Annotated in this window: 58 protein-coding genes and 2 pseudogenes (1 of these 60 only partly in view); 21 read left to right on the top strand and 39 right to left on the bottom strand. The window is 64.4% G+C overall.

Annotated elements, in window-relative coordinates; genetic code table 11:
* A protein-coding gene (locus MLGJGCBP_RS47345) for an MFS transporter (RefSeq protein ID WP_160101420.1) crosses the window boundary here: on the top strand, window positions 1–1284 show its 3' portion. The gene continues 120 nt to the left of window position 1, outside the view; 1284 of the gene's 1404 nt are visible here — the last part of the coding sequence; the start codon falls outside the window, past its left edge; its stop codon occupies window positions 1282–1284.
* A gap of 77 nt (window positions 1285–1361) precedes the next feature.
* On the opposite strand, the gene MLGJGCBP_RS53450 is transcribed toward MLGJGCBP_RS47345, so the two are convergent.
* Entirely contained in the window at window positions 1362–1484 is a 123-nt protein-coding gene (locus MLGJGCBP_RS53450; protein WP_268960797.1) for a hypothetical protein, read from the bottom strand.
* Window positions 1485–1597: 113 nt separating this feature from the next.
* Between MLGJGCBP_RS53450 and MLGJGCBP_RS47340 the strand changes: the two genes are divergently transcribed.
* Entirely contained in the window at window positions 1598–3439 is a 1842-nt protein-coding gene (locus MLGJGCBP_RS47340; protein WP_160101418.1) for a PucR family transcriptional regulator, read from the top strand.
* Here MLGJGCBP_RS47340 and MLGJGCBP_RS47335 read toward each other — a convergent pair.
* Window positions 3383–4558 carry an IS701 family transposase gene (locus MLGJGCBP_RS47335; protein ID WP_160101452.1) on the bottom strand — a complete coding sequence of 392 codons (1176 nt, stop codon included), beginning with the start codon at window positions 4556–4558 and terminating at the stop codon, window positions 3383–3385. The two genes, MLGJGCBP_RS47340 and MLGJGCBP_RS47335, sit on opposite strands and share 57 nt — an antisense overlap.
* A 404-nt stretch (window positions 4559–4962) precedes the next feature.
* Here MLGJGCBP_RS47335 and MLGJGCBP_RS47330 point away from each other — a divergent pair, with 404 nt between their 5' ends.
* The 7 genes from MLGJGCBP_RS47330 to MLGJGCBP_RS47300 all read left to right on the top strand — a co-directional run bounded on the left by MLGJGCBP_RS47330 (window position 4963) and on the right by MLGJGCBP_RS47300 (window position 13028).
* Window positions 4963–6354, top strand: a complete 1392-nt coding sequence (locus MLGJGCBP_RS47330) for an MFS transporter (protein WP_160101416.1) — start codon at window positions 4963–4965, stop codon at window positions 6352–6354.
* Between the two features lie 49 nt (window positions 6355–6403).
* Window positions 6404–7393 (top strand): DUF7064 domain-containing protein, encoded by a 990-nt coding sequence (locus tag MLGJGCBP_RS47325; RefSeq protein ID WP_160101414.1) that lies wholly within the window; start codon window positions 6404–6406, stop codon window positions 7391–7393.
* An 11-nt stretch (window positions 7394–7404) separates the two neighbouring features.
* Window positions 7405–8625 carry a phosphotransferase family protein gene (locus MLGJGCBP_RS47320; RefSeq protein ID WP_160101412.1) on the top strand — a complete coding sequence of 407 codons (1221 nt, stop codon included), beginning with the start codon at window positions 7405–7407 and terminating at the stop codon, window positions 8623–8625.
* The gene (locus MLGJGCBP_RS47315; RefSeq protein WP_160101410.1) at window positions 8625–9167 is read left to right on the top strand and encodes a hypothetical protein; all 543 of its coding nucleotides are present in this window, start codon (window positions 8625–8627) and stop codon (window positions 9165–9167) included. The genes MLGJGCBP_RS47320 and MLGJGCBP_RS47315 overlap by 1 nt, the downstream gene beginning before the upstream one ends.
* A 328-nt stretch (window positions 9168–9495) precedes the next feature.
* The gene (locus MLGJGCBP_RS47310) at window positions 9496–10953 is read left to right on the top strand and encodes an aldehyde dehydrogenase (RefSeq protein WP_160101408.1); all 1458 of its coding nucleotides are present in this window, start codon (window positions 9496–9498) and stop codon (window positions 10951–10953) included.
* A gap of 67 nt (window positions 10954–11020) precedes the next feature.
* Window positions 11021–12142, top strand: coding sequence for a helix-turn-helix transcriptional regulator (locus tag MLGJGCBP_RS53945; protein ID WP_328799659.1), 1122 nt, complete (start codon window positions 11021–11023; stop codon window positions 12140–12142).
* Window positions 12143–12152: 10 nt separating this feature from the next.
* Complete coding sequence (locus MLGJGCBP_RS47300; protein WP_160101404.1) at window positions 12153–13028, top strand: helix-turn-helix transcriptional regulator; 876 nt, start codon at window positions 12153–12155, stop codon at window positions 13026–13028.
* 101 nt (window positions 13029–13129) lie between these two features.
* Here the strand turns inward: MLGJGCBP_RS47300 and MLGJGCBP_RS47295 are convergent, their stop codons facing one another.
* The 15 genes from MLGJGCBP_RS47295 to MLGJGCBP_RS52795 form a co-directional block, all read right to left on the bottom strand.
* Window positions 13130–13627, bottom strand: a complete 498-nt coding sequence (locus tag MLGJGCBP_RS47295) for a hypothetical protein (RefSeq protein ID WP_160101402.1) — start codon at window positions 13625–13627, stop codon at window positions 13130–13132.
* 8 nt (window positions 13628–13635) lie between these two features.
* Entirely contained in the window at window positions 13636–14802 is a 1167-nt protein-coding gene (locus tag MLGJGCBP_RS47290; RefSeq protein ID WP_160101400.1) for a phosphotransferase family protein, read from the bottom strand.
* Between the two features lie 2 nt (window positions 14803–14804).
* Entirely contained in the window at window positions 14805–15956 is a 1152-nt protein-coding gene (locus MLGJGCBP_RS47285) for an NAD(P)-dependent alcohol dehydrogenase (RefSeq protein WP_160101398.1), read from the bottom strand.
* A gap of 83 nt (window positions 15957–16039) precedes the next feature.
* Window positions 16040–17155, bottom strand: coding sequence for a DUF7064 domain-containing protein (locus tag MLGJGCBP_RS47280; protein ID WP_236581536.1), 1116 nt, complete (start codon window positions 17153–17155; stop codon window positions 16040–16042).
* 189 nt (window positions 17156–17344) lie between these two features.
* Window positions 17345–17767: a LuxR C-terminal-related transcriptional regulator gene (locus MLGJGCBP_RS52810; RefSeq protein ID WP_236581535.1), complete on the bottom strand. Its 423-nt coding sequence runs from the start codon at window positions 17765–17767 to the stop codon at window positions 17345–17347.
* A gap of 305 nt (window positions 17768–18072) precedes the next feature.
* Entirely contained in the window at window positions 18073–18537 is a 465-nt protein-coding gene (locus tag MLGJGCBP_RS54565) for a hypothetical protein (protein ID WP_160101396.1), read from the bottom strand.
* A gap of 22 nt (window positions 18538–18559) precedes the next feature.
* On the bottom strand, window positions 18560–19093 hold the full coding sequence (locus MLGJGCBP_RS47265) for an SDR family NAD(P)-dependent oxidoreductase (RefSeq protein WP_160101394.1): 534 nt from the start codon (window positions 19091–19093) through the stop codon (window positions 18560–18562).
* Window positions 19094–19343: 250 nt separating this feature from the next.
* Window positions 19344–19748, bottom strand: a complete 405-nt coding sequence (locus tag MLGJGCBP_RS47260) for a carboxymuconolactone decarboxylase family protein (RefSeq protein WP_160101392.1) — start codon at window positions 19746–19748, stop codon at window positions 19344–19346.
* Between the two features lie 634 nt (window positions 19749–20382).
* The gene (locus MLGJGCBP_RS47255; RefSeq protein ID WP_160101390.1) at window positions 20383–21243 is read right to left on the bottom strand and encodes an enoyl-CoA hydratase/isomerase family protein; all 861 of its coding nucleotides are present in this window, start codon (window positions 21241–21243) and stop codon (window positions 20383–20385) included.
* Window positions 21244–21522: 279 nt separating this feature from the next.
* Entirely contained in the window at window positions 21523–21675 is a 153-nt protein-coding gene (locus MLGJGCBP_RS47250; protein ID WP_160101388.1) for a hypothetical protein, read from the bottom strand.
* Window positions 21676–21689: 14 nt separating this feature from the next.
* Window positions 21690–22712, bottom strand: coding sequence for a fumarylacetoacetate hydrolase family protein (locus tag MLGJGCBP_RS47245; protein WP_160101386.1), 1023 nt, complete (start codon window positions 22710–22712; stop codon window positions 21690–21692).
* A 336-nt stretch (window positions 22713–23048) separates the two neighbouring features.
* On the bottom strand, window positions 23049–23930 hold the full coding sequence (locus MLGJGCBP_RS47240) for a PucR family transcriptional regulator (protein ID WP_160101384.1): 882 nt from the start codon (window positions 23928–23930) through the stop codon (window positions 23049–23051).
* On the bottom strand, window positions 23903–24814 hold the full coding sequence (locus tag MLGJGCBP_RS47235) for a GAF domain-containing protein (protein WP_160101382.1): 912 nt from the start codon (window positions 24812–24814) through the stop codon (window positions 23903–23905). The genes MLGJGCBP_RS47240 and MLGJGCBP_RS47235 overlap by 28 nt, the downstream gene beginning before the upstream one ends.
* A gap of 546 nt (window positions 24815–25360) precedes the next feature.
* Window positions 25361–25549: an SDR family oxidoreductase gene (locus MLGJGCBP_RS52800; RefSeq protein WP_236581533.1), complete on the bottom strand. Its 189-nt coding sequence runs from the start codon at window positions 25547–25549 to the stop codon at window positions 25361–25363.
* Window positions 25506–25850 carry a hypothetical protein gene (locus MLGJGCBP_RS52795; protein ID WP_160101380.1) on the bottom strand — a complete coding sequence of 115 codons (345 nt, stop codon included), beginning with the start codon at window positions 25848–25850 and terminating at the stop codon, window positions 25506–25508. Before MLGJGCBP_RS52795 ends, MLGJGCBP_RS52800 begins: the two co-directional genes overlap by 44 nt.
* Window positions 25851–26109: 259 nt before the next feature.
* Between MLGJGCBP_RS52795 and istA the strand changes: the two genes are divergently transcribed.
* Window positions 26110–27648, top strand: a complete 1539-nt coding sequence (gene istA, locus MLGJGCBP_RS51100) for an IS21 family transposase (RefSeq protein WP_201453288.1) — start codon at window positions 26110–26112, stop codon at window positions 27646–27648.
* 66 nt (window positions 27649–27714) lie between these two features.
* Window positions 27715–28479 carry an IS21-like element helper ATPase IstB gene (gene istB / locus MLGJGCBP_RS51095; protein WP_201453287.1) on the top strand — a complete coding sequence of 255 codons (765 nt, stop codon included), beginning with the start codon at window positions 27715–27717 and terminating at the stop codon, window positions 28477–28479.
* A 1099-nt stretch (window positions 28480–29578) separates the two neighbouring features.
* Here istB (MLGJGCBP_RS51095) and MLGJGCBP_RS47215 read toward each other — a convergent pair.
* From MLGJGCBP_RS47215 to MLGJGCBP_RS47165, 11 genes are all read right to left on the bottom strand, one after another.
* Window positions 29579–30391, bottom strand: a complete 813-nt coding sequence (locus MLGJGCBP_RS47215) for a hypothetical protein (RefSeq protein WP_160101378.1) — start codon at window positions 30389–30391, stop codon at window positions 29579–29581.
* Window positions 30392–30829: 438 nt separating this feature from the next.
* On the bottom strand, window positions 30830–31651 hold the full coding sequence (locus MLGJGCBP_RS47210) for a hypothetical protein (protein WP_160101376.1): 822 nt from the start codon (window positions 31649–31651) through the stop codon (window positions 30830–30832).
* Between the two features lie 65 nt (window positions 31652–31716).
* Complete coding sequence (gene istB / locus MLGJGCBP_RS47205; RefSeq protein ID WP_160097502.1) at window positions 31717–32559, bottom strand: IS21-like element helper ATPase IstB; 843 nt, start codon at window positions 32557–32559, stop codon at window positions 31717–31719.
* A complete protein-coding gene (locus MLGJGCBP_RS47200) occupies window positions 32556–33935 on the bottom strand; it encodes a Mu transposase domain-containing protein (RefSeq protein ID WP_160097501.1) in 1380 nt (459 codons plus the stop codon). Before MLGJGCBP_RS47200 ends, istB (MLGJGCBP_RS47205) begins: the two co-directional genes overlap by 4 nt.
* A gap of 1142 nt (window positions 33936–35077) precedes the next feature.
* Window positions 35078–36001, bottom strand: a complete 924-nt coding sequence (locus MLGJGCBP_RS47195; RefSeq protein ID WP_160094553.1) for an S-4TM family putative pore-forming effector — start codon at window positions 35999–36001, stop codon at window positions 35078–35080.
* Complete coding sequence (locus MLGJGCBP_RS47190) at window positions 35998–36852, bottom strand: CBASS oligonucleotide cyclase (protein ID WP_160094554.1); 855 nt, start codon at window positions 36850–36852, stop codon at window positions 35998–36000. The genes MLGJGCBP_RS47195 and MLGJGCBP_RS47190 overlap by 4 nt, the downstream gene beginning before the upstream one ends.
* Window positions 36853–36866: 14 nt before the next feature.
* Window positions 36867–37373 carry a hypothetical protein gene (locus MLGJGCBP_RS47185; RefSeq protein ID WP_160094555.1) on the bottom strand — a complete coding sequence of 169 codons (507 nt, stop codon included), beginning with the start codon at window positions 37371–37373 and terminating at the stop codon, window positions 36867–36869.
* Window positions 37373–37855 (bottom strand): hypothetical protein, encoded by a 483-nt coding sequence (locus MLGJGCBP_RS47180; protein ID WP_160094556.1) that lies wholly within the window; start codon window positions 37853–37855, stop codon window positions 37373–37375. Before MLGJGCBP_RS47180 ends, MLGJGCBP_RS47185 begins: the two co-directional genes overlap by 1 nt.
* Window positions 37842–38720, bottom strand: coding sequence for an AAA family ATPase (locus MLGJGCBP_RS47175; protein WP_236580955.1), 879 nt, complete (start codon window positions 38718–38720; stop codon window positions 37842–37844). The genes MLGJGCBP_RS47180 and MLGJGCBP_RS47175 overlap by 14 nt, the downstream gene beginning before the upstream one ends.
* A gap of 212 nt (window positions 38721–38932) precedes the next feature.
* Entirely contained in the window at window positions 38933–39484 is a 552-nt protein-coding gene (locus MLGJGCBP_RS47170) for a PIN domain-containing protein (RefSeq protein ID WP_160094558.1), read from the bottom strand.
* A 1-nt stretch (window position 39485) separates the two neighbouring features.
* Window positions 39486–39920 carry a helix-turn-helix domain-containing protein gene (locus MLGJGCBP_RS47165; RefSeq protein WP_160094559.1) on the bottom strand — a complete coding sequence of 145 codons (435 nt, stop codon included), beginning with the start codon at window positions 39918–39920 and terminating at the stop codon, window positions 39486–39488.
* A 466-nt stretch (window positions 39921–40386) separates the two neighbouring features.
* Between MLGJGCBP_RS47165 and MLGJGCBP_RS47160 the strand changes: the two genes are divergently transcribed.
* Window positions 40387–41595, top strand: coding sequence for a PIN domain-containing protein (locus tag MLGJGCBP_RS47160; RefSeq protein ID WP_201452982.1), 1209 nt, complete (start codon window positions 40387–40389; stop codon window positions 41593–41595).
* A gap of 287 nt (window positions 41596–41882) precedes the next feature.
* On the opposite strand, the pseudogene MLGJGCBP_RS47155 reads toward MLGJGCBP_RS47160, so the two are convergent.
* The 6 genes and pseudogenes from MLGJGCBP_RS47155 to MLGJGCBP_RS47130 form a co-directional block, all read right to left on the bottom strand.
* Window positions 41883–42059: pseudogene (locus tag MLGJGCBP_RS47155) on the bottom strand (IS701 family transposase); the annotation flags it as partial.
* Between the two features lie 34 nt (window positions 42060–42093).
* Window positions 42094–42501: a hypothetical protein gene (locus MLGJGCBP_RS47150; RefSeq protein WP_160094560.1), complete on the bottom strand. Its 408-nt coding sequence runs from the start codon at window positions 42499–42501 to the stop codon at window positions 42094–42096.
* 25 nt (window positions 42502–42526) lie between these two features.
* Window positions 42527–42829, bottom strand: a complete 303-nt coding sequence (locus MLGJGCBP_RS47145) for an MmpS family transport accessory protein (protein ID WP_160094561.1) — start codon at window positions 42827–42829, stop codon at window positions 42527–42529.
* Window positions 42830–42903: 74 nt separating this feature from the next.
* Window positions 42904–43437, bottom strand: a complete 534-nt coding sequence (locus tag MLGJGCBP_RS47140; RefSeq protein WP_160094562.1) for an MmpS family transport accessory protein — start codon at window positions 43435–43437, stop codon at window positions 42904–42906.
* Between the two features lie 190 nt (window positions 43438–43627).
* Complete coding sequence (locus MLGJGCBP_RS47135; protein WP_160094563.1) at window positions 43628–43837, bottom strand: hypothetical protein; 210 nt, start codon at window positions 43835–43837, stop codon at window positions 43628–43630.
* Window positions 43838–44004: 167 nt separating this feature from the next.
* Window positions 44005–44349 (bottom strand): hypothetical protein, encoded by a 345-nt coding sequence (locus MLGJGCBP_RS47130; protein WP_160094564.1) that lies wholly within the window; start codon window positions 44347–44349, stop codon window positions 44005–44007.
* 576 nt (window positions 44350–44925) lie between these two features.
* Between MLGJGCBP_RS47130 and MLGJGCBP_RS47125 the strand changes: the two genes are divergently transcribed.
* From MLGJGCBP_RS47125 to MLGJGCBP_RS52790, 7 genes and pseudogenes are all read left to right on the top strand, one after another.
* Window positions 44926–45348, top strand: a complete 423-nt coding sequence (locus tag MLGJGCBP_RS47125) for a hypothetical protein (protein ID WP_160094565.1) — start codon at window positions 44926–44928, stop codon at window positions 45346–45348.
* A 480-nt stretch (window positions 45349–45828) separates the two neighbouring features.
* The gene (locus MLGJGCBP_RS47120) at window positions 45829–46584 is read left to right on the top strand and encodes a hypothetical protein (RefSeq protein WP_160094566.1); all 756 of its coding nucleotides are present in this window, start codon (window positions 45829–45831) and stop codon (window positions 46582–46584) included.
* 199 nt (window positions 46585–46783) lie between these two features.
* On the top strand, window positions 46784–47041 hold the full coding sequence (locus tag MLGJGCBP_RS47115; protein ID WP_160094567.1) for a hypothetical protein: 258 nt from the start codon (window positions 46784–46786) through the stop codon (window positions 47039–47041).
* Between the two features lie 325 nt (window positions 47042–47366).
* The gene (locus MLGJGCBP_RS47110; RefSeq protein WP_236580956.1) at window positions 47367–47585 is read left to right on the top strand and encodes a DUF2510 domain-containing protein; all 219 of its coding nucleotides are present in this window, start codon (window positions 47367–47369) and stop codon (window positions 47583–47585) included.
* Between the two features lie 291 nt (window positions 47586–47876).
* Complete coding sequence (locus tag MLGJGCBP_RS47105; RefSeq protein WP_160094569.1) at window positions 47877–48068, top strand: hypothetical protein; 192 nt, start codon at window positions 47877–47879, stop codon at window positions 48066–48068.
* Window positions 48069–48574: 506 nt separating this feature from the next.
* Window positions 48575–48964, top strand: a complete 390-nt coding sequence (locus MLGJGCBP_RS47100; RefSeq protein WP_160094570.1) for a hypothetical protein — start codon at window positions 48575–48577, stop codon at window positions 48962–48964.
* A gap of 279 nt (window positions 48965–49243) precedes the next feature.
* Window positions 49244–49487 (top strand): annotated as a pseudogene (locus MLGJGCBP_RS52790) (hypothetical protein).
* A gap of 502 nt (window positions 49488–49989) precedes the next feature.
* On the opposite strand, the gene MLGJGCBP_RS47095 reads toward MLGJGCBP_RS52790, so the two are convergent.
* Entirely contained in the window at window positions 49990–50856 is an 867-nt protein-coding gene (locus tag MLGJGCBP_RS47095) for a zeta toxin family protein (protein WP_160094571.1), read from the bottom strand.
* A complete protein-coding gene (locus MLGJGCBP_RS52785) occupies window positions 50853–51323 on the bottom strand; it encodes a winged helix-turn-helix domain-containing protein (RefSeq protein ID WP_236580957.1) in 471 nt (156 codons plus the stop codon). Before MLGJGCBP_RS52785 ends, MLGJGCBP_RS47095 begins: the two co-directional genes overlap by 4 nt.
* 562 nt (window positions 51324–51885) lie before the next feature.
* Between MLGJGCBP_RS52785 and MLGJGCBP_RS47085 the strand changes: the two genes are divergently transcribed.
* Entirely contained in the window at window positions 51886–53031 is a 1146-nt protein-coding gene (locus MLGJGCBP_RS47085; RefSeq protein ID WP_160103985.1) for a citrate synthase 2, read from the top strand.
* 289 nt (window positions 53032–53320) lie between these two features.
* On the opposite strand, the gene MLGJGCBP_RS47080 is transcribed toward MLGJGCBP_RS47085, so the two are convergent.
* The 3 genes from MLGJGCBP_RS47080 to MLGJGCBP_RS47070 all read right to left on the bottom strand — a co-directional run bounded on the left by MLGJGCBP_RS47080 (window position 53321) and on the right by MLGJGCBP_RS47070 (window position 55143).
* A complete protein-coding gene (locus MLGJGCBP_RS47080; protein ID WP_160103983.1) occupies window positions 53321–53503 on the bottom strand; it encodes a hypothetical protein in 183 nt (60 codons plus the stop codon).
* Window positions 53504–53594: 91 nt separating this feature from the next.
* A complete protein-coding gene (locus MLGJGCBP_RS47075; RefSeq protein ID WP_160104041.1) occupies window positions 53595–54482 on the bottom strand; it encodes an alpha/beta fold hydrolase in 888 nt (295 codons plus the stop codon).
* Between the two features lie 265 nt (window positions 54483–54747).
* Window positions 54748–55143, bottom strand: a complete 396-nt coding sequence (locus MLGJGCBP_RS47070) for a hypothetical protein (RefSeq protein ID WP_160097346.1) — start codon at window positions 55141–55143, stop codon at window positions 54748–54750.
* Window positions 55144–55368: 225 nt separating this feature from the next.
* On the opposite strand from MLGJGCBP_RS47070, the gene MLGJGCBP_RS47065 reads away from it, so the two are divergent.
* Complete coding sequence (locus MLGJGCBP_RS47065; protein ID WP_160097344.1) at window positions 55369–56703, top strand: patatin-like phospholipase family protein; 1335 nt, start codon at window positions 55369–55371, stop codon at window positions 56701–56703.
* Window positions 56704–57274 lie beyond the last annotated feature (571 nt).

Genomic DNA, 57274 nt, shown 5'->3' with positions numbered 1-57274 from the left:
GTGCCCTCGTTCGTCCTCCCGTTTGTCAGGGAGCCCTGGAATCTCTCCGGCGGCCAGAGCGGTATGCTCGTCTCGTCCGGCCTTATCGGTGTTTCATTCGGTGCGCTCCTTCACGGGCCAATTGCAGATCGCTTCGGTCGACGACCAACATTTATCGCCGGAATGGCAATCTCGGGCATCCTCAGTGTTGCCACAAGTGCAATTGCCGATTCCTTCGAGGTGTTTGTCGCGCTGCGGATCGTCACCGGTTTGAGCATCGGAATGCTCCTTCCCCTCGGAATCGCTTATCTCAATGAGACGATGCCGATCCGGTCTCGCCATCGTCTCACCATCCTGTCCGCCACTGGCTTCTCTCTGGGTGGTGTTCTCGCAGGCGTCCTCGGCATCGCACTGACGTCTGCGGTTGGATGGCAGTCGTTGTTCTATCTCGGCGGAATCATGGTCCTACTCGCACCGATCTACTTTTTCGCACTGCCGGAATCCCCAGAGTTCCTGGTCGCTCAGGGAAGGACGGAGAAAGCCTTTGCGATCCTCGCGCGGATGCGTCCCGAAAACGTGGACGCCTACCAGCAGTCGACTTTGGTGGTGGGACGACAGGAAGATGCTGTCCCACAGGACTGGCGACTTCCGCTCAGTCGGCCATACCGGACCCACACCCTTTTCCTCTGGGGAGCAGTGTTCTTACTGATGTTTGCCGCCTACGGACTGACCGCATGGACTCCGACGCTGATGATTGACCGCGGGCTCGGGATCAACACAGCATTCGTCTTGGGGTCGACGTTGCAGTGCATGGCGATCGCGGGCGGACTTCTCGGAGCATTCTTCGCGGACAAGAGTATGGGCGCAGGGCATTTGGTGATGCTGTGGTGCGTGCTCGGCGCAGGCTCGTCAGTGGGCGTCGCTCTATCGGGTCCCGTGACACTCGTCGTGATTACGGTGATGGCCGCCGGACTCTTTATTCAAGGCGCACTGTGGGTGCTCTTCAGCGTCTGCGCCCAGTCCTACCCCGTCGAAGCCAGGAGTACTGGCGAGGGTTTGATGTTCGGGGTCGGCTACTGGGGCGGAGTTCTCGGTCCGTTCATTGCCGGCACTATTCTGAGTGCGTTGGGCAGCGACAACCTCATCTATTTCGTGGTTGCCGGCGCGACCGCGTTGGCGATAGTGTGCGTCCGCCAACTGAGCGACACGCGTCACTCGGTGGAGGGCGCCGCCCACGTGCCGGCACTGCCTCCTTCGGTCGATGTACCCGAACGCTCCGCGCCGGCCGACACGATCGGACTGTAGCTCGCGCCATACCCGGGAAGGTGTCCAACCTGACGGAGGGCACATCTTCTCCTACGCGTCGACGAGCGACGAGCGGGTCAGAAGCCGCCGCTGCTGCTCCTCGAGGCCCCGGCCGCGTGCCACGTGCGCTCCAGGCTGCCCGAGATCGTCCGCGTGTACCGCACCGGTGAGTCGCCGCGCCGACCTGCGACAATCCGCATCTTGCCAACCTTCCCGGGGATAGTTATGGTCAGACCTATGACATAGATGTTCGATCGTCCTTACTCCGACGAGATGGGTCGGCTGTGCGCTGCGCCGCAGGGCCGAGGTACACATGACTGCACACTTGCCCGCGAATTCCCCGCATCTACGTCTACTCGACGACATTCTCATCCGCACTGCCACGCAGGCCGGATTCGAAACGGCGAGCATCCTGGTGGAAGACGGTGCCCGTGGAGTATTCATCCCCCTCCCCCACAACGGGTCTCATTCATCGCCCCTTCGCGTGCTACCCGAAGACCCGCTTGTTCGCCGGGCGTTGGCATCCACGGAGCCGATCGTCGCGTCCGACAGAGCCCTGACGCACGTCTCCCCGCGCGAAACTGATTTCGCCCGGGTAGTTCTGCTTCGCGTGTCCGATCCCGGATCGTCGCCTGTCCGCCTTCTTCTCCTCGGCGATTCACGGCCGGGAGTCGAGTTCACCACCCAACACTCCACCGCACTGCTCGCGCTCCGCCCACTTGTCGATTCAGCAGCGCTCACCGTCCTCGACGCCGAGGAACAACGACGTCGCCGGCGGGACCTCGAGCACGGCAGATTGCTCGCCGACGAGCGTGCCGCGGTCGTCGAGCGACTCGACGATGCCGTTGCCACCGCCGACACCATGTCCGCGATCGTCCGAGTCTGCGCGGAGTTGACGGGCAAAGCCGTAGTTCTGTTCGACCTGCGGGAGCGAATGATCACCGCCGCGGGCCCACATTCCGCAGGACGAGTCTCGATGCCCTCGCTCGGAACAATCCTCCGTTCATACCCTCCGGACGCGACTGTGGGACCGAAACCCATCGTTTTGTCTGCCGGACCGGCGACAGATCTTGTCCGCCGCAAGATCGTCACCCCGATTGTGGAGCGTGGTGAGCTCTTCGGATGGCTGGTGCTCGATGAGCATCCCACGCCGCTGCGCCCCACCGATGAGTACACCGCGGCTCGCAGTGCACGCCGTATCGGCTCCCAGTTCTTGATTCAACGGCGCATTGCTCGTGTCGCGTGGAACGCCAAGTCTGCTCTTACCCGACAACTCGTCGATGGAACGGGTGTCCAGGAGGATCTCGCCGCGAGCGGTGAGTATCTGGGCGTGAACACGGAGGCCCAGCGTGTACTCGTTTTCATACAGGTGCCGGACGGGGAGGCCGAAGGTCTCGACCATGCCATGGTCGAACATCTGGAGAATTCCCTTGGCGTCGAGGTGCTGTCGACTCGAGGATCGGAGGGGCTGCTTCTGCTGGTGGAGTCCTCGGACGATGTCGGATCGGTGGTGTCAGTGTCGCGGGTCAAGACCGCGGTCGCACAGGCGACTGCCGAATTGTGCCCGCCGCCAGGACTGATCGCCGGCGTGTCGTCGGTGTGCGAACCGGCTGCGTTCTCCCGTGCGTACCGTGAGGCACGCGAAGTCGTGAAATGTATGGACCGTTTCTCGGAACGGTCGACGCACCGAATTCTCTCGGTCGACGATCTTGGGCCGGCTCGTGTATTTCTGGCGAACGGTGACGTTGCGGCCCTGCGACATTACGCCGACGATGTCCTCGGCCCCATCCTGGTCGACGATCCCGGCTGCGCCGACTTACTGCGCACTCTGCAGTGCTGGTTCGACACCGGTCGCAGCCCACGCGGTGCCGCACACCAGCTCGGCGTGCACGAGAACACGGTGCGGCTACGCCTCTCGCGCGTTCGGGCCATGATCGGCCTCGACGTCGTGGGAAATGCAGCGGACCAATTGAGCATCCAGACCGCACTTCTCGTACTTCGCTTTCAGGGCCACCCCGCACTCGCCGTCCTCGACCGACGCGAGGAGGGCGAGATGGGTCTCGACCACGCCGTCGGAGACCGCACTGGCACTGCCGTCTCACCACCAGGGTGCGACCGCATTCGGCCGGGAGCGAACCGGCCGAATGCGGGATAAGCCGTCTTCACCCCGGTCCGCATTCTTTCCGCGCAGGATCAACTGGTACGCCGATGCCACCATCGCCAACGTGATGTGCCGGTACCACGGCCGGTACCCCCGGACTTGATAGTCCGAGAGCCCGGACTCGAGGCGCGCCGATCGAACGCATTCGTCGATTGCCCGCCGACCGTCTGCAATGCGAGCAAGCTCCGACAGGATGCTGCCGATCGGACCGAAGCACAGGTGATAGCTGACATCGGACGGGTCGGTGATCGATCGACCGGCGAGCAGCCAGTTCCCGTGTTGCCGTCCCGATCTGTACAGGTCCACCGCCGCCCAGTCCCGGACACGAAGACCTGCGACATCGTCGAGGTGACTGAGACGGTGCCACACCGATTCCGACAGTTCGTCGATCACCTCCGATGCAGGACGGACCTGCAGGTTTGCAGTGGCAACCCGGCACTCGCCTGGAACCTCGACCACATGCGGCACGCCGCGTTCCTCCAGCCAACTCCGCAGTTGCTCCGACCGTCCATGGCAAACACCGGCCGTCACCCACCCGAACGGCACATCCGCGTCGAGAGCCCGACCGATCATCACCTGAGCCAGCTCTGACGGGCTCCGGTAACCCACCGAGTCGTCGACACCAGCCCCGCGACATCGACCCCTGTTGTCCGTCCACTCTTGCGGTAGGTAGAGCTCGCGGTCGATCAGGCCACATCCCGCTTCGGACGCGTACGCCAGAAAGACACCGATTTGAGCGTTCTCGTGTCTCCCGGTTTCCTCCGAGATCCTGGTGGTCACCCCGGCGGATCGACTCCCTCGCTTCAGAAAAGGCGTCTGACCCACTATCAACCGCCCCTGCCAGATGTCGCCGATCGCCCCGACAACCACCTCACGCACGTCGTCACGGACGCCGTCTTCGTCCCACGTCGCCGCGTTCAACAACCGCTGCATGCCTTCCGGGCCGGCCTCACCCGCCGATTCGGCCTGGACCCACCCGTTCTTGCGTTCGCCGCCGCTCACCAACCCGCGGATGTAGGCCGACATTCGTCGACGCGGTTCGACACGGAGGAATCGGTGCGCGAAGTGGGCGCAGAAGACAGCGAGCCCCGGCGACAGATCGCGGCCCCCGATATCGGCGGCCGATCTGGCTCGATTCCCGTTGTTTGTCACAATATGTCGTTGTAGTACATCGTGAGCAGTTCCGGAAGTCCCCCCGTTTACAGTGACTGTGGTCACCGATATGGGCGAAATTGTGCTCTCGCTCACCACGGGAATCGCGAGACACCTGTACTTCGGCAATAATCGTCGATCTTCGGGCCTATTCCAGAACATGCCCACTACCAGATCACCCACGGATGAACCACCGTGCTTCAGCACATCGCTGTCGGACCGGACAGTCTGCGCGCACCCGTCATGTCAGCCGCAACCTGGCATGTCATTGTCCTCCACCCCGGAGCGTTCTTATGGTTCGCGGTGACGTCGTCACTTCCCGCTGGGACACCAACCCCTCCGCGATCCATCCTCAGAAGGTTCAGATGACCATGGATAAACATCGGCTGAACACCGCCGTGCAGACACCCGGCTCGCCCACCGAGAATCTGGAATCCGCAGTTTCCCGAAAGATCGCGCTCCGGATCGTTCCCATGTTGTTCCTCGGAGCACTCCTCAGCTACGTGGACCGCACGAACATCGGCGTTGCCAAACTCGAGATGCAGGCGGACCTCGGCCTCACCGAAGCCGCATTCGGTCTCGGCGCCGGCATCTTCTTCATCGCGTACGTGCTTTTCGAGGTCCCGAGCAACATCGCACTCCACCGAGTCGGCGCCCGGATCTGGATTGCCCGGATCATGGTGACCTGGGGACTGATCACCGCACTGATGTCCTTGGTCGACAACCTCTGGATGTTCTATGGGATGCGGTTCCTCCTCGGCGCCGCCGAAGCAGGCCTACTCCCCGGCGTGGTCTACTACCTGACCCGGTGGGTACCGTCGGCGAACCGGGGACGAATCCTCGGACTGTTCTTCCTTGCCATCCCGGTCGCCTCGGCCATCGGCTCCCCCCTCACAAGCACTCTCATGTCGTTCCACCCCTGGGGCTTCACGGGATGGCAGTTCATGTTCATCGCCGAAGGACTGCCCTGCCTGGTGCTCGCCGCCGTCATCCTCAAATTCCTTCCGAACGAGCCCAGCGACGCACGATGGCTCGACACCTCTGAGGCGCAGTGGATTACCGACACGATTCGCCGCGAGAGCCCCGATACCACAGGGGACGGAGCCCGACATTCCTCGTGGACGGACGGACTGAAGAACTACCGGGTGCTCATGCTCTCGGTCGTGTACTTCTCGATGGTCGTACCCATCTATCTCATGGGCTTCTTCCTTCCGTCGATCATCAAGGAGATGACCGGCGGTACCATCGGCACGATCGGCATCGGCTACATCGCGGCAGTACCGTACATCTTTACCGGAATCGCCATGGTCCTGATCTCCCGGAGCTCGGACCGAACCCAGGAACGCATGTGGCACTTCTCCGTTCCCACTCTTATCGGCGCGAGCGGATGGGTGGTCGCCGCCGCCACCGTATCGTCGAATCCGGTCGTCGCCGCCATCGCGATCTGCGTCGGCACCGTCGGCGCGATGGCCACCATTCCAACGTTCTGGACCACCGCACCGAAGGTCGTCTCCGGCGCGGCCGCCGCCTCCGGAATCGCATTGATCAGCAGCATCGGCAACATCGGAGGATTCGTCTCGCCGTACATGTTCGGCATCATCCGCGATGCGTTCCCCGGCGATGCCGGCAATCGGCTGTCCTTCCTCGTCGGCGCGATCGTGCTGGGCATCGGGGGCATCCTCATGATCGCTATCTCGAAGACTCTTCCCACGACGACACCAACGAGCACGAAAACCGCACAACTACAACACGACTGAATTCACTGACCACATCAGACCCAACTGACTCCACACACGAGGAACCACTGTGATCAACTACACCGACACCGAATTCCACCCCCGCGACCTCACCGATCGGACCTGGACCGAAACCACGGTCCTGATCATCTCCGTACCCGAAGCAGCAATCTTCGGAAACGCCTACGTGCTGGCCCGTCCGAACCTCGGCGTCACCCTGTCCTCGGTGATCCTGGGCCAGGGCTTCTGCCGCCAACCCTACGAAGTCGACTTCACCGACCCCCAGATGCACCTCCCCTGCCCCGAGTCGTTCAGCAACTACTCCCTGGACAACGGATTGACCGTCTCCTCGGACGGTCCGCGCAACTACCGCATGCAATACAAGAACGCACTCGGCGCAGCGAGTTTCGATCTCACCTTCGAAGGATTGCATGACCCGTTCGACCCACACGACCCCGATCAGAACCCACTCCTCGAGCATGACCTCGCCTCTTCGGACGACGCCCGCAAGGGTGACGAGTGGGAAAACGGCCATTTCGAGGTCAAAGGCCGGATCCGCGGCGAGCTGGAACTACGGGGAAAGACCTACCAGGTCGAGTCCTACGAGGGGATGGACCACAGCTGGGGCCCCCGCACCGAAATCGGCACCCGCTCAGTCTCCTGGGTCTCGATCAACTTCGGTGAGGACTTCGCCATGCACATGGCGGTGCCGATGCGGATCGAACGAGGCCAGGTGTTCTACGACAAGATCCGCTTCGGGTACGTCGTAGACCAGGGTGAGGTCCACGGCCTGGTCGACGGAACAATCCAGGCCGAGCGCGTCGACATGCTCGCGTTCAGCAACCACGTCACAGCCACCGACGTCCGCGGCAAGAAGTACGAGTTCTTCGGCAGCGCGATCGCCGGCCACCCGTGGTACACGTTCAACCCGTCCCACGTCTGCTACCAGTCGTTGTTCCGCTACGAGCGCGGCTCCGCCGTCGGTTACGGCGAGATGGGCGACATCTTCGGCCTGGACTACATGGCCGAGCGGATGTCCCGCCACGGCCGGTTGAAGTAGGAGCGAACCTCATGACCACAGCAACTCTTCCCCTGCCCGACCGGGACTGGGCCGACGACCCCACCGATACACAGATCGAACATCTGCGAAGGCTCTACCCGACCGAACCCGAAGTGGATCGGACACTGACACGCAAGATGAAGCGGCGCGCACTCGGCCCCTACCGGCGGATGGACCTCGACGAGTTCGTTCGGTGCGTCGAGTCGTTCCTCTCCACTCGCGTCGATGGACCCTTCCGAGTGTCGGACGCTCGATGGTTCACCGGTGGTGTGTCCAAGATCCAGATGGGCTTCACCCTGCACCGCAAGAAGTCCGATACGTGGACGAGTGAGCGGATGGTGGTCCGGATGGACCCTGCCGAAGGGTCGAATGCCACCAGCCGGCTACGCGAGTTCGAACTCGTCGACGCCGTGCGGGACACAATTCCCGTCCCACGGCCGTACTTCATCGACGTCGACGGAGAGTTCTTTCCCGAACCCGCACTGATCTACTCGTACGTCTCCGGGATCACCAAACCGTCGGCGACCATCACCGGGAAGATCAGCGGACTGGGCACAAATTTCGGAGTCGATGCCCGCGAACCACTCGCCGAGCAGTTTCTGTCCTACCTGGCTGCCCTTCACACCTTCGATCTGTCCGCAGCGACGTTCACCAGCCTTGCGCAACCCCGGGTCGGGACCGACGACGCGGCACGATGGCTGCTCAACCAAGCCCGGCGCACGTGGGAAGAAGACCGGGCGACCGACCTGCCGCTGATGGACGTGGCCGAACAATGGATGCGCCACCACTTGCCCGTCCTCGATCATGTCGGCATCGTTCACGGCGATTACCGCAGCGGAAACTTCCTCTACGACGAATCCACCCTCGAGATCACCGCCTGGCTCGACTGGGAACGCGGTCATCTCGGTGACCGGCACCGAGACCTTGCCTGGACCACGCAGTCCACGTTCGGTCACTTCGACGAACTCGACCACTACCTTGTGTGCGGACTCATCCCTGAAGGTGACTTCTACCGACGGTACGAACAGGCCACCGGGCTACCGGTGGATCCGGACAAGATCACCTTCTACAAGATTCTCAACGCCTACCAAATCGTCGTATCCACCCTGGCCTCGGCGCACCGTGTCGCCAAGCTCGGCAAATCCCATCAAGATGTCGTCCTGTGCCGGGTCAAGGGCATGGCCGCGGTCGCTGCAGACGAACTGAACACCCTACTGAGCGAGGTGCTCTGATGGACCACTCGCGCAATACTCTCGGTGCCCTGCGCAAGTCACTCCTCGACTCGGTCGCACCGGCCGTGGACCCGAATGACCCGCTCGCCTCCGAGCAACTGCCCCTCGTCGCCGACTACCTGGAGTTCCTGCGTACGCGGATCTACCGGATCCACGAACGGTCCCGCTTCGAACTGGGCGAATATCTCCAGATGGCCGAGGGTGTGCTGACGCGCCTCTCCGCAACAGTCGGTGCTGCGGTCGGCGACCTGCCCAAGCAGGTCGATGCTGCACGGGTTGCACGCGACGCCGCGTCCACGGGCACCACCGAACTCCTCGAGCAGGGCGCCACACTCGCCGCGGCCGTAAGCGCCGTTGTACGGGACGAAACGCTTCCGGACGAGGTTCGCCAAGAGCTGGGCCGGTGGGTTGTCGAATCCTCGCGCGAGCTCCTCGCGTTCCAGCGATCGTGGTACGCACCGTTCGGGTTCGAGTCCAGCCGGGATCGTGTCCGGAGCGTCGATGATTTCCTGGCAGGGAGATCCTGCGCAGCCGCGCAATAGGGCGGTCCTGGGCTCTTCATCCTCCGAATGCGGAGCCCAGGTTCGCCGTCCGCGTCGTGTCGGCTCACCGAGAGGGCGCCTCTTGCCACAGGGTTAATATGGATTTAACATTAGACCAAACGGAGGCGGTGATACCCCGCCACTACTCATCCGCGTCGGCAACGGTCCGTCCGGGCCGAAGTGGGTGGTAGGGAGTACTCCTTCTGGGTGATCTTTGCCCGGAACCAACGAAAATTGTTGATCCAAATGTCGCCGTCCAGCAAGGTTGCCCTGTCCCTCATCGTGAGGGTTTCTCCGCCGGTTCCGGCGGCTTCGCCCGAGGAGGACCATGAGCACAATTGACTACTCCGAGCTGTACATCGGTGGGGAGTGGGCAACCCCACGGTCCGCTGCGACGATCACCGTGCACTCCCCAGCCGACGGCAGCACAGTCGGGTCCGTCCCACGGGCCGTGGAGACCGACATCGATGCCGCGGTCGCGGCCGCTCGCGCAGCCTTCGATGATCCGACCGGCTGGGCCGCTTGGGATCCCGCGGATCGCAGCAAGGTCCTCGAACGGTTTGCCGAGGAACTCGAGTCCCGTAGCCCGGAGACAGCACGGCGCGTATCTCTGCAGAACGGCATGCCGATCTGGCTCGCCGACCAGTTCGAGGGCGGGTTCCCGCCCATACTTGTGCGTTACTACGCCGGCCTGACCACCGCCGAACCCGCCGAAGAGGTCCGCCCCGGGATGCTGGGTGGGTCCGCGATCGTGACCCGCGAAGCGGTCGGTGTCGTCGCAGCGATCGTGCCGTGGAACGTTCCCCAGGCCATCTCCTTCCTCAAGATCGCCCCCGCGCTGGCCGCCGGATGCACCGTCGTGCTCAAGCCGGCCGAGGAGACAGTGCTTGACGCCTTCCTCGTCGCGGAGGCGGCGCACGCTGCCGGGCTACCTGCCGGGGTGCTCAACATCGTCCCGGGCGGCCGGGATCTCGGCGCCTACCTTGTCTCGCATCCAGGCGTCGACAAGGTTTCGTTCACCGGTTCCACCGGCGCCGGCCGTGCCATTGCCGAAACGTGCGGACGTCTGTTGCGCCCGGTCACGCTCGAACTCGGCGGCAAGTCCGCGGCGGTTGTCCTCGACGACGCCGACCTGGCCTCGTCGATCGAGGACTTCTTCGGCGTCACGTTCCTCAACAACGGCCAGATCTGCTGGCTCAACACTCGTGTTCTCGCGCCGCGCTCCCGGTACGGCGAGATTGTCGACACCATCACCGACCTCGCACGATCTCTGTCGATCGGAGATCCGCTCGACCCGAGCACCAAGATCGGCCCGCTGGTATCCGAAAGGCAGCGTGACCGCGTAGAGGGTTACATTGCGAAGGGGATCGCAGAAGGGGCCCGTCTGACGACCGGCGGCGGGCGGATCGCAGGCCTCGATCAGGGATGGTTCGTCGAGCCCACGGTCTTCGCCGACGTCACCAACTCGGCGACGATTGCCCGCGAGGAAATCTTCGGCCCAGTGCTGACGGTTATTCCCTACGAGGACGAGGCCGAAGCGATCGCCATCGCGAACGACAGTGACTACGGGCTCGGCGGCACGGTGTGGTCCGCGGACGTCGAACGAGCTACCGCCGTCGCCCGTCGAATCCGCTCGGGCACGATCGGCGTCAACCACTACTCGAACGACCCGCACGCCCCATTCGGTGGTGTCAAAGCCAGCGGGCTGGGCCGTGAACTCGGCCCCGAGGGCCTGGACGCGTTCCGCACACTCAAGACCGTCTACCTTCCCGCGGCAAGCGCCTGATCGCACCGCCGCCCGGTGAACGTGCGGACCACGCGGTCGCGCGTGGCACAGGACCTGAGGAAATTCGATGACACACTCACACGATCACCGGCTCACCTTCTTGTTCGACCTTGCGGTCCGGAGCGGCGACAGCCGAGCCGCAGCACGGCTGACGGAGCAGGCCGCCGAGGATTCGCTCACCCTCGAATGGACCCGTCAGGCCCTTCTCTCACTTCTGCGTTCCGGAGGTGACGGTCACGAACTTCGCAGTGCTGCTGAGCTTCTCACCGAACTCGAGGAAATCCGGCGACGACACCAAGCACGAAGAATCGCGGACCACAGTTCCCGGTTCACCGGGCTCCGGTCGTTGCTCGCGCAACTGCGCGGGGCGTCGTGGGTCGAGCGCCCCTACATTGTGACCGATCGACTGTGCCAGGACTTGGGCTTCAGGAAATCTGTGTACTCACCAGCCTCGAGTTCCGGGTGGTCGCCGACCACAATCGCGATTCACCCCGAACTGGGAGACTCGTTCACCCCCTTGCGTCGGGCGATAGAAACCTTATCCCTTCCGCCCGGGGCGGCGCCACGTGAGGAGGAGGTAATGCGAAGCGGACGCGCGATCGCTGTCGATTCGATCGACGTTTATCGGAACACCTACCGTCCGCTCGTCGAATTATCCCGTCCGCGAGGCTATCTCGCAGTGCCGGTTGTTTCGGCTGGCCGTGTGACTGCACTGCTCCACGCGGATCACCACGACGTTGACGTCGACGAAACCGACATGATGACGTTGCGGGCCGCAGCCACGGTGTGCGCGCTGACCGAGGAGCACGAGACACTCAGATCAGCGATCGTGACCCGTAACCATCGGGTCGCCGAGGAGATCACGGCGATGCGGACCGCCCTCGATGAGCTCGAGCAGACCCAGCTCAGCCTCGCTGAAGCACTCGGCACCGAATCCGAACGACCCGATTGCTCGGACGGCCCCGTCCGAGCCCTGCACTGCACCTCACTGACTGCCCGGGAACATGAGATCTTCGAGTTCGTCGCCCACGGCGCCCCCTCCGCCGACATCGCGCGGGCACTGTTCGTCTCCGAAGGAACCGTGAAGTCTCATATTCAACGGATCTATCGCAAACTAGCTGTGTCCACTCGCGCCGAAGCGGCTGCCCTGTACAGGAAATCGCACCGCCAAGGGCGGGGCCGGTGCTGAGGAGAATCGAATGGCACCCCATGAAGCTATGACTGTCGAGATCGACCGCATCCTGGCCGAGCTCACCTCAGGTTCTACGGCCGATCCCCGTGAGGCTGGGATCCGGCTTGCCGACCTGATCGAGCGCCGCGACCGGACCCAGTCCGCGGAGCTCGACCGTATGGAGGCCGTAGCGAAGGCGTTCCATTCGGCCGCGACCACCCTGCAGCGAGCCACTACCGTCGAGGATGTTGTCTGCGCGATCTGCCCTGGTGCCGCCGGTATCGCCGAGTGCGACAACGTAGTGTTCTCCGAACTCGACGGACTACACGCGACCCCTCTGCGCGCCGCGCCGGGTCTCCCGCTTCCCGCACCCTTCCGACTCCCCTCCGCGTTTGCCGGCCCGGGGTCTGCCGGTATCCCTACGGTATTTCCTCGAGCGGAGTTCATGGTGTTTCGCGTTGACATCGACGGCAGACCCGCGGCCGTAATCCGCGTCGGGGCAACGCCCGCTGTCCCGGTCGTCGATGCCCTGATCTCCTACGCGGGACTGGTCGGCACTGCCTTCGAGTGCGCTGCCCTGGATCGGCGGCGCCACCGTCAGCGCGATCTCCTACACATGCTTTGGGGCCGTGACTATTCAGCACCCGAGATGCCCTCTCCTCCCCTCGCGTCAACCCAGGTCCCGCCCTCGTCCGGGGTCGTCCAGGCCCTGACCATCCGAGAGCGCGAGATCCTCGAGTTGATGCTGACCGGTTCCTCGAACGCTGCGATTGCGACCGATCTGGTCGTCTCCGTGGAGACGGTGCGCTCCCATGTGAAAAAGGTTCTGCGTAAGTGCGGCGTCGCCAACCGGGCCGAACTCATCGCTCGCTTTGATACCGACCCGCCGATCCAAGAACAGTAATTGCGGCGGATCCGACTGGTTAGGCCGGATCCGCCTCCTCTCCACCATCGTTGACTCCCGTCAAGTGGACGGTCCTATCGAATCTGCCGCCGGCGACGTGCTCAGGTCGCGACTACCTCGGAAATATTCGGCACCTCACCGCGGGGGAAGCCCGTCATCCGGCACCACGCAAGCTCCCGCGCCACCTGTCGCGCGGCAGCGTCAGCCAGTGTGCGGCGGGCCGCGGCCGTGAGGGGCGATCCGGCGGCAGCGAGTACCTGATAGCTCCGCGCGACTGCCTCTTTCAGTCGGCGCACCTGCTCCCGCATATGAACCAGATCAGACGGAGAGGAAGCTGTCTCGATGAGCAATTCCTGTACCTGATCGGCAATCTGCGGATCCATATCGGCCAAGGCACTGAGTGTGTTCCGATTTTCTGTATGCTCTGCCCGCTCGTACGGGTACTCGAACTGATGCACATCCAGCACCCAGTCCAGGCAAGCAAGCACAAGTCCCGCCTGCTCCGCGGCGAACGAGTCGTTCGGATCGAGCGCCGGTAGGACCGTCTTTGCGATCGTGGTTCTGACAGCGCCGATCTGCTGTGCCACAGTAGGAATCATGGGGGCTCCTAGTCCTTGCCGACGATGGTCAGCAACTGATCGAGATAGAACGCGCCGAGCCCGCCGAGGAACGTTTGCATCGCATCCAGGTGGGTCAGGCGCTCGGCCGCGTTTCTCGGCCCGGTGCCGATCAAAGCAACCGCGGCCCAGTACATGTTGACGACCGTGTAGTACTCCAGTCGTTCGGAATCCACCGACAGACCGGAAATCTGCTCGTACTCCGCGATCATCTCGTCCGGGGTCACCAACGCCGAACAGTAGAACTGTCCCGTCGCCGGATCGTGCTCACCCCACCCCTCCATCATCGCGTAGGCCAAATCATGATGGCGGTCACCGAGATAGGTGAGTTCCCAGTCCAACAGCGCGGTGATCTCGCCGGAGTCCTCGTCGAAGAGGAAGTTGCCATTTCGGTAGTCACCATGCACCACCGAGACGTGGTCGACGGCCGGTCGTCGGTCCCACAGCCACTGCTGGGTCAGAGCGATCACCGGATGCGCCTCGAAAGCGTCTTCTCGCCACGCACGATCGGTCGCTGCCAATCGCCAATCGATTGCGTCGGTCGACCCGACTCGTGGACGCTCGAAGGACGGAAGATCGTGGTCGCTCCAGTCGAACCGATGCAGTTGGGCCAGATGCCGAACGAACTGAGGTCCCAGGACCGGGCGCAATCGCGCCCCGTAGACCGTCCCGAGCCCGGAGGCCGTCTTCAACGCACCGGCCGCACTAGCGGATCCCGGAACATAGCCGCAGATCATCGATGGGGCGCCGAGCTCGGTCGCATCGTCAGTAGCCCAGTACGCCCGGGGCACGGGGATGACACCGTCGAGCATGTGCAGAACCTCGAACTCCCGAAGCCGCGGTGTCTCCACCATCGACCCCGGGGGATCCATGCGCAGCACCATCCGGTCCTGCAACCGCCGCCCGTTCTGTTCCCAGTCCAGGCCGAAGACGAACTGTTCCTTCGATGCACCCCCGGCGAGTCGGGCGATGCCGTCGATCCGGAAGTCGCCATCGATCCGGCGGGAGAGAAATTCGTGCAACCGAGCCGACACTGCGTCAATGACGGGCTGCTCGTGAGTTACCGTCCCCCGCCGTTCCATCTTTCGGCGCAGCACGGTGTCGATCGTGGGCTCCACCCGTCCGGTGGAACGGGCAGAATCTGTTGTTGCCACCATGGTCATGCTCCTGTCTCGTAGGTCGACGGCGTGGCCGCCGATCCGTTGTGCAGCAGGACCACCTTCGCCACGTCACCACGCTGTTGTGCCTGGACAGCGGACTCGATGTCGGCGAACGGAAACGTCGCGATGAGTCGGTCGAATGGGAATTGGCCTGCTCGGTAGAGGTCGATCAGATAAGGGATAAAGGTGCGGGGATCGCTGTCACCCTCGGTGATGCCCCGCACGGTCAAACCGGCCACCATGGCCGGGACGATGGGCAGCGGCAGGGTGGCCGCCATGTCGTGCGGCACCCCTACCAAGCCGAGGGTCCCGAGCGGCGCGAGAGCCCCGAGGGCCTCCTCCACCACTTCGGGGACGCCGGTCGTGTCGAACGCGTAGTCCACTCCGGCACCTTCGACGGCACGGACCTGCTCCGCGAGTGGTCCGTCCGTGGGATCCAGCGTCGCGGTCGCGCCGAGGTCGGAGGCGAGTGAACGGCGCCGCGAATCGGGGTCCGAGACGATGATCGTTGCGCAACCGCGTACGGCGGCCGCCATCACTGCCGCCAGACCGACGGGACCGGCACCGAGAACCAGCAGGGACTCGCCCTCTCTGCAGTCCAGGCTGTTGAACACCGCGCCGGCTCCGGTCTGGATGCCGCAACCGAGCGGACCGACGAGCTCAACGGGCACATCCGCGGTCACCTTGACGACATTGTGTTCGGACGTCAGCGCATGCGTTGCGAACGACGACTGCCCGAAGAACGCTGCGGTGAGTTGAGCACCGTCTCGGTTGATCGAGCTGGTGCCGTCCTCGCGCAGTCCGGCGCCGTAGTTGCGCGCGCCGAACTCGACACAGTAGGCGGGTTGACCGTCGCCGCACGTACTGCAACTTCCGCACGATGCGAACGAGAGGGCCACGTGGTCACCAGGCTCCACCGCGGTCACCTGCGCGCCGACCTCCACGACGACGCCGCTGCCCTCGTGCCCGAGGACCATCGGGTATTTCAGCCCGAAAATGCCGTCACGCGCCGCGAGATCGGTATGGCACAAACCGATTCCACGAATTTCGACCACGACTTCCCGAGGCCCGGGATCGGCGAGTTCTACTTCTTGAAGTGTGAATGGACCGCCGGGTTCGGTGACCACCGCGGCAGTGATGGAACGAGACATGGAGACAGGGGCCTTTCGTGACCGCCCGCAGCACAGCGTGCCGCAACGGATCGAGTCGGATAGATTGCCGGGACGATCCGGTTTCAGGGACGAGTTCCGACGCGCAACCGGCCGTGACGAGACATACGCTCTCCCAGAAATTCGAGGCCGAGGACATCCGTCGCCTCTGCGTAGCCAACCCGATTACCGTCCTGGTAGCGAAACAAGCTCTGGCAGCTGACGTATGCCGGGCTGAAGCTGTACCACGGTGCGCCACCGACGGCAGTGCCGAAGAACTCGTGCTTCTTGCCCCGGACGTCTACCGCCGTGATGTGGTTGGTCACCGCGACCAGGTCGACGCGGGCGGCCTCGACGGTCGCCTCGGTGATCCCGTAAAGCTCGCCGTCCTCGACCACGTAGCCGAACCGCAGACCCTCGTAGACCACTTCACCATCGCGGATGTCCAAGGCCATCCCCAGGTGGAGACCGAAGTCGGGGCCGAACGTCACATGAATCCAGGCAGCACCGCTGTGGCCGAGTTCGGCGCGCGGGCCCCAACTGCGATCCATGCCGTCGTAGCAATCGACCTGATACTCCTTGCCACGGAGTTCCAGTGATCCGGTGACATGCCCGATCATGTCGTAGTGCCCGTTCGCCCACACATCGCCGAGTCCCGTGTCGATGGGACCTTTCGAACCGGCTACTAGTGGATTCTGCGCGGCATCGTGAACATCGAATGGTTCGTGTAGCCCTCTGAACTCGAGATCGAAACGGCAAGCACCGAGTGCGTGCTCATACGACACGCGGAAGTCACGGGGAGCGTTGGTCGCCTCGAGACTCAAGCCGCTCTCCAGCGTGAATTTGGAGAACGTCTTCGGAGCCGGAACATGCATCTGAGGGTCGGTGAAGTCGATCTGATGCGGGTGGGTGCAGAACCCGGAGTGCACAACCACCGAGGAAATGGTGGCGCCGACATTCGGCCGGGACAGCACGTAGGCATTGCCCAGAATTCCGGCTTCTGGAACTGAAAAGACCAGGACTTGCGTTTCAGCCCACGTGTGGGCCGTCGGCTCACTTGGGTGGTAATCCACATCGGCAGCGGTAATCACAGCAGCTCCTCCGGCATCGGGTTCGAGTCGAGTAAGGACGACCGTAGGCAGCGCAATGTGATCTACGCTACGAACTCGGGGCGAAATACCCCAGAAGGTTCCGTGATACATCCGTGAGGGTGAGGCGGAGCGGAATCTCCGACGGTCGTCGGTAATTACCGAGGGTGCGAATGAAAGTCGGTCAGTCCCGTCAAACTCTTCCCAGAGCTGCCGAGCACACCACTCGCATGAGCATGGTCTCACTTGGTCGTGAGCCTGTATGTGATGCGCGATCTCAGGAATTGCGCCTGCGGGTTTCGATTACCCACGCTGCGATCTGTGCGCCGTCAGGATGTGTTCAACGTGCCCCTGGGCTGTGCGGGGTGAGAGCACCAGGCGGTTGGCGATCTCCTTGTTCGTCAGTCCTGCGGCTATTAGCTCGGCGACCCCGACGGTGACATCTCCGGTGGAGACCACCGCCGCAGCCGGGTTCTGCCTCCAAATGCGGTATCCGACAAGTTGAATCAGAAATGGGTATCCGTTGGTGGCCTCCGCCGCCGTGCGGCAGTCGTCGTCGCCGATCGAGCGTCCGGTTTCCTCGAGCGGCTCACGGATGGCCTGTGCCACCTCGTCGAGGGGCACCGCGCCCAAGGAATGACGGTCAGCTCGCCGCAGGAAGGTCAGGACGTCATCGCCCAGGAGATCGCTGATCGATGCAGGCAGGCCGGCAGCGACGAAGGCCAACTCCCGCTCCCTCCCGGAAGGCGTGTTGCACGATCGCACCGAGGGCACGCAGATCATCGGGAGTGGTCAAAGGGAAGGGAAGCCGCGACCCCTTCCCCGGCGTCGCGGCTTCGCATCCTTCCCGAGGCACGCTTCGCAGTGAAGGTCTGACCCGGTCAGGGTGACGGTGACGCCGTATCGACTCTCGGCAAGTGGTCGCTCGCAGCGACTGTTCTGGTGTGGTACCCGGGGTATGCCCGCCACCGTCGGCCTGTTCAACACCCGCGCCGCCCGGTGGTATTCCAGCCGGGTGCTCAGGCAGGGCCTTAACGCTCCCGGCCGCTTCGGTCGCCCGCCCCGTCGATGACGCCATGAGCGAGCGGGCTCGGTGTGTGGAGCGGGTCCGGTGTGCCGATCAGCGGGTGATCGGGAAGCGGGTCGCCGAGGATGGCCAGGCCGCCGCGGTGCAGGGTGCGGTAGCCCGCCCCGGTGCCGGCGACGTCGCGGAAGTTGTCGACCGACGCCAGTCGCGGTGTCGGGGCAACCACCATGCCCACACTGCCGGGGTCTGCGGAACCGAGTCCCGGAAAGGTGGCCCCTGGCAGCGTCAGCGGGTCGGCCGAGGCCGGCGGTTGAGCGACGAGCCCGGCGAACAAGATGCCGCCCGCGATCATCAGCGCGGCGGACTTGGGGGTGCGAGCATCGTGGGGGGCATGCGGAACCGTTCGGGTCGGGATCGGTGAGAGCCCGTCACCGGAGGAGCCGTCACCGGAGGAGGGTGCCGAGCGCATGTGAAAAACGAGAATCGGGCCGCTACTGGCGAGTGCACGTGAGAAGCCGAGGAATCCTGCCTTGCCCGCACAGTAGCTCCCGATGAAGGCGTTGCCGAAAGATTCCGGCGGAGATCGTGTTGACGATCCGACCGGTTCCCGACTGCTTCAGGTGCGGCCACGCCGCACGGCAGACCTCGACACCGCCGAACAGGTGCGGTTCCACGTCGGCGCGAAATGAGTCGGGGGTGTGGTCCTCGAACGCGCGATGATCGGTGCCACCGGCATTGTTGATCAGGATGTCGAGTTGGCCGAACTGTTCGATCGCATCCGCGATGATGTTGCGCGCACTCCCCCCGGTCACGCTGTGTTCGCTCGCAACGGCCGTGCCGCCCGCCGCGACGATCTCGTTCACGACGTCGTGGGCAGGTCCGGATGCGGCGCCGGACGCCCCCGTGCCGGGAAGGTCGTTGACGACGACGCGGCAACCGCGCGCGGCCAACGTCTTGGCGTGGGCGCGGCCGACGCCTCGGCCCGCGCCGGTGACCACGGCGACGCGGCCGTCGAAGTCCAACATGTGCATCTCCTTTGGCTGAATGGTTCTGTCGCTCAGTGATGTGACCGGCGGAAATGCACCCGGGGGGTACGCGCCCACCGCGGTGCGCTCCACGCGGGGACGGCCGTGGTGGTGCATGTTACGAGGCATGTGCTCGTCGGTGCCGTCGCCGCCGAGCATTCCCCTCAGACAGAAGGAGGACGCTCGGCCGGTGCGCGCATCTGTCTCGGTCAGGCATTCGCAGCGCGGCGGTGATCAGGCAATCTGCGTGTCACACGGTGACGCTGACGGGGGCATCGTCGTCATCGAATTCGGTTTCGAAGAACTCCTCGTCGAAGAAGTCCTTGAGTGCGGTGAGCGCGACGTGGATGGGGCCGGCACCGGTGTACCAGACACACTGGAGCAGCGCCTCGTAAATTTCCCGCTTCGTGGCTCCGACCCGCAGCGCGGCGTTCGCGTGGGCGATGACGGGGTCGTTGACCGACCCCATACCGATTCCGGCCACCGCACAGAGCGTCACACAGATCAGCTCACGCGTCTTGAGGTCGAGTCCGGGACGAGCGAGAAGGCCGCCGACGCACCATTCGGTGCTCATGTCGGCGATGTCGGGAGATTTACGCCGGTAGGCCTTGGTCATGTCCTCGCCGAGGTCGCCGCCGTAGAGCTGACGCTCCAACTCCGCGCCGCGCCGGCGCGGGCGAGATCGAGGCCGCCACCCGCGCGTACGAGCGACTACGGCGGAGAGGGGAGGAACAGACGCGACGTCGGAGCGGATCGCAGCAGGGCACCCCGGAGTCCGAATACGTCCTCGAGTTCGCACTGACCTGGATGCCACACGGCGGTGCGCCGGATGACGAACTCTTCATCCAATTCGGGACGACGAGATCCCGTTTCGCCGAGGTGCTTCGAGCGCACCTACCCAACACCACCTGCGATCCGGACACCGCTCGCCACCTCATTCACGCCTACCGCACCTGACCCGCGGCGATGCTCGCACATGCATCCGCCACCTCAGGGTTCCCGGCCCGACACCGGACCCCATGGGTCTGGCCTGGCAACCCTGTCGCGCGGTCCCCGGAGTTTGATACGGCGAAGACGGCACTGCCGCTTTCTCACACTGTGGGAAACGAAGGTCGCGTCCTAATCTCCTGAGACCCCGGTCACGGCCTTTTCGTCATTCCGGCGCATCGGACCAATTGTGCCCCACCGTTTGCCTTGGATTCGGTTTGGTGGGTTCCGGCGGTAAGTCATGCGTGTGGGAAGACGCTCGAGACCGGAGTCCGAGCCGGTGAGCGCTGGTGGGTCCTTGCTTACACCGGGGTCGAGTCGTTGACATCCCGTTTGACGAGGCTGCCAATGTCGTAGCCGGGCTCGTCGGACATGGGCCAGTAGTCGAAGCAAGCCATGCTCTCGTGAGCCATCCCTGCTGAGAGTTCCTTCGTGAAGAGTTCGCGCCACGGTTGGATCAGCAGCGATCGGGTGAGCCGCCGTTGAATGCGGTTCTTGCTCATGAAGACAGTTCGTGCGATTTCCCATGCCCGGTCCAGCAGCTGGTCCCGGGGCAGAACCTCGCCGACCAGCCCGAGGTCGCGCGCCTCGTGTGCGGACAGGCGCTGCCCCATCAGCAGGAAGTACCGTCCTCGGTTGGGCCCAAGGAGTTCCCGGAACAGGGTATGGACTCCGTCGCCGGGGACGATGCCGAGTCCGTCCCAGTGGCCCTCATAGAAGTGCGTGTTCTCCGAGGCGATGACGATGTCGTTGAGTAGGGCTAGTTCCGCGTGCACGATCGAGGGCCCGTTGATGGCAGCGATGACCGGAATCTGCAGGTTGAGGAGTGCGAACGGCTCGCGGGTCTGGTCCTTGTAGAAGATGTCGTAGCCCTGGTACGAGCTGAACGGCTTGTGAAAGCCGTGGTCTCGCCAACTCGGTCCGTCGAACTCGGCCAGGAACGCATCACCGGTACCGGTGAGGATCAGGCATTCGTTCTCGGGATCGTCGTTGATCGCGGCCATCGCCGGGATGAGGCCCCTGTGAACCTCGAGATTCCAGCGCAGCGGCCCGTCGTCGGTGTGCAGCCGCGCTTCGAGGATGCCGTCCTCCCGCCGGAATCGGAGGAACGATTCGAACTGCTTCGAGTACTGCTCGAGGTGGGTTCGATAGATTTCGGCCATTAGAACTCCTTCAGATTGTTTTCGAGAAAGTGGTGCGTCCAATTCTGGTGGCGCGGAATGCATGGGCCCATGGTCGTGCCAGCCAGATCATGGCCGGGAAAGCTAGCTCGATCGGCCAGTTGTCCAAGGGTGTGCGGTCAATGCGGTGGGTTGTGCCCCAGTGCGGGGTCCACCGCTCGCGCTGCGTGGACGGAATCAGTTGGTAGGTGATGCGTCCCGACGCGACGAGCGGATCACGGTCCATGAGTTCCCCGCGACAGTGGCGGTCAGTTACGCGGATTACCAGGAGTCCGCCGGTCCGTGGCTCTTGCGGGGCCCCGACGCCACCAGCAGCTGCTTCCGGTAGCAGTCCTCCACATGGGCGTGGTGTGCGGACACGTTTGGATCGTCCGGTATTAGCGGGGAGGTGTAGGTCATGATGGCGATGAACATGGCGCTCCCCAGGATCAGCGTAGGAAGTGCAAGGTGGTTGCGTGGCCGTTGGATTCGCGGTTGCGGGCGGCCGGGCGCCAGGAACCGGTTCCGGGTCGGCCGAGGGTGTTGCGGAGCACGCCGAGTTTGTCGACCTCGAGTTCGATCTCGTCGCCGGGCGCCAGCCGCCGGTCGATTTCGACGGTGGAGCCTCCGTTGCAGGTCCCCGTCCCGAGCAATGCTCCTGGGCGCAGAATCTCGGCCTGGGAAGCCCAGGCGACGATTTCGGCGACCGACCACACCATCTCCGCGCTGCTGGTGTCACACCACGGTTCGCCATTGACCCGCGCGGTCATACGGAGACCGTCGTCTGGGATCTCGTCGAGAGTGGTGATGTATGGGCCGGCGACGCAGGCGAAGTGCTTGCCTTTCGACGGGCCCAGGCCGCTCGTCATCTCGCGGGCCTGAATGTCGCGGGCGCTGACGTCGTTGAGGATTGTCAGGCCCAGCACGTGGTCGAGGGCGGTGTCGGGGGTCAGTGCGGTACCCGTGCGCCCGATGACAATGCCGATTTCGAGCTCGTAGTCCAGACGTTCGGTGTAGGAGGGCCACGGAATTTCGTCGTGCGGTCCGAGGAAGGTCAGGGGGTCACCGGCGTAGGAGACGGGGAACTCATACATGACATCGGGCACAGGTTTGTTCTGCCAGCGAAACCCGAACGAGAAGTGCTCTTGGAAGACCATGTAGTCCCGGTAGCTGACGGGGTCGAGAGCGTTGGTGAGGACCACGTCGTCCACGCGGGTCTCCTCGGCGGCGTCGTCGGCCGCCTCGCGGGCGGCATCGAGGAACAACTCGCCGTGTGCGAGTGCCGCCGACATGCTCGACGGCACGAGCGCTTCGGCGATCCGCAGCGCTCCCTCCGTCGTGGCCCCACGTGCCCGGGCACGCCTGCGGACGCTGCTGCGCACGTCATGCCATGTGTCCGTGCCGTTGCCCGCGGCGATTACCCGGGCGATAGGACCGTCTGGAGTCTGCACGAGTTGACGTGCGAAACGCATGGAAACCCTCCGTCAAACGCAGTAGGAAGCGGTCGAGTAGTTGCGATGACCGCCAGTACGAAGAGTGCTCTGGTTCGTCCTCGTCAACCATGGTCGATGAGGACGAAGTCTGGCGCAGTTCGCTGGCTCCTCGGACTGAGATCGCTGGCAGCGCTATCCGACCAGCGTTAGGCGGTGCGGGGACACGCTTCCACCCCGCCGACACCCCGACTCGATCTCATGGAGCACGGCCGCGGACCGTGAGCTCTTCAAACGCCGGGAAGGACGGTTGATGTGCGGGATCCTGAGTTTTCGTTTTGAGTAACAGATTTCGATTCCCGCCCATCGGGCAGCGGGTCAATCCTCGGTGGTGGTGAATGGCGTGATTTCGAGTGCGTCGAGCACGTCCCACACGGCATAGGCCAATGACAACTCGAAGCGCGTCGTGTGGTCTCCCAACGGGCGATCGAGGATGTCAGCTGCGCGCGACAGACGGTACTTGACGGTGTTGAGGTGGACCTTGCAGCGTTCAGCTGTCGCTGGATGGTTTCCCCCGACGTCGAGGAAGGTGCGCAGTGTCTCGAGAAGGTCGCCCTGACGGCGGCGGTCGTATTCGGCCAGCGGACCCAGCGTGTTCCGGACGAGTTCGACCATCCGGGTCGTGTCCTGAACGTCCAACATGATGCGTAACGGCCCCAGAACGGACGCGTCGACAACCACCGCCGGCTTGCCGCTGTCTCTGGCCAGCCGCAACGCGGCCTGTGCTTCGTTCAGCCCCCGCGCGAGGTCGGGGTGCGCCTCGCTCAGTCCGGCGATCAGTGGTAGGCCCTTCGCCCGGGCTCGCTCCAGCACCTCTTGGACCCACCGCAGCGGTCGGTGGCAATGGGGAAGCGCCACGACCACACGCTCACCGCGAGTGCCGATCAAGATTCCTTGGGCCGTGCCGGCGGCGCGGAACATCGCGAGCATGGCCCCCTGATCGGCTCGGGGCAACGCTTCGACGACCGCGACCACACATGGCTCGGCGACGTCGATACCGGCGTGGTGCGCGCGCCGGCGGAGGCTGTCCGACCAGTGGGCACCTGCTTGCAGCAGCTCTTCGAGAAGCTCCCCGCGTACGCGCCATTCGGCTTCCAACGCCGCGAACTCCTTGGTCAGCTCGAGAGCGATGGCCGTCGCTCCGAGACTGAGTGCCGCGTGGTGAAAGTCGGTCAGTGGCCCGGACTCGGCCAAACGCACCCACCCGAGCCTCTCCCACCCGCACGGATCGCCGCCGCAGAACCGCGGTCCGTCCCTCCGGGCGGATCGGCCTCGATCTCGCTGGGCGCTCCGCTTCCAGCCGGGTATCTCCAGGCCCTCGTATGGTCGTCCTCCCGTTCGACGACGATGTCGCTCCCGATCGCCCGGGCGAGTTCCGCGGCGACCGCGTGTTGGCCTCCGCCTGCGAGTGAGGCCTCGGTGAGGACGCTGCTGAGCACGGAGTGCCGCTTGAGTAGATCGTTCTGTTCGCGTAGCGATGCGTAGAGCCGGGCATTGGCAATCGTGATCGCGGCCTGACTGCTCAGCGCACTGAGCAGGTATTGTGCGTCGCGTGGCACCGCCGCACGCCTGCGGAACCCGACGAGCAGATTGCCGATCAGGTCTCCGTTGTGGAACAGCGGTGCACACACCAGTGAGACGAGGCCCTCCCCGCGCATGCTGTCCTGGATGTGGGGCGGGAGTCTGTCGTCGGTGTGGGCTTCATCGTCGAGGGTGACCACGTCCCCAGCGGACAGCGCGAGTCCGGTGATCCCCTGTCCCAGCTGCACCCGCATCGCAGCGAACTCCGGAGTCCGCGCACCACGCATCGCGGTGACACGCGATTCGTTGTGTTCGTAGTCGGCGAGGGCCAACCAGGTGACATCGGCTCCGATCAACTCGTGAGCCCGTTCCACGATGAACTCGAGGACTGCGTCCGCGTCGGCCTCGGATGCGTGTAGCTGTTTGGCGACCTCGACAAGGGTGCGGAGTGCACCTGCCTTATCGAGTTCGGCGGAGGACGTCTCGAGAACGTCGGCCGCTGCCGCGGCCACCGTGACCACGACCTGCCGGGCGGCGCGCGAGTCGGATCCGTCTGCGAGCACCGCGCCCATCCTTTCCCCGTGCACGATGACGGGAGCGATCCAGCCGGAGGATATCCGGTGCGGTCCAGTCCCGGGGGGTAGAGCCGCGAGCACTGAGGCAGCCGAGAGCGGAATTCCCTCGACAGCGCCCAGAAGTTGCGGCCCACCCGGTGTATGAGCATCCAATGCCAGCAGACAATGGCGAACCAGCCCCAGATCGCCGATCATGGACAACAGTCTCCGCAGCTCGTCGCGCTCAGGTGCTCCGACGGTAAGAATGGCCCGCCCCGCGGCGGTGTCCTGGGGCGATCCGGCCTCACCAATGGGCGAAGGTTGCACGAGTTGGAGTATGACTGACCCGGCGGCCCGAGGCGAGACCCGATGATTCGACGCGCTATCGATGATCAGCGATGACAGGGGATGTGGGAATTGAGCTTCCGCCTGGGTGACCGCGGGCGGGTCCGCGGCACCGAAAGTGCTGTTCAGGGCCCGACTTCCTTATGGCAAAGAACCGAATGCGCTGCGGCAAAATGCCAGTCGCTGTGGCACTCTTCGGTCGGCCGCGGGCTATGCTTTTTCCCTGGCGACTTGCCGCACCCGCCGGTAGGCGCTGACGGATTCGAGGCCTCCGTCGACGGGCACGTCGACGCCGGTGACGAACGACGAGTCGTCGCTGGCGAGGAATAGTGCGACCCGTGCGAATTCATCGGCATCAGGTTGTTTGCCTCGTGCGACGGTCCTCGGCTTCGACTGCAACGTGATCGGCCTTGTCCTGTTGTCGGGATTGCCGGTTCCGGCGTGTGGCGGCAGCCCAGGCGATGAGCCCTGCCACGACGAGCGCTGAGGCTTGCGCGGCGACGAGGGCCATGCCTCCGATTTCGAAGGCTGCGGGACCGAGCACGGCACCGACGGCACCGCCGAGGAAGACGAACATCATGTAGACGGTGTTCGCTTGGGCCTGTTTTGTCGGGTTCGTGTTCAGGGCTCGAGTTTGGGTTGCCGCTTGGATGGACTGATTCGCCAGCGTCACTGCGAACATCGACGCGGCGAAGGCCACGATCACTTTCGAGTTCAGGATCGCGGACGATGTGGCGATGAACATGACACACAGTCCGACCCCGGCTACATGTCAGCGGTCATGTAATTCCTCAGGTTGAGAGGTTTGTCCGTCACGTAATTCCCCACCCGGCCGTCACGTAATTCCCCACCCTGGGGCGTGTCGGCCGGGGTTCCGGCGCTGCTGGAGGTTCGCTCCTGACTGGGCCACCGACAACGGGCCCGGGAAGGGGCCCGAGGTGGCAAGGAGAACGTGGACGATGACCGATCTGATGGAGTTGTTTCGGCATTGGCATGCCGGCCGGTCCCAGGTGCAGATCTCGACGGCCCTGGGGATCGATCGTAAGACGATCCGGAAGTACTTGGCTCCCGCGTTGACGGCCGGGTTGGCGCCGGGCGAGGGCGGGAAGTTCGACGAGGCGCTGTGGCGGGAGTTGATCGCCGGGTGGTTCCCGGAGGTCGGCGACCCGGCGGCCCGGGCGGTGACGTGGCCGGCGATTGCCGCGCACCACGACTGGATCGACGCACAGTTGAAGGCGTCGGTCACGGTCGCGACGATCGCACAACGCCTGCGTGACGATCTCGGCGTCAGGGTGTCCGAGTCGACGGTGCGACGTTATGTGGCAGCGCAATTCGCCGATCAGGTCGCGGAGTCGAAGGTGACGGTGCCCCGGGGTGCGGTCCCGCCCGGCGACGAGGCCCAGGTGGACTACGGCAAGCTCGGGATGTGGCGGGACCCGGCCACCGACCGTCGGGTGGCGGTGTGGGCGTTCGCGATCATCCTGAGCTGCTCACGGATGCTGTTCGTCCAGCCGGTGCTGCGGATGGACCAGTCCTCGTGGTGTGCCTCGCACGTGGCGGCGTTCGAGTTCTTCGGCGGCACCCCGGCCCGGATCGTGTGCGACAACCTCAAAACCGGGGTCGAACGGCCGGATTTGTACGACCCGAAGATCAACCGCGCCTACGCCGAACTCGCCGCCTACTACGGGGTCCTGATCGACCCCGCCCGGGCCGGTAAACGCAAGGACAAGCCCCGCATCGAACGCCCGATGCCCTATATCCGCGACTCGTACTTCAAGGGCCGAGAGTTCACCTCCCTGGCACAGATGCAGGACGCCGCCCTGGCCTGGTGCACCGATGTGTACGGCCGACACAACCACCGCGGCCTCGACGGAGCGCAGCCGACTGCAGTCTTCGATGCCATCGAAAAACACAGTCTCACACCACTTCCACCCAGACCTTTCGAACCGGTCCTATACCAGGTCGGCAAGGTTGCCCCGGACTGCCACGTCAAGGCCGGCAAGGCCCTGTATTCGGTGCCCTGGCGGCTGATCGGCCAGCAGGTGCTGGCCCGCACCAGCGACGACATGGTGCAGATCTTTCACTCCGAGCAGGTGGTCGCCACCCATGTGCTGCACCTGTCGGGGCGGTCGACGAACGTCGAGCACTACCCACCGCACAAGATCGCCTACACACTGCAGACGGTGGCCTGGTGCCGGGCGCAGGCCGACCAGGTCGGTCCCGGCGCCGTCGCGGTCGTCGCCGAGTTGTCGCAGGTCAACGCGTTGCACCGGTTGCGAGCAATCCAGGGGATCGTTCGGCTGCGGGACCGTTACGACGATGCCCGCCTGGACGCGGCGTGCGCCCGGGCCCTCGAGGTCGGTGACCCCAGCTACCGCACCGTCAAGGGCATCCTCGCCGCCGGCACCGAACATGACGGAGGGCCCGCCCCGGCCGTCGCGCAGGCGCCGGCGTTCCTGCGCGGACCCGACGCCTTCGGCGCCGAACGCACCGCCTGAGACGTACGCCCGCACATCGATATCTATTGCACTCCAATCACTTCCAGACGCCGTGAGGAATAGGACATGACCATTCACGACCCCAGCCTGCGCGCTGCGCTGAAGACGTTGAAGTTGACCGGGATGCTCGACACCCTCGACGCCCGGCTCGCCCAGACCCGGGACGGGCAGCTCGGACACCTCGAGTTCCTGCAGGTGCTGTGTGAGGACGAGATCGCCCGCCGGGAAACGGCGGCGCTGGCCCGCCGGTTGCGGCGGGCGAAGTTCGAACAGCAGGCCACCTTCGAGGACTTCGACTTCACCGCGAACCCGAAGCTGCCGGCGGCGATGCTGCGGGACCTGGCCGCGCTGCGCTGGCTCGACGCCGGCGAGTCGGTGATCCTCTACGGTCCCGTAGGTGTCGGCAAAACACATGTGGCACAGGCACTTGGGCATCATGTGGCCCGCCGAGGTGGGGACGTGCGGTTCGTCAAGTGCTCCCGAATGCTCGCCGACCTCGCCGGCGGCCACGCCGACCGCACGATCGGTCAGCGGATGCGGGAATACACCCGACCGCTGGTGTTGATCATCGATGATTTCGCGATGCGTGAGCACACCACCACCCAGTCCGATGACCTCTACGACCTGGTTTCCGATCGGGCGATCGCCGGCAAACCTCTGATTCTGACGAGCAACCGCGCCCCGAAGGACTGGTATCCGCTGTTCCCGAACCCGGTCGTTGCGGAATCGCTCCTCGACCGCCTCATCAACACCAGCCATCAAACCCTGATGGACGGACCGTCCTACCGACCCCGCAAACGACCCGGGCACCGCACCGCCAGCGCAACCTGACCCGCGCCCCCACCGCGCGGGTTACCCTCGACTCAGCACGCCCGAGCATGGGGAATTACGTGACGGAAACCCCTGGGGAATTACGTGACGGTCGACAGGGAACCGTCTCACCGATGTGTTCCGGAAGTGGATCCGCCAACGGAACTAGAGCCCGTACCGGGCCGTCTGGAACATTCGCATGCAGGTCGGGGTCGCCTATCAGGTCGAGGATGGGGAGAACCGACAGCAGTGACGGTTGCGGTGCAAACTTGGGTTTATGGATCAGGCAGGTGGCGACGTATCGTCGGCAGTCGGATACGACGACGCCGCATTCGATAGATCGGCGCACCGCTATGGGGACGCGGATCAGAGAGACTGGGAGCTACGTTTCCTGTCATCGCTGGCGCAGAGGCTCACTGCCCGCACTCCAGGTTCGCGGCCTTGGGAGGTTCACACACTCGCGTTGGGCATCGATCAATTGACTGTTGTAGTCCGGGCATGGTCACACGACCCGCCTTACCTTTCACGACTCCTTGGTGTACACGAGCATCTGCCCACTATTCGTCGTGGCTTTGGGGACGTCGACGATCCGGAGATGGCCCGCGGCGCGAACACCAGTCCGCCGGTGCTCCGGACGATATCAGCGGTACGGGATGCCACCTCACCATCGATGCTATCGAGCCAACCGAGCTCCGCGGCCTGCTTGCCACGCTCGATCGGTGTGCCGTCGACCGTCGCTTGGATTTCCGCCAGGATCCGGAGAGCACCAACTGCGCTGGTCGTCGTATATTGCTGCTTCCGTGAAACGAGGTCGACCGAGATTCCCAGCACCGTCGACGCGACTACTGTCCGCTGTACCGACTGCATTGCCAGTATTGCTTCTAACACGTTTGCTCCATATCCGGACGCCGGTGCGTTCTGCCTGTCAGAGAAGATGGGGTGGTCTTGCCGCGAAGCGGGTGCGCCCGGATGGCATAAGCGGTCAAGCGCCCCCTCGCGAGACGCGAGGGGCTCGGCCCCTGATCCCGAATTGCCGGACGTCGACCTCCCGCCCCGTCAAGCGGAGACACTTTCCGCGGGGGGCGGCCATCCCGGTCACCTCACCTTGAGCCATGAGGGATCAGTCGTCGAGAAATTGGCCGATCTCGTCCGTCCAGTCACCGCTGTTCACTGCCTCGACGATCATTCCCATCGTGGTGCCGGTTGTCGCAATGATTGGATGGTCTTCTGACGCTATCTTTCTCACAGGTCGCTTAGCCTTCAAGAACTTCATGCGTTCGCCGACCCGAACTGCAGCGCTGATGGGTTGGCGGGGGAAGTAGTATCCGCCTCTCTCGACGAGCACCTCCTCGGCGGTGTCCGAGTCGTGCGCGATGATGGTGTTCCGTACCCAGGAGTAGATGCCGTTCCGAAACTCCGGATCACGATTGTTTTGCGCGAAAGCGAACGTAGCGACGGTCCGCGGATGCGCTACGCCGGGGCCGAGGACGTTGCATTTGTTTGCCCACTTGTGACTGAGCGCCTTGAGGGTTTCATCGAATTGCGTGTCAACGGTGTGTTCCGAGCCTGCACGGAGCGCCACTAGATTCACAGTAGTGGGGGGCGCGTCGGGGTTGTCGACGTCAAACGTCTGCCTTTGAATCGCTGTGGAGGTGATCGCCACCGACTCGATCTTGCGACGCTCGAGTTGCTTCTGGGTACGCAAGATCTCGTCGAGGTCGCCGCGCCGAGCATAAAGGGTTACTGACCAGTCCAAATACTGGTCGTTTAGCACTCCGTACCTCACGTGCATTTCGGTGTGGATACCGTTGCGCGCCGGACCCAGTTCCCCGACATACTCGTCGTACTCGAGATCACGACTCGGCGGATAGTACTTGCCGACACTGTTACTTCCAGCGGACTTGCGAGCGCGGCGCTCACGCCTATTTTCCATGTCGTAATAGTAGCCGTGACACCCGACAGTCCGGATTACTGACTGTTAGCCTGGTCTCCCCTTCCAGTCTGTTGTCGGGCGATCCACGTGTTGAACTGATAGCCGCGGCCTTGTGCGCATCCCCGGGGTAGCGTCCATCTGCCCCCAACAGGTGGATCTGTGCCAGCCGGTGCTCATACACTCTCCGGCGCTGGCGCTATCCGGTACATCCGCCGCGTCTCATACCTACAGCCCACTCGGACAGATCTGGATGGATCGCGGTGTCAACGACGCACGGCTCTTCGCTGTTTGAGCATCCCAACTCGACATCCTCGACCACCCGGTGCAGCTTCCTCGTCGCGGCGGCATGCTCTTGTGCGCGATCACAGCGGATGGCCACCGGGTGGGTGCTGATGCCGGGTTCAAGCGGCCCGGCCGATGCGCCCGCGCCACAAGGAGCTAAAGAGTGAATCTGCCGGTAGCGTCCTTGAGGGTTTCCCGGACTTCAGCCTTCTGTCGGTCGCCTGATTCGACCGACTTCAGCAAAAGGAAGATGTCTCGGGTGTCGATCACCAAGCCGTCATCTTCAGCGAAGTCTTGAACATGCTCGTCAGCGCCGTCTAGGATCTGCGCCCTGCTGTCAGGGCTATCGAACCGGAACGAGTTCGCGACGTACCACATGCGCTGAACCTCCCCATCCGCCCTCTCATATACGCGTCGGTGTCGACCGACCTTGATCAGATCGTTTGACTTCGCGCCCTTGCCGTAGCCTTTCACCTCGACGACGGCCATCCAGTCACCGTCGGATACTGACAGATCGGCCCCCTTCGCCTGATTCCTGTCGAGTCGAATATCGAGGTCCACAACCGCGAAACCGAGGCCCTCCAGTGCTTCTTTCACTGCGGCTACAAGGGAGTCGTCAGTGCCGGTCAACAGTCGCTGTTGGGAAAGTTGCGCATCGCGGCTCAGTGCGTCGAGCGCATTCTCGGCATCCGCGACTACCCGCTGCAGACGTTCGATCTCTGTCGCCGCTTCGCCGATCTTGTCGCTGATCTCCCGGTACCGCTTCTCTTGGATCGCGCTCATCCAGCGCACATCGGACTGCCATCCAGGCGCGGCTGGAAAGCGTTTCGGATCCTGTTCGTTCCATTCGCGGAAGGCCGCGAACAAGAACGGGTCAAGGTTGCCGGCCGCTTCCTCGGGCAGGTACCAGACCTCGGATGCCCCTCGATGTGGTCGGTAAATCACTGCGATCGCGTCGCCGTCGGCGTTCTCGAGCAACGGTGATGACGCTCGGCGAAAGTGCTCAGACTTGCTCGGTGAAAGTGCCCACCTGTGAGCGGTGATTACTGTAGCGGTTGGCGGGGTGTGGTGGTGGCTTTGCGGAGGTTTTCGGAGCGGGCGTGATGATCACGAAGGCGGTAGGAGTCCCCGTCCAGATTGAGCACCACGGATCGGTGCAGTAGCCGGTCGAGCATGGCCGCGGCGACAGTGGTGTCACCGAGGACCTGGCCCCATTCACCGACACTGCGGTTTGTTGTCATGATTATCGATGTCTTCAGATATCGTTGCGTGACAACCTGAAACAGCGCCGATGCGGCCTCACCGGGTAACGGGAGATAGCCCAGTTCATCGACGACCAGCAGGGTGGGGCCAGCGAAGAACCGCATCGTCGTCGCCCACCGGCCCTCGATCGCGGCCCGGTGGCAGCGGGCGGCGAGGTCGGCGGCGGTGGTGAAGTAGGTGCGGTAGCCGGCGTGCACCGCCGCCCGCGCCAGCCCGACCGCCAGGTGTGTCTTGCCTACTCCCGGCGGGCCGATGAGCAGCAGGTTCGTCGCGGATTCGAGGTAGCGGCAGGTCCCGAGCTCGGCGATCAATTTCCGGTCGAGGCCCGCGGCGGCGTCGAAGTCGAAGTCCTCGAGCGACGCCGGGGTCGGCAGGCACGCGAACCGCAATCTTCCGGCCAGTCGGCGGGCCTCGGTGGCCTCGACCTCGATCGAGAGCAACTCCTCCAGGGTGGCGGTCATCGACAGGTTGTTCTGTTGGGCGCGGTCGAGGACCGCGGGCAGGGCTTCGGCGGCGTCGTGGAGTTTGAGGACAGCCAGGTGCCCGCGCAGGCGTTGGTAGAGGCTGGCCGCCTCGGCGGTGTTCGGCGCCGGAACCGTATCGGCGGTGGGCGTGGTGGTCATGCGAGGGTGTTCCTTCCGTGGGCGGCCCGCTCGTAGGCGGACAGGTCGATGACCATTGATGTCGTTGTGGCCGAGGGCGATTCGACCGCACTCGATGTCGTGGTGGTGGTTCCGGTGGTGGTGCGGCGCAATGCGTCCGCTGCGGCGATCGCGGCGGGGCCGGGTGGGATCCGTTCCTTCCGGCGGTGTGGGCGCCCACCATTGCCGGCGGCGGCCATGGCCACTTGCTCGAGCGCGTAGACATGACCGTGATCACGGACGATCACCCCGGCGCCGTCCGGGGCGAGGTGGTGGCGGGCGATGGTGATCTGCGCGGTGGTGACGATGTCGATCACCTCCGATCCGAGGACTTGGGTGACGGTGACCTGCGCCGATGCCAGCTCCGGGGGAACCGAGTACCGGTTGCCGCGGTAGGACACCAGCGCCTGCCGGGAGGCGGTCCGGGGTTCGGTGAGGATCGCCGGGTACGGCATGGTCGGGAGTGCGGTCAACGGTTCGGCGGCCGCCACGGTCGCTACCGAGGCCTTGCCGTCGGCGGTGGCCCGCATCCGGGTGTCGCCCCGCAGCCGGCAGAACTCGTCCACCCGTTGTTGGGCCTGTTCGACGGTGACGTCGTCGGGAAGGGTGCGCCACCAGCGTTGGGCAGCAGTATGATTGGCCTTCTCGACCACCCCTTTGCGGTTCCCGGCTTTGGGTGGGCAGATCGCCACCGACACGCCGTAGTGCTTCAAGACGCCAGCGAAGCTCGCGGTCACCCGGCCCGACTCGGGATGGCAGACGGTGGCCATCCGGTCGAACCGCCACACCCTCGTCACACCGCCGAGCCGGCGACTGACCCGATCGAGGCCGTCGACCAAATGCGGCTGGGTCATCGCCGGCGCCAGGATCCCACGCCAGCGCCCCGAATGCGCCAGCGAGCCGACCAGCAGGTGCGCCGCCCCGCCCCACCCCCAGGAGTCGGGTGGATTCGGCAGATCAACCCAATCCCACTGAGTTTCCTCACCAGGTGGATGGTCGATTATCGCGTTCGCCCGGTCGGTGGCGGTAGCGCAGGCCTCGCATACCGGGCGCAGTTTGCGGTCGCGGATCTGCCGGGTCAGCGTCGGATACGACAACCGGTAGCCGAGGTCCTCGAGTTCGTCGCACAGGGTGCGGGCCCACAGGTGCGGATCCTCGGCGAGCCGGCAGGTTACGTACTCGACGAACGGTTCGAATGGGTCATCACGTGCGGGTTTGCGGACTCCGGGTGTGGTGACGCCGTTGATGTAGTTGCGGATGGTGCGGCGGTTTCGTCCGGTGTGGCGGGCGATCGCCGAGATCGTCCAGCCCTGTTTGTGCAGTGCGTGTACTTCCACGTCTTCCTCCCATGTCAGCATGAGATTGCGGGTCTCCTTCGGGTCGCTGGTGCGTGGTCAGAGACCACCAGCATCGAGGGAGACCCGCCCTCATCGGCGGAGCCACACGGGTGAGCACTTTCGGTAAGTAGAACTGAGCAGTTTCAGCGAGCGCCATCAACGGCACCCATTCCTCGTCAGTCGCAACTGGAGGCCGCTCGACCACGCTTCGCGATTGGACGTCAGGATCGAGGACGGTCACGAGGTGGCGCTTGACAAGGTCGGAGCGAAGTTCGCTCAGTCCACCAGGCAAGCGCATTTCATGTCCAGGCTTCGGCTCCCGACGCACAAAATGGTAGGTCTCACGTCCCAACCACCCAGGCTGCCCACCCTCCGCCGACGTCTGCTCGATGAACGCACCCACACCCACGTCACCGATCTGGATGACGCGAAGGCCGCTGTCGTCAGGAAGGTTGGTATAACCGCGGACTATGAGAGCGTCCCAGCTCGCCCACCGTGGCTCTGGGTTTAAACCTTCGTGCGTGGTGTTTGCGTACTTCTTGACGGCCGACACTAGTTGTCCGTCCTGGTCCTCACCTGCCAGAAGGACACGTGGGCATGGACTCTCACCATAGATCATCAATTTTCGACCTCTCGCAGCAGTAACACAGCACGCACGCTCCACCTGTGCAGCGCGGAGCAAAACAGCTTCATGTCGGGATTCACCAGCAGAATAGCGAGCCGAAATTCCCACCCTCACCCGCAGCCATATAGATAGGCTCCCGACCGACGGTTCCCATCGCCACCGCCGACCCCTGTCCGCCGCCCACCCGGGGCCGCTGGGCCCCGCGGCCCCGCGGCCCCGCGGCCCCGGCACGATCTGGCCAAGGTTCTATTTCGGCGTGTCAGGGCATGGGCGTGCGGCGCCGGACCGAAGCTCCTCGACACGTTCTCCACGATGGCGATCGCCGCGCGGCGGACACAGCTTCGCCTTCCCACCAACGAGGAAGAGCCGTCGACGCGACGCCAGCCGGCCGCGGCATCTGCCGACCGAATCTGGAAGTACGTCGTCGTTCAACACAGTATTCGAGGTCATTAATTGCCGTTGCCGAGTCCTTACACTGTGCGCTCCGGACCGACCGGACCGTGCCGCGTTGTGATGGCCGGATGTGAGCGGTTTCGAATCAATCCCCTTTACGACGATCTCGTTCATCCACCCAGATGCTCTTGAAGTGCTCAGCCTCGATCTGATGGTTGGTCTCGAATCGGTCCCGGAGGCGATTGTAAAAGCGGTCAGGAACACGGGCGGAGTCGAGGCGGGACCGGAAGATCTTGTCCTGCCGTAGCCGCAGCGCCTCTGTCAACTCGTCAAGCTTGTGCTGCGAGACTGTCTCGGGGGTCAGGCTCTGCAGCGTTTCATCGATGCGCTCACGGAGGTCAGTCTTGGTTCGGGCGACGGATCGTTGTTGCAATAGGCTCCGCAGGGCCAGGGATGCTGCGGGCAGTGTGGGTGCGACGTACCAGACTAAGAGCTGCCACACAAACCATTGCGCAGCGAGTGAGATGATCAGGCCAATGCCCAGCCACGCGGCCAGGCCGACCACCAGCCGCCAAGCCCACGCCTCACGCTGGTCAGCGTCCCAGATCAGGTTCTCTCGTTGGCAGAGAGTCTCGGCGATGGGTGAGGGGATCCCCCGCACATCGAGATACCAGTTTCGCTTTTCGTCTCCGGCATACTTCTTCGCCGAATCCACTATGTGCACCATAGGAACTCGGCGACCTAGATCAGGGTTCCAAGAGAGCTTGAATAGCGAAGTGTCAAACTGTTCTTGGAGGAGCACTGCACGGTTGTTGAAGTTCTTCGTCACGAATGGCCAGACGGTCTCCGTCAGGAAGGTAGCAATGACGCCCGTGATCACGGCGGTCGGTCTCAGGTCCGGGATGAGGATCGCGGCAAGACTCGCGACACTAACGATGAACGCTACAAGCCAGCGCGCCGATTCGACATGTTGGGCCTGTGCGTGCTCCACATCGGCAGCGTGCAGGAGACGGATGTGCTCAGCATCGTTTTGCCGATCGTTGATACTCTGCACTGAGTCAGGGGTCATGGGCGCGGCATCCGATTCCCGAACAGGCTGCGCCACAGCTCAATTGCTGCTCGTTCCTGGCCGTCGCCCTCCACAAGGATCGCTTCCTCGGCGGTCGCGAGCCATGCACGAATTGTGACCTGCAGGTTGATACGCTCCGATAGCGACATGGAAGCGTTGACGTCGCCCCCGAGTTTTGCAGGATCAGGCCAGTCATCGGCGATCTGGTCGGCGGCGGAGGCGAGGAAGAACCTGATCTCGTCTTGATACCGCCCCAGGTCGGGTTCGACTAGGTCGAGGGCCATGACCTCGATCAGGAACGATGGTTTGAGGGGCTCCCCCGCTTCACGGTTGATCGCCTTCAGCATTTTCACGAGCGGGACAAATTTGCTTTGGCACGCGGCATTCTTCTCGGTCACCATCCGAGCGTGCTCGTGTGGGTTGGTTTCCATCCACTCGAGGCCGTTCGGGATACGGAAGCCGGTATCGGTCACGAATGCAGGTGCGACCTCGTACGAGGTGACGTCCTCGCCGGCGTAGGAGATCAGTGCGACGGTGTCATCGCCGGTGACGTCCGACCAGCGGGTGGACAGCACATCGACGAGGGCGGTCACCGCCGCCGTGCCGGTGCCTTCGGCGAGGTGCGCTTGGGGGCCGTCGGGGTCGATGACGACGAAAATATCGACATCCTTGAGCTTCTTGGTCTTGGTGTGGCGGTCGTAGCTTCCTGTGAGGAAGTCATCGGTCAATGCCCATTGTCCGCGGACGTGGTCGCGGACAAGCTTGTGACGGCTTTGGGCGAGTTGCTGTTCGCCTGTGGTGATTTCGAGGTTGCTTTTCAGTCCGGCGAACGCTGTGTCGACCAGTCCCATGTCCGTTCCTTCGGTCAGCTCATGTAGACGCGCGCCGAGGCGGTCGCGTCCGGGGCAGTAGCCAATGTTCCGATCGATCGTGACCGGAGGTCAGCCGTGGATGCGCTGGTTCCGGGGCTCCACCCGGGCTGAGGGGTTCGAGGCCCGTTAAACGCGCAGAAGAGTTTGAATGTGGTGCCTGCGGGCGCCGTCTTCAGCTTTGCGACGTATTTCAGGATGGAGGCGTTGTCGGCGGTGAACTTGCGGTCGCCGAATCCACCGGCCGTGTAGGACAGGGGGAACTTGAAGATGGGATCGACCGCGCCGGACGGGCGGTGGCATTCCACGGACACCGAGGCGAGAGAGCCTTCAGTAATCCAGGCGGCGATGGCTGCCGCATCCTGATCCCACTCGTCGTAGAGACGACGGGAATCGATCCCCAGGCTCGCGAGAATGTCGGCGATCGAGGACATGATCGCGTCCGACATATGTGTGGCCGTATGGGTGCGGGTGTAGGTGGTTGTGGAGGTTGAGGTGCTCATCAGCTGCCTCCCAATCCGCGAAGCGCGTCGTGATCGATGCTCGCGGACAACGCCGCCTGCGCTTTCTCCTGGTAGGCCGGCGCCGCTGCTGTAGAGACGTGGTCGCTGCTTGCGGCGGCGGAGCGGAGGTGATCGGCGAGATGGGCAGGGGCAGGGATGTACAACAACCACTTGGCGGTGGCGGATGCACCTCCGGGGATCGGATCGAGAGTCTCGTCAAGTGTGAAGGCGTTGTCGCCGCGCACGATGCGGATGCAGACATACAGGCTTTCATCGACGAGAACCAGCGGCGAACTGTCCAGGTGGCCGCCCGCGACGAGAGCAGCTCCGATCCCCTGGATCTCGTTAAGACTCGCCGCAACCGATCCCTCCGGAACCTCGCTACTTTTCTCGATCGTGTCCGCGACCAGCTGAACGACGACCCCCCATGCCTCGGCCGCCGTTCGAACCGGAGATCCGGCGATCGTCCTACTTCGCTGCACTATCGGCCTCCAGCTCGTGCAACACAGCAGCCTCCGCGGCTGCAAGAAGGTCATCGATCCTCAGTTCGTTCGGATCAAGGGTTACGTCGAGCCGGCGCAGCATCGCGTCGGTCACGAGCTTGCGCACAGCCCGGCCGTCGCGGCCCACCAAGTAGGTCGCGACCCTCCGAATCTGCGGATCCCCCGCCAGGGCGGCTAGAGCCGGGTACCTGGTCGCAAACCCGCTCAGTGCGTCTGTAAGGATCGCGTTGATCGCTACTTCGTCCGGCAACGGCATCGGCACCGTGATATCGGACCGTGAGAGAAACGCCTCGTCGAGCGCAGACGTGAAATTGGTGGTCGCGACGGTGAACAGATGTGGAAACTGCGAGGCGTTGTCGTCCAGAGCGGTCAAGACGGCATCGGTCGCCCGGTGCACGTCGGCGGGGTTTGCAGACAGCGAGGCCGCTCCTCGCGCCACTGCCATCGACTCGACCTCGTCAAGCAGCACGATCGTGGGAAGCCCATCATCGGCCAGCGCCGGAACAATCTCCGTCAACAGCTTCGTCACCCGCTGCTGACTCTGCCCGTGCTCCGCGCTCATCAACCCGTGTGGGTTCACCTCGATTAGGCGCGCGCGCTTCGGGCCCATCACTGCAGCGACTTGTTGGGCCAGCCCGCGCGCGAGTGTCGACTTTCCGGTGCCGGGTGGCCCTGTGAGCACCGCCAGCCCGTGGAGAGCAGTGACGTGGAATGGCAACGTTGCCCGCAACTCCATACTCAACACTGCGGCACGCAGCAGCCGATCCTTCACGGACCGATCCACCACGATCGAGTCCCACAGTCCTTCGTATCGCGGTAACGGCACCTGCTCATTGCGGGTCACGCATTCTGCAACGTCCAACCCCATACCTCCCTACAGTTGAGCAACGCGTTCCAAAGGGAGCTGAGGGTTCCCCTCGCGCAGCGAGTTTGAACAAGAGCGTGCCATAAACCACCGACATCGAGCCGACCCCGATCTGTCCGCGAAGTCGCGGGCTAGTCGAGCTTCAGGGTGCTTTCCCAACCCGATAGGCAGGACGGGGCACAACAGGACCCCTATCGCCGCAAAGCCGCAGCCGCAATCGGCAACCCGGCGGCGGCCAGCCGATCACACACATCCGCCGGTGTGCCCGGTGGATTGCGCCACACGGCGGCAGTCGCGCTGACCGCCTGGTGCACCCGTACCCCATCGAGATTGAACAGGTCCATAACGAACTCGTCCGGGTGCATCGCTTCAATTCCAAACTCGGCGAGTCCCTCCTGCGGGAAGTGCCGCAGGTTGGCGGTGACGATCACCTGGGCGCCGGCACGGATCGCGGCAGCGAGAACGTGCCGGTCGTCAGCGTCTGGCAGTGCAAGAGCCGGAATGAGCGATTCGTATCCACTGACCAGGCAATCCGGGATCGCCTCATTCATCAACTTCCTCAGCCTGGTTAACGTGCTCGCATCGATGTCTGGTCGATCCTCGGCAAGATTCACGAACATTTCGTCGAGAATCTGATCCGTCCACCGAGCGTGCACCAGTCCTGTCTGCGCGAGCCGGATCAGTACATCACGCAGGACATTCGGATACAGCACGTTGGCGTCATACAGAACGGTGAAGGTCACGTCAGTACAGCCCGAGATCTTCCGTAAGAGCTGCCAACTCATCCGCCGCGTTGCGCGCAGTCATCTGCTGCGACCGCTCGTACTCAAGCAGCGACGATGCCAGGATCCGGCGATGACGCCCCACCATCCGATAACGAATACGCCCCTCATCGAGCAGCTTAATAACGTGGGGACGGGAAACATTGAGCATCTCGGCCGCCTGCTGTGTGGTCAACTCCGCGTGCGCCGGCACTATTGTGACACCCTGCCCAGCCGCCATATTCGCCAAAACCTCACGAATCAGACTCAACGCCGCGCGCGGCAGGTGCACCGACTCCGACGACCCTTCAACAGTGACGTCGATGGTCTGACCGGACGGATTTACCTCACGAAGCACCTGCAACGCCTGACGCGCCTGCTCCTGCTCGATCACGCTCGGTTGCTCGTTAACAGACATTCCACACCTCCATATATGCAACATACGCAATATTCGAAACAAACGCAACAGACGTTGAATGCGCAGCATACCGTCTCTGCGGCCGGAGCATCTCCCCTTGCCAGCCAGGATTCATCGACGCATACCGACGCGATGGTGGTTCGCAACCTCACAGCGAAGGTCGCGGTCCCCGGCCCCAGGAAAGGAACGGGACGGGTCACCGAAGCGACTCGAAGCGTTTAACGCAGATCTTCGCAGCCAGTGAGACCGACAGACCAAGAGGAGGGAACAGCTCAGGTCAGCTAGGACGCGGCACGATAATCGCCCTATTGATGACGGTGACCATACTTCCGTCCCCCGGGGCCGCCAGGGGTTCGACCCGCCACTCGTCCGCATCGACTGGAAACATTAGGCAGGTCGGGTGTTGATATCTGCACCGTCTGAGCTGCTCCGGTTGTGCTGCATCGCCGCCTATACATTGAGAACCATGCTGCACCTTCTCGTTGACACGTCGACCTGGCTCGACTTGTCCAAGCGGCGTGACGGACAACGATGGATCGTTGCCCTCCGCGTTCTCCTCCATCATGGTGATGTCGAGTTGCTCGTCCCCTCCCTCGTCATTGATGAATTCGAACGGAATCGAGAGCGGATCGAGACGTCAATGACGGCGAGCGTCGCCCAGCGGTTCAAGCTGATCAAGCAGGACCTCAATGAGTACGGTGGGGCCGACAATGGGGACGATTTGAAGGTGCTGGAGGATCTCGCCCGCCATGTGCCACTGATCGGCGCGATGACGACACGCAACTTCGTCGATGTCCTTGAACTTCTGCGAGGTGGGCGAGTCATCGAGCCGACCGACGCGAATCACGGTTCCGTGGTCGAGCGTGGTCTTACCAAGCAGGCGCCTTTCCACCGGTCACGCAACAGCGTTGCAGACGCGTTGCTCATTGAGTTGTACGCGACCGCCGTTGAGGGCGTTGACCTTGCGCAGGAGCCACATGTGTTTGTCACGTCGAATAGTGAAGACTTCTCGCAACAGGGTGGGGACAAGCGGCGACCCCATCCCGATATAGAGGCAACGTTCGCGCAGGACGGGTCCATCTACGCACTCGGTGTCGACGGGCTGAACGATGTCCTTCTCATGCACTTCGGACCCGAGATCGAGGAACTCTTCGCGGAGACCGAGTTCGTCGACGAGCCACGACGCCTGGACGCCTGGACGCCTGGACGCCTGGACGCCTGGACGAGATCGTCGATGCTGAGAAACAGCTCTTTGACCGGATCTGGCACCACCGATCTCTCCAACACGAATATCGGCTGCAGGACACCGAAAATCAGGTGGAGCTCGAACGGCTCCTTGCGATCGCCGGTCCTGGCCGCCAGCACGTCGAAGAGACCTACACAAAACCGGGCGAGCTCGGACCCTACACGGACTTCGAGCTTGGCATGCTCAACGGCAAACTTTCAGCATTGCGTTGGGTCCTTGGCAGCGAATGGGACTTCCTCGACACGTAGAACCGCTAACCAACCACTCTTGCACTCTCACCGCCGAAGTGACCGCAAGGTTCTCAATGCTGTAGAGCTCGGCACTGTGCTCGGTACAGGAATGGAGGTAGAGAACGGTTCACTGCCGTGGAGCCTGACGTGGAGGTATCCGAGACCACTGAGCCGTCACTGCCGACTCACCGGCGACTAAATCATTGGTTCTCTCGCCGCGCACGCGGACCATCACGACAGTGGAGACGGCCTTTCGGGACGCAGCCGCATTTGGACAGCCGTGGAACACGGCTCAGCGTTCGTGCCCTTCTTAGTACTACAGTCGCGTTTAGGGCAGGTGCACTCGGACTCGGTAGTGGGATTATCGGGCTCGGTGTTGATGGCGGCGACGCCAGTGGGAGCGTGCGAGGACGTGATGGGGGTCGGGTAGATACGTCCAGATCAGTTGGCAGAGCAGCCGTCGGATCTCGGGCACGCTCAGTGCGATCAACTCGCTGTCGTCGCCGGGTTTGCGGGCCCCCTTTTAGAGCGGGTGACGGTGAGGAAGGTGTGCGCGAGCATCGAGAGGGTGATGTGCCGGTACCAGCCCGCGTACTGACGGACTTGGTAGTGATCGAGGCCCGTCTGACCCTTCGCGGTCTGGACTCCGTACCGTTCCGCTGCCGCGCCATGGTCGGGTTCTTGGGCGGCTCGAGTATCACCGGAATGCGTCGATGATCGCGTGGATGATCCAGATCGGCAGCCACGCCCCACAGGTAATCAGGGTCAGGATGAAGTGCAGCAGATGCGGGCACCGCGAGCCACCGTTGTTGTTCACCGTCACCGCTTGGGCGACGTTCACCGGCGGCGGTTGCTGCCAGTACTGCTGCGGTTGCGGGAACTGCTGCTGCTGGTGGTGGTAGGCGGCCCACGCCTGCTCGGGGGACATCCCGGCCCACGCGTTCGCCTGCCCGTTCTGATCCCATGCCTGCGCCGGGGGCTGATACGGCGGCGGATATCCGGTGCCGGGCGCACCGTACTGCGGGCCCTGCGGATAGGGCTGCTGCGGCACAGGCTTACCCCAGTCGGGGTGATCCTCGTTGAACGGCTCGGGGGTGATCGTCATTGTGGTCCTGTTCTTCGTGTTTGCGTCAGGCGTTGCAGTTCACAACGGCGTACTGGCCGACGGGCGTCTGTTCGTCCATGACCCGGCCGTCGACGATGATGCGGCAGGTCACCGACTGCCCCTCGGTCTGCGCACCGAGGCCCATCATCGGGTACGTGGCGGCATTGACCACCGACAGCGACCAGGGTGCCGATGCGGGATACTCCTGCCGCAGCGACGACCAGGCAGACGACGACAACCCCCACCGGCCACCGCCAGGAGTGGTCCGGCGATGGGCTCTCACCGCCGTGCGGTGACCGCTCCGGCTGCTGATCCGGACCCTGCTCACTCATGGGGCACCCCTTTCAAGGAGCGAGACGCGGGAGGGCCCGAAGTGTGTCGGACCCTCCCGCCTGAGGTGGCTCAGAATCCGGCGTAGCTGCAGTTCACGACCGCGTACTGCCCGGTCGAGGTCTTCTCGTCCTTGATGTCGCCATCGACGACGACCCGGCACGTCACCGATGTTCCGGTGGTCTGCGCGGTCACGCCGGCCATCGAGAACGTGGCAGTGTTACTCAAGGCCTTCGACCAGGGCGCGGCCACATTCGACTGCTGCTGCAAAGCGTTCAGCTCATCGAACCAGGTCACATTGTTCAGCTCACCCGAGTCACTGATGACCTCGTAAGTGATCTGCGTGCCGTCGCCGGAGGGTGCGGCCGCGACCAGCGGCGGAAGACTGGCGGGTGCGTCGTGTCCCGCGGGTTCCCCGGTCAGAGCCTCGGTGGGCGACTTCCCATCCTCTCCGCCGCCGGCGACCGCGACGACCACGAACACGGCGATAATAGCCAGAACGATCCAGGGCCACTTCCGCTTCTTCTTCGCCGGCTGCAGGGGCGGCGGCGGGTAGTACGGCTGGCCGGGCTGCTGCGGCTGTCCAGGCTGCGGGGGGTACGTCATGTCGTTTGTCCTTCTCAGTCTTTGTCACAGATTGTGTGAACTTGGTTGCGAAGGAGCGCGTTCACGCGCTCCTCTGATCTCGTTGCAAGAACGTCGGTCCCGGCCACCGACCCGCGTTGCGATCACCTCTGCGGGTCCGGCCGGACTTGCGGAAGCGGCGGTTCGGGCGAGCCAGGGCCCTATGCAACGGCTACTGCGGGTAGCTGTCGCCGATGCTGATCGTGTTCCAGGTGTCGCGGTCGACGTCCACTCGCTCGACGGCGCCGTCCAGGTTGAGCGCATCGAGGACGTTCTTCGACTTCTTGCCCCCGAAGGCCCGGGTCATCTTGACCTCGCGGCCGTCGACGGTGTTTCGGCCGCCAGAATTGATGTTCCTGGCGACCACCTCAGGGGCCTGCACGGTCGTGGTCTCAACGGCTGGGTCCGCCGAGGGATCGTCGAACAGCCTCTGAGGGAAAGACATCCGGCAGCAGCGAGGCCGCGGCTGCGTATCTCAATGGGTGTCTCACTTGATCCCGGTGAGGTGCTGCGGGCAGTAGGCCGTCGCCGCTGCGAACATCAGGCTCGTTACTGCCCGGCGCTCACGACGGCTTCTAATACCGCTCTGCCTGCGGTCTCGCGCTGGGAGAGCACCTCACCGCTGTTGTAGTCGGTGAGCGTCGTGGTGCACGTCCCGGTGGTCGGCGATGTCGTGACCGACAACGTCGCGTCGTCAAACCCCGCACCGGTGCCGTATTGCCTGGAGAAGGTGGCCATGCCACCGGCGGCCTTCGTCGTGGGATTTCGGCCTACGAGGACGCCACCCCCGTCAGGCGAGTTCCCGCCATACGACACCTTGACGCTGGCAACGCCATCGTCGCCGCAGTCCACCTGCACAACCACACTGGCGTCCGAGCCACTCACTGTGGGCACCGCCGACCCCTCAGTGTCGGACTCTGCGTTTGTCGAGCAGCCGGAGACAATCGCGCCACAGATCGCAGCTGACGCCAGAAGCCGGACAAGGTATGCAGCACGATCACTCATCAAATTGCTCCTGGTTCAGGCGAAGTGGACGTGCGACCTTAGCAACCTCGAATACCGACAGCCGCACGTCAGTCAGGTGAATGACAGATCGGCTGTTCATCCCGCACTACCCGCTTCCCGTCGCCGCTAGAGGACAAAGTCCCCGTTCTGATGTTCTTGTCGGTCGAATGATCTATTGACTCGGATATCCTGATGCACAACACATTGCGCGGATAGCGCGCTGCACGCGGGAGATCGTTCCGAATTGTGTAATCGTCCGATTCGTCTGGTATTAGTTTCAACTATCGCACTTCATCAACGGCGCACGACCTGGGCTTGCGCGCCTTCATGGCGCAAGGCTGGTGACTCCCACCCTCGAAACAGGCAGTGCAACTAACCCTGTCCCTGATGTGGGTGGTTGGTTCCCCGGCCGGGGAGCACGTCCACTCCCATCAGGGGTACCACACTGAACAGGAAGGGCGCCCCATGCGTCTGACACGTCTCGCAACGGCGGTGGCTACCACCACTGTCGCTGCCGCCGCCATCGCCACCGCCGGCGCTGGTACGGCTCAGGCCACCACCTACTACGGGGACAAGGTTCGCTCGTCGATCTACTACTCCGGCACCAACTGCATGAACTACGTCATCTGGAAGGAAGACGGCTCCAAGTTCGACGGCTACACCTGCCGGGGCGTCGTCGAGGTCGACCAGATCGTGAACAAGGGCGACTGGCTCGGCATCGAGCCCACACCGGCTGCCGGTTTGTACGTTTCCTGCCACACCTTCAACCTGCGCACCTACGAAACGATCGTCTCCAAGGGTGAGTACTGGGACGAGGACTACGCAGGTTCAGGCTCGCTCGGGTCGCTGTTCGGGCCTCCTCCGCCGATGTGCATGTTCCAGGCCTGACCCAAACCCTTTCCCGGACACCCACAACCGGTAAGACCGTACGGTCCGCGAGACCCCGGACACGGCCCCGGATCTGAGGGTCGTGTCCGGGGTCGCGACCCTCAGGGTTCGGACGGTGCCGGCATGGCACCACAGCGTGACTTGACCTCGACGTTCGCGTCATCACCAGCGCGAGTGGGCGGGGGATCGCCCAGGCGTGGAAGCCGATCGACGGCACGCAAGGCTCCGCAGCTGAACAAGCACTGGCAGCGCTGGAAGGTCACCGAGGAAGACCGGGCCCAATGTGGACACCCGTCCCGGCCATGGTCGAGCACCCCCGTCTCGACCGGTACGCCTGCTGAGTCGGAGCTGCGGGAGCCCCTTGCACTCCACAGGGCGGTGCACATCGAAGAGCCTTCCGTCACTGCAGTAACTGCCGTGGGACACCCCGACGCTGAAGGACAGGACGCAGTAGGCGTCCACTACCGAGAGAGATACCCAGTGAACGACACGCCTTTCCCTCCCCAGGACCCGAACCAGCCAAAACCGGGCCAACTCGGGCAGCCCAGCCCCGGCCAGGTCCCCAAGCCGTCCAACCAGCCGTGGGCCACCGGCGACAAGAAGAAGCGCTGGCCCTGGGTGGTGGGCGGCTCTTTCGCCGCCGCGATCCTCTTCCTCGGCATCGCCGCCAACCAGCACGAGAACACCCCGACGGCGTCCGAGACCGCGCTGGCCTCGCGCACCAGTGCCGCCGCCGCGACCCTGTCAGCTCAGCAGGCCGAGGCGAAGCGGCTCGAGCAGGAGGAGATCAAGCGGCAGCACGAGGAGGAGCGGGTCCGCCGCGCCGCCGAGGCCGAGGCGGAACGCCAGCGGCAGGCGGAGGTCCTGGCCGCGAAGATGGACCGGGGCACCTACGAGCAGATCGGCGACCGTGACTTCGCCCTGTTGGCGAAGGACCCGGACGCCCACAAGGGCCGCAAGCTGGTGATCTACGGGGTGGTCACCCAATTCGACTCCGCGACAGGGAAGACGACGTTCCGCGCCGAGACCGGCGCCAACCCGGGCGACTACTACGACTACGACGTGAACTCCATGGTCGGTGTGCTGTCCACCACGGCCGCGAATGTGGTCGAGGACGACATTGTCACCCTGTACGTCGAGGTCGTCGGCTCCTATTCCTACGACACTCAAATCGGCGGCAACACCACCGTGCCGAAGTTCTTCGCGAACATCGTCGACGTCACCGGGAGCAAGTAGTAACGCGCCGGAACACCCCCTGCTGCTGGCAGTGAGTGCTCCGGCCCTGGCCGAGTGCAGCTCGGAATCCGAGCCCCGGGAGGAGACGGTCACCACGCAGATAACCACTACCCCATCGAGGTACGGCCGACGATGGCGACGCCGGGTCAGACCTGGCCCGGCCGCACCTGGTGCACCACTGAATGAAAGGAATTTGCCCGTGGTGACATTCGACGAGACCGACCTCGGCGTCGAGGTAGCGGAGCGAACCAACATCTGCGCGATCGTTGCACTGTTCTGCGCCCTCATTGGATTGTTCCTCCCAGCACTGGTATTCGGAGCGATCGGTTACGTCGAGACCAGCGGGCGCGAACATGAAACCGGCTCCGGCCTGGCCGTTGCCGCACTGATCCTCGGGGCCATCGAACTGGTCGCCGCCGTGCTGACTGCCGTCATAGTGCTCGTGTCCATGCGTTGAACCGGGCAGTTCAATACCGGTGGTCGTCGGCAGCCGACACCCACCCGCCGAGGCAGTCGCATTCCGTCACGGTCATCGATTCGCGCTGGACGTGCCGCGCGATGTCAGCCACCGCTCCGTGAGACCCCGAATCACCCAAGGCCGACCCCGTTGCTCTCGCACATCGGGTGTGCACAGACGACGCCGTCGCGTGCGACGGTGGTCCGGTATCGCCGCGCCTCGGGCGACGCCGCAGTTGTCGTTCGCGTGAATGAACTTCGGTCCGCCTCTGTCGTGTCGAGTTCCGTCACCGGCTCCGGGGCCCATACTCACGGCTGTGGGAGCAATGAGTCCGTGGCACTGGCTGATCGTGTGTGCCGCGTTGGCCGTGATGCTGGCGATCATCATCGGCGTCATCCTGCTGATCGTGCGGGTGGCCAAGCCTGGTAGCACGGCGGCGCCCGCTCGTCCGGTGCCGCCGGGGTGGTATCCCGACATCGCTGATGCACGGTTGATCCGTTGGCACGACGGTCACCACTGGACCGAGCACGTGCAGAGCCGATAGCCCGCAACGGAGCGTCCTGCCGCGGACAGGTCCGGTACGGGCGAGGTGACCGCCTGAAACGCGAGGCAACCGCATCCGGACGACGCACGAGATGCCGTCGCCGTCGGAAGGAACCCATGAAACGGCATCTGGCGGTCTGGGCGTTCGCCGGCGCCCTGATGTTGACCCGATGTGGAAGCAGCGACCAGCCAAGCCAGACGGCGACGGCGACGGCCTCCACCCTGACGTACCGCCGGCAACGACCACCGCGGTCCCGGCGTCCACCACACCCGACGCATCGCCCCCGCCGCCGTGCCCGTCACCACCGACGCACCCGTCGAACCGGTGAACGAGCAGCCGTACATCGTCGAATGCCTCGAAGGCACACCCGGACCCGCGCGATTCAGCGACGGCACCCTCGCCTTCTCACAGTGGTGCTTCAACCAGCTCGGCGGCGATGAATACCTCCGCCAGGAACGCGAAGCCAATACCTTCGAAATTTGACGGCGTGATCTGCCGCACCCCCTACCACCGGCGGCAGCTACCCCGCCCCCGATGCCGTCACCCGGGCACCCGTGGGCACCACCTCCGATCGCGGATACTCCTGCGACGACAGCGGCTGGTACCGGCCCGACGGAACCCCGGTCATCGGCGCCGACCGATGCGGCACCCGATACGGTGCGGCACCACCTCAGGGGAGATACAAACCCGCAACGGCCGCGAAGCCGGCTACATCACCGACCCGAAACTCTGCGGCGGCGTCGGGTACTGACAGCCCGCGCGCCCGATGAGAATAGCGGGTCGCCCGGTGCGAGGAAGGCCGCCACGCCGAAAGCATCGAAACAACAGCACCTTCAACCTATGTGCGGTACCTGCAGATACGTTTGTTTGGCCTATACCGCCGCTCCGGATTGAGTGGTCTGATCCGGGGTGACGAGTCTCGATCGCCGACTCAGCCGCACCACCGCGTCTCGGACGGTCTCGAAGAACTTCACATCCAGGGGGACGCCGTGACCACTGTTCAACCGCCGTCGGCGATTCGCAAGCAAGGGGCCTGGGGGCTGTGGTGGCTGACCGTCATCACCTTCGGCATCGACTACCTCGTCTGGTACGACCGCATCGGCGGAGAACTCGCCGCCACCGCCGGCGTCAACCGGGAAGCCTGGACCCGCTGGTGGTCACAGCTGATCCCCATCTACGGACTCATCGGACTCTCCCGCACCGCCAAACGCCTCAACCAGGCCCACACCCAAGTCGGATCCACCACGCAGGTGTCCCCGGTCGTCACCTGGCTGTGGGCGCCGATCTGGTTCGGCTCCCACACCCGATACCTGCAACGCCGAATCAACATCCTCGTCGACATCTACTCAAGCCACCACGCTCAACACGCAGCCGCATAACCACCGACGAGACCCCCTGGACCGGGGTGCGCCGGGACCGAGGTGCGTCGGGCCCTGTCGTTAATGCGTCCCGTCGGCGGGACAGCGCCGGGGCCCGCCGACGGCGAGATCCAGGACCGAGCCCCGCGCCGACGCGAGGATCCAAGCGAGACCGCCCGTGCGACGCCCACCCCGTTATTGGGTCGTCGCACGGGCGGCGGCAACTCGCGCCGCCCGAACGCGCACCCCCTATCCTGCTCAGAAAGCATCGTTGAGGGTGAGGTGGAATTAGGGTGTAGGGTGCCCCGACACTACGGCCAGGGTCCCGCACCAACCGTCGGGACCAGAGTGCTCGTGGTCCGGAAGCAGGACATCGCCGGCACCGCCGTCGGGGAAGTCGTCGCCGACTACGCCACCCTCACCAATGACGGGGGCACCGGCCACGACTGGGCGCCCGCACACCGGTGGGCAATCGCCCTCGACGACGGCCGACTAAATCTTCGCCGATACCGAAGACCTCACCGTCGACCCAAGCAGTCGCTGACCACATCTCGACGCCGGGACCCAACAAGCACGAAATCCTACGATCCCGCGCGAAGAATGACCGCCCGTGACCGGCACACCGCGGATGGTCTGAGCGCGCACCGGTCCCGCGACCCCAGCGTTGGCCGGTGCAGGAACCCCGCCGTCCCCCTCGAAAGTGGGGTGGGGTTTCGCCGGCCGCGCCCGTGGGCAGGTCGCGGCACGGGGCCCCATCAGCAGCGCGTCACATGTTCCGCCGGTGGGTTTGGGCACACCGGTCATCGACTCGCTTAGAGGCCTGCCCCACCAACCCCCGGTGGCCGTCGCGCGGGTCGGCCTCGGTGAACAGGATGCCATCGCTCGGAAGTCCATTTGCCACCGACGCTCCGCTGATTCCGGCCCGTGGACTCCCGCCCTTCGACACGAGGCGGTCACGTGGCGCATCGCACACTTACAGGATGCGCAGAAAGGTCACGATCACACGGCGCCCAGGTGCATCCCCGGCCGTACGGCGTGAGCAGTGGTTACGTGCCGTCGACCAACTTGCCCTCGACGCGCGTGGAGACCAGTGGCTCGGCGCCGAGTCTCCGGTCGATGTGGATGAGGGTGACCCGGGTGATCTCGGCTGCGAGCGAACTGTCGAAGGTAGCGCGGGCGTTCGTTGCACACCGACTCACCGGACCCTCCCGGTAGAGCCCGTCGATCGCCGCGGGCGGGGAGAACCTGCCACCCATTTCATCCTGCCCGGCGATCACGGCGAGCCTGCCTGCCCACCACCGCAGCACCGCCTGTTCGTGAGCGACCGACGCCGGCACCTCGACGTCGACGATGCGAACATCGGTGTAGTCGTGCTCACCGAGCTGGGCCAGGAGGATGTCCCCGAGCGGAGGCCATTGCAAGGTGCCTTCGATGACGACGTTCTCGCGACGTTGCAGGCACACTTCGCGGATGTCGTCGATGACGTCGGTGGATTCGGCGTGCACCAGGGCCGCGAGCTCCCGAGGGGCGATCGGATGCGAATCGGCGAGCACCGTCGACAACAGGCCGGCGTAGTGCCCGTCGGCGATGGCCCGGCGCAGGAGTTCGTCTTTGACGATGTCCGCGTCGAGATATCGGTAGCTGCCGTCGACCAGGTGGCGCTCACGCAGCGCCGTGGACTTGCCGGCGCCCGGGGGACCCGCAGAGATGATAGCGGCGCATTGACCGTCGCGATCGGGCTCCGCGAGCGCGAGATACCACTCGATGACCTCCGCCAGCGTGCGGTCTCGACGCCGATCCCCCTCATACAGGTCGAGGGTGCTCAGGCCGCTGTTCACGTGCAACGGCTGCCCGCGCCCGCCGAGATGCACCAATTGCCGAGAAACAGCGTCGCGCAGCCGGTCTCGACTCACTCGTGCCCTCGGGCCGCGGCGCGGTGCGCCTTGCGCGCTGCCCGTGTGCTGTCGAACAGCACGTCCCACTCGTCGTCACTGAGCAACCCCCGCCGGTACGCGCGCCGGACCTCGTCCCAGCTGCCCTTGACGTAGGCGTCCACCGGCTGGTCGCCGTCGACGGGCACCTCACCGAAGGTGTACGGCCAGTGTGCCAGCGTGTCCATCATCTCGTCATCGGTGATCACACCGGCCGAGCGTTCGTCGATCACCTCTCGCGGGGTTTTCTCGAGTTCCTCGGGCTGCGCCAGGACGCGTTGTGCGAGCCGCTGGACTTGCGTTGCCGAGATGTCGAGATAGTCGGCGATCTGCCGCAGCGTGTACCCCTCGCTCTTCGCCTTGCCGATCAGCCGCAGACGGTTCCGGTGCACGAGGTGTTCCTGGGCAGAGTTTGCGGCAAGAGCACTTTTGGTGTCGGTGACGGTCATGCCCACTCCCTCCACGGTGTTGTTCCAAATTGTAACACCAATATGGATAACCTGGTCTGCTCATGTTCTGAGCGACCAACCAGCCACCGAATCCGAGCCGCACAGGCTCGTCGACGAGGGCCCTATACGTCGGCGGCGGTCGGATCGCGCCGAGGAACCGTCACCAGGCGCACAGCGACCATCCAACCTGCCCCAACTGACCATAACCACCCGGTAACGGCCTTGTCCCACTCCCCTGCGCGGTGGCTGCACACTACGTCTACTGGGCGAACGGTAGTGCCGTTGATGTCCGCCCTGCGAGCAGTATGCGAAGAAGAGTTGAAATGGGTAGGAGTAGCCCCTTTAGTAGCTCTTGGACGACCGGAATGGATGTCCACTGAGTGGACGAGGGCTCGTGCGGAGGATCGACGGACAGACGCTGTGGTCTTGTGCCGAGACGTCGCGGCAGAGAAGGCCGTGGTCTCTGTAGCGGCGGACGTTGCAGGGGCCTCGTTTCTCGCCAATCCCGGACCGTGATCTCCCCACCGAATTCTCTCGTCACCAGGAATTTTCGAGGACATAGATGACTACTGCACCGATCACCGACCGCATCTGTGTGCCGGACGATTTCGTCTCCGGACTGGAAGGCGTGGTCGCGTTCACCAGCGACATCGCCGAACCCGACAAGGACGGCGGCGCCCTGCGCTACCGCGGCGTCGACATCGAGGAACTCGTCTCCAAGCACGTCACCTTCGGCAACGTGTGGGCCCTGCTCGTCGACGGCCGTTTCGGCCCCGGACTGCCCCCGGCGGAACCGTTCCCCCTCCCCGTGCACACCGGCGACGTCCGCGTCGACGTCCAGGCCGGCCTCGCCATGCTCGCCCCCATCTGGGGATACCAGCCCCTCCTCGACATCGACGACGACACCGCCCGCGAACAACTCGCCCGCGCCTCCGTCATGGCCCTGTCCTACGTCGCCCAATCCGCCCGCGGCATCTACCAGCCCGCCGTCCCGCAGAGGCGGATCGACGAGGCCACCACCGTCACCGAACGGTTCATGGTCCGCTGGAAGGGCGACCCCGACCCGGCCCACGTCGAAGCCATCGACGCCTACTGGGTCTCCGCCGCCGAACACGGCATGAACGCCTCCACCTTCACCGCCCGCGTCATCGCCTCCACCGGCGCCGACGTCGCCGCCTCCCTGTCCGGGGCCATCGGCGCCATGTCCGGCCCGCTGCACGGCGGCGCCCCCGCCCGCGTGCTGCCGATGATCGAGGACACCGAGAAGTCCGGCGACGCCCGCGCCCTGGTCAAGGGCATCCTCGACCGCAAGGAAAAGCTGATGGGCTTCGGGCACCGCGTCTACCGCGCCGAAGACCCCCGCGCCCGGGTGCTGCGCGCCACCGCCAAGCGCCTGAACGCACCCCGTTACGAGGCGGCCGCCGCCCTCGAGCAGGCCGCGCTCGCGGAACTGCGCGAACGCCGCCCCGACCGGGCCATCGAGACGAACGTCGAATTCTGGGCCGCGGTCATCCTCGACTTCGCCGAGGTCCCGGCGCACATGATGCCCGCGATGTTCACGTGTGGCCGCACCGCAGGCTGGTGCGCTCACATCCTCGAGCAGAAGCGTCTCGGCAAACTCGTCCGCCCCGCCGCCATCTACACCGGACCCGCACCCCGCACCCCCGAATCCGTCGAGGGCTGGGACCACATCCCCCACACCAGCTGACCACTCGACATCCTCACTCGCGAAAAACCAGCACGAGCAGGTGTACGCCGACGTCCGGTTCCGCCATAGCACGCCAGTCGAAAAACAGTTGGTCAGCGGACAAGATCTTGTATTCGATTGTCCCACTGAGAATCTAAATTCGCGGGCGGACCGGCATCGCGGGTCAGGAAGCGGGCGATGACGAATCGGCGCCGCACCACAGCAATGTTCCGGCCGTGCACGGTGGCGTACCGGTTGAGGCGGTCGGTGATACTCGCCCGCACCGCCTGCGGGGACCGCGACACCGGGCTCACCGGTCGGCCGTCCTCGCCGACCGGGCCGTCCGGCCGGATCCGATCGTGCTGGTGTCATCCATGGCCTGGTGGGTGGGCACGGATGCGTCGGCGCCGGTGTGACTGCCGCTGGCGGTGGGCTGCCCGAGGGCGGCGAGCGACTGCATCAGCGCATCCCGCGCCTGCGGTGACTCGGCCACCGCCTTCAGCAGGGCGGCAACGTCCAGTTGTACGGCATCCGGCGCGGCCGCAGTAGCGGTGGTGATTGAACTCGGGATCTCGAGTTCATACTCAGGTTTCTCGCAGGAACGCCCGTAGTCGGTCGAGCACCAGCTCGGGTCGTTGATCGACAATCCAGTGACCGGCGTCGTCGACCGTCTCGAGATGAAAACCCGGTGCGCGCTCGGCATATCCGCGCAGCAGCGTGGGAGTGATCACCGTGTCACCCATTCCGTGGAGGAACCGCATCGGAATATCGACGGAAATCTTCGCGAATTCGCCGGCACGGATCAGTTCTCGTGTCAGGAATGTGCGATACCAACGCAAGCCTGCGACCGCATGACCGGGCTCACGCAAACGCCGCACATAGAGCCTGAAGTCGACGTCGTCGAGGTAAAACCCGGCGCCGACCCAACGGCCCGTCATCCTGACAAAGCGGCCCTTCGGGTCACCGAGAAGGCGCGGCCCGATCACCGGAAGGGAAATCGGGATCTGATACCAGAACCGCCACAGATGGCGAACCACCGTCAGATCGAACTCGAGCCAGGGGCCGACGGTGTTCAGTCCGAAAAATCCGGTCACCTTCTTCGGGTGTCGCAGCATCAGATGCGCCGCGATCGGACCACCCCAGTCATGGGCGACCACGGGAACCGCAGCGACGGAAAGCCGGTCGAGCACGACCGCGAGATCATCTGCCATGTCCGTCTTGTAGTAACGATCATCGGGAGCCGAGCTCCAACCGGCACCGCGCAGATCCGGGCACAGCACCCGGTAGCCATCGGCCGCCAGAGGACCGATCAGCTCATGCCATGCCCACCAGTTCTGAGGGAAACCGTGGACAAGCATGACCGCCGGACCGTCGGCCGGTCCGGCGTCGGCGACGTGAATCGTGACACCGCCGCCCACGTCGACGAACCGGTGCTCCACGCCGGCGAGCACCGGCAGTGAGGGTGAGTTCATGGTTACTCGCTCTCTGCTTACACGACGCTGCCGCACCGCGAACACCCAGTAGGCTGCGGTCCGGTTCTGTCCTCCCACTTACCTGTCCGTCCGGGACACTCCTGTCGAATCGGTCGCCACAGACACATACGCTGCCACGTCGGCAGAACCTGCGGAGCACAAAAGCCGCGATGGGGATCGTCATTCGGCGGACAAGCTGAGCGCCGCCGCCCGAGGCGCATCGTGGATTACGGCGTATGCCCCGTCCGGTGAAGAAGTCCCGGAATCAGTCGTCGACCACACCGTGCACACCGCTGTCTTCGGTGACCACGCCACCCCACTCCAATGGACGACGCACTCGCCGCCACCGCCACCGTCGCCGCGCACTCCACACCGCACCAACCCCGGACTCCCACCGGCGAGGCGGCCTCTCGCACCGAGCCCACAACAAAATCGCACGTTGTACAGCCTTGTCGTGACGAGCGACCCGGTTCCCACCGCGGACACACACTCCCCGGCGCGGCCCACAGACCACGTCCAGCCCCGCAGCGATCCCCTCCGAGCCGGTGACGTCCCGATGCACCGCAGGCGGATCGTCGTCGCGGTACCGCTCGGTGACCTCACCGACGTCCCGGCCCATCCAGTTCAGCTCCCTCAGCTTGTCGCCGTCCCCGGTGCTCACTCCGGTAGTGGTGTCACGCCCAGGGTGCGCACCTGTCGGGGCGCGCAACCTCGACCGTGCGGCAGGGTTTAAACCTCACCCCAGCGGTCATCCCTGACTCGGACGGACCAGGTCGACACTGCAGGGACAGCCCAGAGCCCCACCCCGTCCGGTGCCGCGACCCTCGCGCGGCACCGCCCGCAAGCACAGACCGCACACGAAGCAGCACGACGAAGGGGATCGACGATGGAACCGCACGCACCGCCCAGCCCCGATCCAGGGCAACACCCCGATTCGTCCCGGGTCGCCGTGGTCGTTGCCGGCGCCGGAGCGCGCGGCGCCTACGAGGCAGGCGTTCTGTCCGTGGTCGTGCCCTTCCTGCGCGCTGCCGGCGTCACACCGGATCTGTTCATCGGAACCAGCGCCGGAGCGATCAACGCGACGCTGTTCGCCGCGGGCGCCCATCTCCCAGCCGACGAGCAGGCCGACGCCGCACTCGCGGCCTGGCGGAGCGTGGAGATCGACGACGTGTTCCGGCCGTTGATGTTCAGCGGACCCGGCACGATCGCGCGCTGGGCCGGTCAGCTCTGCGGAATACCGAGGGTTCGGCTGACGAGTCTGGTCGACACCGCGCCACTGGCCCGGACCGCCCACCGATTGGTCGATTGGCCACAGCTCGCAGCGAACCTGAACGACGGTCGGACGTCGCTGGCGGTGGTGACCACCTCGGCCGCCAGCAACCGGACGGTGGTCTTCGTCGACAGGAACGGTGCCGGTCCGCTCCCGCCGCCGGACGCCAACCGCGCGATCGACTACCGCGGTGTGCGGGTCACCGCCGAGCACGTCCGGGCCTCCGCCGCGATTCCGGCGCTGTTCCCCGCGGTCGAGGTATCGATCCCCAACGATGGGCGAGGCTGGTACGCGGACGGCGGGATCCGGCTCAACGCCCCACTCAAACCGGCGCTGTCCCTGGGCGCGCACCAGTTGGTCGTCGTCGCCACCCACCCGGCGGTCTACCCGCAAGCGCCGAACGCCGGCGAGGAGCCGGCACCACCGGATGTCGACGACATGGTCGTGCGGGTGCTCGATGCCGCGCTGGTCGATCGGATGGTCGAGGACCTGCGGACGCTCGGCAAGATCAACGAACTCGTCGCCGACGGACGCCGAACCGTCACCGGCAGGCAGCACCACTACGTCGATGTGCCCTACCTGTTCTTCGGCCCCGAGACGCGCGAATGCCTCGGCGCCCTCGCCGCCAAGGCATTCGACGACCGGAACCGCTGGCCCGCCGGCGCATGGAACATGCTTCGCAATCCGGACCTGCTGCTCCTGGGACGACTACTCGGTGGCGACGGTGCTCGCCGCGGAGACCTCCTCAGCTACCTGCTCTTCGACCGCGGTTTCATCGACGCCGCGATCCGCATGGGACAACGGGACGCACGCCTGCTCCTGGCAGACGCAGACCAACCACCCTGGCTCACCGGAGCACCGAAGCACGTCCCGCCCGAGCGGATCTCCGTGCACGCCGCGAAACAGGCGCTCGGCGCAGGAATCGGCGCCGAGACCACCCACACCGCCTGATCGGAATTCACACCTCCACGGGCGAGGGTCCCATCCGCCTCACGGATAAGGCGATAACCGGTGCTCGTGGGCGTGAATCGCCGAACCGAGATCCGTGTGGAGTGGCCCGTCCGGCCCTCCGGATAGTCGAACGGCGGGGCAAGGACACGGCACAGCGCCTTATCGCCGTCGATTGCCTCGACCTTGACCGTGCGGCCCTTCACCCGGGGATCGTTGTCAGCCCACACTTGACCGACCCGCAAGGATGTACTCGAAGAATGCGTTGTTCCAGAATCTGTTGGTGTAGTCGACATTTCACCAGACTCGGCCGCATCCGCCGCAGCATTCAGAATTACCGCCAACCGGCGTGCACACGCCGGCGTGAGCTGACCCAACGCGCCCTCCTGCGCATAAATGCCGACATACTCGGGAACCACCACCGACCGATGCCCCACGATCCACATCCGGGCGTAGGCCTCGCAATGAAGGGTCAGGCCACCCAGCACACGGCGGAGGGAGTCCGAAAAATTGTGCGATGGCATGGATCACATTCCCTGGATTTCCACGCTGCGGCTCACCAAAATCACTACTG

Origin of the sequence: Rhodococcus sp. T7 (genome assembly GCF_009872365.1) — a bacterium.
Taxonomy (GTDB): Bacteria; Actinomycetota; Actinomycetes; order Mycobacteriales; family Mycobacteriaceae; genus Rhodococcus_F.
This window is presented reverse-complemented; position numbering and strand designations above follow the sequence as displayed.

Bases quoted from the DNA above. Each gene is read 5' to 3' on its own strand.
- MLGJGCBP_RS53450 (WP_268960797.1), bottom strand. From the start codon at position 1,484: ATGCGGATTGTCGCAGGTCGGCGCGGCGACTCACCGGTGCGGTACACG.
- MLGJGCBP_RS47340 (WP_160101418.1), top strand. From the start codon at position 1,598: ATGACTGCACACTTGCCCGCGAATTCCCCGCATCTACGTCTACTCGAC.
- MLGJGCBP_RS47330 (WP_160101416.1), top strand. From the start codon at position 4,963: ATGACCATGGATAAACATCGGCTGAACACCGCCGTGCAGACACCCGGC.
- MLGJGCBP_RS47320 (WP_160101412.1), top strand. From the start codon at position 7,405: ATGACCACAGCAACTCTTCCCCTGCCCGACCGGGACTGGGCCGACGAC.
- MLGJGCBP_RS47315 (WP_160101410.1), top strand. From the start codon at position 8,625: ATGGACCACTCGCGCAATACTCTCGGTGCCCTGCGCAAGTCACTCCTC.
- MLGJGCBP_RS47310 (WP_160101408.1), top strand. From the start codon at position 9,496: ATGAGCACAATTGACTACTCCGAGCTGTACATCGGTGGGGAGTGGGCA.
- MLGJGCBP_RS53945 (WP_328799659.1), top strand. From the start codon at position 11,021: ATGACACACTCACACGATCACCGGCTCACCTTCTTGTTCGACCTTGCG.
- MLGJGCBP_RS47300 (WP_160101404.1), top strand. From the start codon at position 12,153: ATGGCACCCCATGAAGCTATGACTGTCGAGATCGACCGCATCCTGGCC.
- MLGJGCBP_RS47295 (WP_160101402.1), bottom strand. From the start codon at position 13,627: ATGATTCCTACTGTGGCACAGCAGATCGGCGCTGTCAGAACCACGATC.
- MLGJGCBP_RS47290 (WP_160101400.1), bottom strand. From the start codon at position 14,802: ATGGTGGCAACAACAGATTCTGCCCGTTCCACCGGACGGGTGGAGCCC.
- MLGJGCBP_RS47285 (WP_160101398.1), bottom strand. From the start codon at position 15,956: ATGTCTCGTTCCATCACTGCCGCGGTGGTCACCGAACCCGGCGGTCCA.
- MLGJGCBP_RS47280 (WP_236581536.1), bottom strand. From the start codon at position 17,155: ATGTATCACGGAACCTTCTGGGGTATTTCGCCCCGAGTTCGTAGCGTA.
- MLGJGCBP_RS54565 (WP_160101396.1), bottom strand. From the start codon at position 18,537: ATGCGCTCGGCACCCTCCTCCGGTGACGGCTCCTCCGGTGACGGGCTC.
- MLGJGCBP_RS47265 (WP_160101394.1), bottom strand. From the start codon at position 19,093: ATGTTGGACTTCGACGGCCGCGTCGCCGTGGTCACCGGCGCGGGCCGA.
- MLGJGCBP_RS47255 (WP_160101390.1), bottom strand. From the start codon at position 21,243: ATGGCCGAAATCTATCGAACCCACCTCGAGCAGTACTCGAAGCAGTTC.
- MLGJGCBP_RS47250 (WP_160101388.1), bottom strand. From the start codon at position 21,675: ATGTTCATCGCCATCATGACCTACACCTCCCCGCTAATACCGGACGAT.
- MLGJGCBP_RS47245 (WP_160101386.1), bottom strand. From the start codon at position 22,712: ATGCGTTTCGCACGTCAACTCGTGCAGACTCCAGACGGTCCTATCGCC.
- istA (WP_201453288.1), top strand. From the start codon at position 26,110: ATGACCGATCTGATGGAGTTGTTTCGGCATTGGCATGCCGGCCGGTCC.
- istB (WP_201453287.1), top strand. From the start codon at position 27,715: ATGACCATTCACGACCCCAGCCTGCGCGCTGCGCTGAAGACGTTGAAG.
- MLGJGCBP_RS47215 (WP_160101378.1), bottom strand. From the start codon at position 30,391: ATGGAAAATAGGCGTGAGCGCCGCGCTCGCAAGTCCGCTGGAAGTAAC.
- istB (WP_160097502.1), bottom strand. From the start codon at position 32,559: ATGACCACCACGCCCACCGCCGATACGGTTCCGGCGCCGAACACCGCC.
- MLGJGCBP_RS47200 (WP_160097501.1), bottom strand. From the start codon at position 33,935: ATGCTGACATGGGAGGAAGACGTGGAAGTACACGCACTGCACAAACAG.
- MLGJGCBP_RS47195 (WP_160094553.1), bottom strand. From the start codon at position 36,001: ATGACCCCTGACTCAGTGCAGAGTATCAACGATCGGCAAAACGATGCT.
- MLGJGCBP_RS47190 (WP_160094554.1), bottom strand. From the start codon at position 36,852: ATGGGACTGGTCGACACAGCGTTCGCCGGACTGAAAAGCAACCTCGAA.
- MLGJGCBP_RS47185 (WP_160094555.1), bottom strand. From the start codon at position 37,373: ATGAGCACCTCAACCTCCACAACCACCTACACCCGCACCCATACGGCC.
- MLGJGCBP_RS47165 (WP_160094559.1), bottom strand. From the start codon at position 39,920: ATGTCTGTTAACGAGCAACCGAGCGTGATCGAGCAGGAGCAGGCGCGT.
- MLGJGCBP_RS47160 (WP_201452982.1), top strand. From the start codon at position 40,387: ATGCTGCACCTTCTCGTTGACACGTCGACCTGGCTCGACTTGTCCAAG.
- MLGJGCBP_RS47150 (WP_160094560.1), bottom strand. From the start codon at position 42,501: ATGACGATCACCCCCGAGCCGTTCAACGAGGATCACCCCGACTGGGGT.
- MLGJGCBP_RS47140 (WP_160094562.1), bottom strand. From the start codon at position 43,437: ATGACGTACCCCCCGCAGCCTGGACAGCCGCAGCAGCCCGGCCAGCCG.
- MLGJGCBP_RS47125 (WP_160094565.1), top strand. From the start codon at position 44,926: ATGCGTCTGACACGTCTCGCAACGGCGGTGGCTACCACCACTGTCGCT.
- MLGJGCBP_RS47110 (WP_236580956.1), top strand. From the start codon at position 47,367: ATGAGTCCGTGGCACTGGCTGATCGTGTGTGCCGCGTTGGCCGTGATG.
- MLGJGCBP_RS52785 (WP_236580957.1), bottom strand. From the start codon at position 51,323: ATGACCGTCACCGACACCAAAAGTGCTCTTGCCGCAAACTCTGCCCAG.
- MLGJGCBP_RS47085 (WP_160103985.1), top strand. From the start codon at position 51,886: ATGACTACTGCACCGATCACCGACCGCATCTGTGTGCCGGACGATTTC.
- MLGJGCBP_RS47075 (WP_160104041.1), bottom strand. From the start codon at position 54,482: ATGAACTCACCCTCACTGCCGGTGCTCGCCGGCGTGGAGCACCGGTTC.
- MLGJGCBP_RS47065 (WP_160097344.1), top strand. From the start codon at position 55,369: ATGGAACCGCACGCACCGCCCAGCCCCGATCCAGGGCAACACCCCGAT.